Annotated in this window: 44 protein-coding genes (1 of these 44 only partly in view); 15 read left to right on the forward strand and 29 right to left on the reverse strand. The window is 43.3% G+C overall.

Going from position 1 to position 55,937, the window contains the following annotated elements; genetic code table 11:
- The 4 genes from BLU80_RS13375 to BLU80_RS13390 form a co-directional block, all read right to left on the reverse strand.
- Nucleotides 1–299, reverse strand: partial view of a DUF5123 domain-containing protein gene (locus BLU80_RS13375; protein WP_091399411.1) — the start only. 1,264 nt of this gene lie to the left of the window's left edge; 299 of the gene's 1,563 nt are visible here — the first part of the coding sequence; its start codon is at nt 297–299; the stop codon falls past the left edge of the window.
- Between the two features lie 48 nt (nt 300–347).
- Nucleotides 348–2,111 (reverse strand): RagB/SusD family nutrient uptake outer membrane protein, encoded by a 1,764-nt coding sequence (locus tag BLU80_RS13380; protein WP_091399415.1) that lies wholly within the window; start codon nt 2,109–2,111, stop codon nt 348–350.
- Between the two features lie 25 nt (nt 2,112–2,136).
- On the reverse strand, nt 2,137–5,364 hold the full coding sequence (locus tag BLU80_RS13385; protein WP_091399420.1) for a SusC/RagA family TonB-linked outer membrane protein: 3,228 nt from the start codon (nt 5,362–5,364) through the stop codon (nt 2,137–2,139).
- Between the two features lie 446 nt (nt 5,365–5,810).
- Nucleotides 5,811–7,319, reverse strand: coding sequence for an arylsulfatase (locus tag BLU80_RS13390; protein WP_091399423.1), 1,509 nt, complete (start codon nt 7,317–7,319; stop codon nt 5,811–5,813).
- Nucleotides 7,320–7,626: 307 nt separating this feature from the next.
- Here BLU80_RS13390 and BLU80_RS13395 point away from each other — a divergent pair, with 307 nt between their 5' ends.
- The 5 genes from BLU80_RS13395 (at nt 7,627) to ychF (ending at nt 11,695) form a co-directional block, all read left to right on the forward strand.
- Nucleotides 7,627–8,208 (forward strand): Crp/Fnr family transcriptional regulator, encoded by a 582-nt coding sequence (locus BLU80_RS13395; RefSeq protein WP_091399426.1) that lies wholly within the window; start codon nt 7,627–7,629, stop codon nt 8,206–8,208.
- Between the two features lie 133 nt (nt 8,209–8,341).
- Nucleotides 8,342–8,860 carry an NAD(P)-binding domain-containing protein gene (locus BLU80_RS13400; protein ID WP_091399429.1) on the forward strand — a complete coding sequence of 173 codons (519 nt, stop codon included), beginning with the start codon at nt 8,342–8,344 and terminating at the stop codon, nt 8,858–8,860.
- A gap of 37 nt (nt 8,861–8,897) precedes the next feature.
- Nucleotides 8,898–9,473, forward strand: coding sequence for a YceI family protein (locus BLU80_RS13405; RefSeq protein ID WP_091399431.1), 576 nt, complete (start codon nt 8,898–8,900; stop codon nt 9,471–9,473).
- A 177-nt stretch (nt 9,474–9,650) separates the two neighbouring features.
- Nucleotides 9,651–10,427: a 4,5-DOPA-extradiol-dioxygenase gene (gene ygiD / locus BLU80_RS13410; protein ID WP_244518919.1), complete on the forward strand. Its 777-nt coding sequence runs from the start codon at nt 9,651–9,653 to the stop codon at nt 10,425–10,427.
- 164 nt (nt 10,428–10,591) lie between these two features.
- Nucleotides 10,592–11,695, forward strand: a complete 1,104-nt coding sequence (gene ychF, locus BLU80_RS13415; RefSeq protein WP_091399434.1) for a redox-regulated ATPase YchF — start codon at nt 10,592–10,594, stop codon at nt 11,693–11,695.
- A 167-nt stretch (nt 11,696–11,862) separates the two neighbouring features.
- On the opposite strand, the gene BLU80_RS13420 is transcribed toward ychF, so the two are convergent.
- Nucleotides 11,863–12,495, reverse strand: a complete 633-nt coding sequence (locus tag BLU80_RS13420; protein WP_091399438.1) for a porin family protein — start codon at nt 12,493–12,495, stop codon at nt 11,863–11,865.
- A gap of 353 nt (nt 12,496–12,848) precedes the next feature.
- Here BLU80_RS13420 and gcvP point away from each other — a divergent pair, with 353 nt between their 5' ends.
- Complete coding sequence (gene gcvP, locus BLU80_RS13425; protein WP_091399441.1) at nt 12,849–15,713, forward strand: aminomethyl-transferring glycine dehydrogenase; 2,865 nt, start codon at nt 12,849–12,851, stop codon at nt 15,711–15,713.
- Between the two features lie 79 nt (nt 15,714–15,792).
- Nucleotides 15,793–16,491, forward strand: a complete 699-nt coding sequence (gene cmk, locus BLU80_RS13430; RefSeq protein ID WP_091399444.1) for a (d)CMP kinase — start codon at nt 15,793–15,795, stop codon at nt 16,489–16,491.
- 113 nt (nt 16,492–16,604) lie between these two features.
- Here the strand turns inward: cmk and BLU80_RS13435 are convergent, their stop codons facing one another.
- The 8 genes from BLU80_RS13435 to BLU80_RS13470 all read right to left on the reverse strand — a co-directional run bounded on the left by BLU80_RS13435 (nt 16,605) and on the right by BLU80_RS13470 (nt 24,375).
- Nucleotides 16,605–17,378: a 3-keto-disaccharide hydrolase gene (locus BLU80_RS13435; protein WP_091399447.1), complete on the reverse strand. Its 774-nt coding sequence runs from the start codon at nt 17,376–17,378 to the stop codon at nt 16,605–16,607.
- 240 nt (nt 17,379–17,618) lie between these two features.
- Complete coding sequence (locus BLU80_RS13440) at nt 17,619–19,274, reverse strand: UxaA family hydrolase (RefSeq protein WP_091399449.1); 1,656 nt, start codon at nt 19,272–19,274, stop codon at nt 17,619–17,621.
- A 44-nt stretch (nt 19,275–19,318) separates the two neighbouring features.
- Nucleotides 19,319–20,107, reverse strand: a complete 789-nt coding sequence (locus BLU80_RS13445) for an L-fucose dehydrogenase (protein WP_091399452.1) — start codon at nt 20,105–20,107, stop codon at nt 19,319–19,321.
- Nucleotides 20,108–20,122: 15 nt separating this feature from the next.
- Nucleotides 20,123–20,998, reverse strand: coding sequence for an amidohydrolase family protein (locus BLU80_RS13450; RefSeq protein ID WP_091399454.1), 876 nt, complete (start codon nt 20,996–20,998; stop codon nt 20,123–20,125).
- Nucleotides 20,985–21,845, reverse strand: a complete 861-nt coding sequence (locus BLU80_RS13455; protein ID WP_091399457.1) for a fumarylacetoacetate hydrolase family protein — start codon at nt 21,843–21,845, stop codon at nt 20,985–20,987. Before BLU80_RS13455 ends, BLU80_RS13450 begins: the two co-directional genes overlap by 14 nt.
- Before the next feature lie 47 nt (nt 21,846–21,892).
- Nucleotides 21,893–22,660: an SDR family NAD(P)-dependent oxidoreductase gene (locus tag BLU80_RS13460; RefSeq protein ID WP_091399540.1), complete on the reverse strand. Its 768-nt coding sequence runs from the start codon at nt 22,658–22,660 to the stop codon at nt 21,893–21,895.
- A gap of 68 nt (nt 22,661–22,728) precedes the next feature.
- Entirely contained in the window at nt 22,729–23,064 is a 336-nt protein-coding gene (locus tag BLU80_RS13465; RefSeq protein ID WP_091399542.1) for an L-rhamnose mutarotase, read from the reverse strand.
- A 69-nt stretch (nt 23,065–23,133) separates the two neighbouring features.
- Nucleotides 23,134–24,375 (reverse strand): sugar MFS transporter, encoded by a 1,242-nt coding sequence (locus tag BLU80_RS13470; protein ID WP_091399461.1) that lies wholly within the window; start codon nt 24,373–24,375, stop codon nt 23,134–23,136.
- A 253-nt stretch (nt 24,376–24,628) separates the two neighbouring features.
- On the opposite strand from BLU80_RS13470, the gene BLU80_RS13475 reads away from it, so the two are divergent.
- The gene (locus tag BLU80_RS13475) at nt 24,629–25,225 is read left to right on the forward strand and encodes a bifunctional nuclease family protein (RefSeq protein WP_091399464.1); all 597 of its coding nucleotides are present in this window, start codon (nt 24,629–24,631) and stop codon (nt 25,223–25,225) included.
- Nucleotides 25,226–25,277: 52 nt separating this feature from the next.
- The gene (locus BLU80_RS13480; RefSeq protein WP_091399467.1) at nt 25,278–26,222 is read left to right on the forward strand and encodes a 4-(cytidine 5'-diphospho)-2-C-methyl-D-erythritol kinase; all 945 of its coding nucleotides are present in this window, start codon (nt 25,278–25,280) and stop codon (nt 26,220–26,222) included.
- Between the two features lie 43 nt (nt 26,223–26,265).
- On the opposite strand, the gene BLU80_RS13485 is transcribed toward BLU80_RS13480, so the two are convergent.
- Nucleotides 26,266–26,751: a cytidine deaminase gene (locus BLU80_RS13485; RefSeq protein WP_091399470.1), complete on the reverse strand. Its 486-nt coding sequence runs from the start codon at nt 26,749–26,751 to the stop codon at nt 26,266–26,268.
- Nucleotides 26,752–27,495: 744 nt separating this feature from the next.
- Between BLU80_RS13485 and BLU80_RS13490 the strand changes: the two genes are divergently transcribed.
- Nucleotides 27,496–28,731 (forward strand): type II toxin-antitoxin system HipA family toxin, encoded by a 1,236-nt coding sequence (locus BLU80_RS13490; RefSeq protein ID WP_262482930.1) that lies wholly within the window; start codon nt 27,496–27,498, stop codon nt 28,729–28,731.
- On the opposite strand, the gene BLU80_RS13495 is transcribed toward BLU80_RS13490, so the two are convergent.
- From BLU80_RS13495 to BLU80_RS13540, 10 genes are all read right to left on the reverse strand, one after another.
- The gene (locus BLU80_RS13495) at nt 28,728–31,421 is read right to left on the reverse strand and encodes a GH116 family glycosyl hydrolase (protein WP_091399473.1); all 2,694 of its coding nucleotides are present in this window, start codon (nt 31,419–31,421) and stop codon (nt 28,728–28,730) included. The two genes, BLU80_RS13490 and BLU80_RS13495, sit on opposite strands and share 4 nt — an antisense overlap.
- Before the next feature lie 17 nt (nt 31,422–31,438).
- Entirely contained in the window at nt 31,439–32,074 is a 636-nt protein-coding gene (locus tag BLU80_RS13500; protein WP_091399477.1) for a peroxiredoxin family protein, read from the reverse strand.
- Between the two features lie 81 nt (nt 32,075–32,155).
- On the reverse strand, nt 32,156–33,898 hold the full coding sequence (locus BLU80_RS13505; RefSeq protein WP_211481848.1) for a RagB/SusD family nutrient uptake outer membrane protein: 1,743 nt from the start codon (nt 33,896–33,898) through the stop codon (nt 32,156–32,158).
- Nucleotides 33,899–33,931: 33 nt separating this feature from the next.
- Nucleotides 33,932–37,162, reverse strand: coding sequence for a SusC/RagA family TonB-linked outer membrane protein (locus BLU80_RS13510; RefSeq protein ID WP_091399480.1), 3,231 nt, complete (start codon nt 37,160–37,162; stop codon nt 33,932–33,934).
- A 175-nt stretch (nt 37,163–37,337) separates the two neighbouring features.
- Entirely contained in the window at nt 37,338–39,020 is a 1,683-nt protein-coding gene (locus BLU80_RS13515) for a ribulokinase (RefSeq protein WP_091399547.1), read from the reverse strand.
- A 40-nt stretch (nt 39,021–39,060) separates the two neighbouring features.
- The gene (gene fucP, locus BLU80_RS13520) at nt 39,061–40,422 is read right to left on the reverse strand and encodes an L-fucose:H+ symporter permease (protein WP_091399482.1); all 1,362 of its coding nucleotides are present in this window, start codon (nt 40,420–40,422) and stop codon (nt 39,061–39,063) included.
- Nucleotides 40,423–40,432: 10 nt separating this feature from the next.
- The gene (locus BLU80_RS13525) at nt 40,433–42,220 is read right to left on the reverse strand and encodes an L-fucose isomerase (protein ID WP_211481849.1); all 1,788 of its coding nucleotides are present in this window, start codon (nt 42,218–42,220) and stop codon (nt 40,433–40,435) included.
- Between the two features lie 232 nt (nt 42,221–42,452).
- On the reverse strand, nt 42,453–43,682 hold the full coding sequence (locus tag BLU80_RS13530) for a DUF6786 family protein (RefSeq protein WP_244518921.1): 1,230 nt from the start codon (nt 43,680–43,682) through the stop codon (nt 42,453–42,455).
- Between the two features lie 160 nt (nt 43,683–43,842).
- Nucleotides 43,843–44,862: a LacI family DNA-binding transcriptional regulator gene (locus BLU80_RS13535; protein ID WP_091399485.1), complete on the reverse strand. Its 1,020-nt coding sequence runs from the start codon at nt 44,860–44,862 to the stop codon at nt 43,843–43,845.
- Between the two features lie 88 nt (nt 44,863–44,950).
- The gene (locus tag BLU80_RS13540; RefSeq protein ID WP_091399488.1) at nt 44,951–46,120 is read right to left on the reverse strand and encodes a glycoside hydrolase family 172 protein; all 1,170 of its coding nucleotides are present in this window, start codon (nt 46,118–46,120) and stop codon (nt 44,951–44,953) included.
- A 337-nt stretch (nt 46,121–46,457) separates the two neighbouring features.
- Between BLU80_RS13540 and BLU80_RS13545 the strand changes: the two genes are divergently transcribed.
- The 3 genes from BLU80_RS13545 (at nt 46,458) to BLU80_RS13555 (ending at nt 49,483) form a co-directional block, all read left to right on the forward strand.
- Nucleotides 46,458–46,931: a MarR family winged helix-turn-helix transcriptional regulator gene (locus BLU80_RS13545; RefSeq protein ID WP_244518923.1), complete on the forward strand. Its 474-nt coding sequence runs from the start codon at nt 46,458–46,460 to the stop codon at nt 46,929–46,931.
- Nucleotides 46,932–46,975: 44 nt separating this feature from the next.
- Nucleotides 46,976–47,830, forward strand: coding sequence for a universal stress protein (locus BLU80_RS13550; RefSeq protein WP_091399492.1), 855 nt, complete (start codon nt 46,976–46,978; stop codon nt 47,828–47,830).
- A gap of 69 nt (nt 47,831–47,899) precedes the next feature.
- Nucleotides 47,900–49,483: a DHA2 family efflux MFS transporter permease subunit gene (locus tag BLU80_RS13555; protein ID WP_091399495.1), complete on the forward strand. Its 1,584-nt coding sequence runs from the start codon at nt 47,900–47,902 to the stop codon at nt 49,481–49,483.
- 95 nt (nt 49,484–49,578) lie between these two features.
- On the opposite strand, the gene lepB is transcribed toward BLU80_RS13555, so the two are convergent.
- The 5 genes from lepB to BLU80_RS13580 form a co-directional block, all read right to left on the reverse strand.
- A complete protein-coding gene (lepB, locus tag BLU80_RS13560) occupies nt 49,579–51,093 on the reverse strand; it encodes a signal peptidase I (RefSeq protein WP_091399497.1) in 1,515 nt (504 codons plus the stop codon).
- 149 nt (nt 51,094–51,242) lie between these two features.
- Entirely contained in the window at nt 51,243–52,208 is a 966-nt protein-coding gene (gene fmt / locus BLU80_RS13565) for a methionyl-tRNA formyltransferase (protein WP_091399500.1), read from the reverse strand.
- Between the two features lie 123 nt (nt 52,209–52,331).
- Complete coding sequence (locus tag BLU80_RS13570) at nt 52,332–52,766, reverse strand: hypothetical protein (protein ID WP_091399503.1); 435 nt, start codon at nt 52,764–52,766, stop codon at nt 52,332–52,334.
- Nucleotides 52,767–52,885: 119 nt separating this feature from the next.
- Nucleotides 52,886–53,572, reverse strand: a complete 687-nt coding sequence (locus BLU80_RS13575) for a heme exporter protein CcmB (RefSeq protein ID WP_091399507.1) — start codon at nt 53,570–53,572, stop codon at nt 52,886–52,888.
- The gene (locus BLU80_RS13580; RefSeq protein ID WP_091399510.1) at nt 53,550–54,152 is read right to left on the reverse strand and encodes a thymidine kinase; all 603 of its coding nucleotides are present in this window, start codon (nt 54,150–54,152) and stop codon (nt 53,550–53,552) included. Before BLU80_RS13580 ends, BLU80_RS13575 begins: the two co-directional genes overlap by 23 nt.
- A 159-nt stretch (nt 54,153–54,311) precedes the next feature.
- Between BLU80_RS13580 and BLU80_RS13585 the strand changes: the two genes are divergently transcribed.
- Both BLU80_RS13585 and BLU80_RS13590 read left to right on the forward strand, forming a co-directional pair.
- Nucleotides 54,312–55,457: a hypothetical protein gene (locus BLU80_RS13585; RefSeq protein ID WP_091399513.1), complete on the forward strand. Its 1,146-nt coding sequence runs from the start codon at nt 54,312–54,314 to the stop codon at nt 55,455–55,457.
- Nucleotides 55,458–55,736: 279 nt separating this feature from the next.
- The coding region (locus BLU80_RS13590) for a hypothetical protein (RefSeq protein WP_139188158.1) at nt 55,737–55,937 on the forward strand (201 nt) is incomplete at its 3' end.

Raw genomic sequence — 55,937 nt, forward strand, 5'->3', positions numbered from 1 at the left:
GTATTATCGGCGATTGAATCATCTGTCACCATCACCTTGATAGCATCGGTTATAAAAGATAATGCAGCAGTGCCATCAAAAGAAGAATCCTCAGAAATCTGCACCGTATAGGTTTGCCCTGAAGCAGAATTTACGGAAGCAGGCCAGGAAATTGTAACAACCGTATCTGAGGCAGAAATGGATAGGCTGGTTGGGGTAAACTCCCTGGCAGGCTGAAACACTTCGGCCGATGGCTTATTACAGGAAAATAAAATGCATACAATTTGCATCAAAGCCGTATATAAAATAATTTTTTTCATCAGTAATCATTTAAAATTCAAAACAAACTAATACCTGTCTGGTTATACCTAATAGCCAAAATCCTGGGTTAATTTAGGATTTGCATCAATGGCCGCCTGAGGAATGGGCAATAATTCACTATGCCCATCCTGGAACCCTTCCGCAAAATACTGCAGGTTTCCGTTCAATATACTGTTTCCTACCCAGCTAACACCAGTGGCTCCACTTGGGGTCGATCCCGGAGCTGGAGTATAAAAGGAAGTCACCCAGGTAATATCCGTTGTAGAGGTGGAGGGCAGATAATACATTTTCTGAGGATATTTATCATATGGGCTCTCATTAGCATTCATAGCAGCCAGCGCGGTTTTAGTTGCGGCCAGTTTTGAGGACAATAAATTCCAGCGGATTAAATCATATTTTCTGATGCCTTCTGTTCCAAATTCCAAGGCTCTTTCATTAACAAGGGCATCAAAAAAGCCATCTTTGGTGGTTGGAACTGTTTGCGGGTCTGCATTATTAAAGGCACGGTTACGTACTTTCTGATAAGCCTCTATTGCGTCTGCAGTCGGCCCTCCATTTAATTCATTTTGAGTTTCGGCATACATCAATAATACATCCGAATAGCGCAGTATCGGCCAGTTAATACCGAAATTCTGGGCCTGATTACTAATATCTACAGATGGATTTGTAAACCAGTTCCTTCTAAACTTTCCATCATAAAGCCCGTTTAAAGAAGCAGCCGTAAGAGTATTATCTGAGGCAATTTTGTAAGGAGCAATGGTAACATCTCTGCGCCTGTCCGTAGAATCGAACATATAAAAATAGGTGGGCAAAATAGTTAAACTCCCCCCAGGCCCATTGTATTTACCTAATTTACTATCCGTGGTAGAGGTTGCACCGCCCATCGCCACTTCAAACATCATTTCCCCATAAGGATCAATCTGATGAGCATCTACCTGGTTGCGCCATAAATCTTCAAAACTAGGATCCAGGGCATGTTCACCGGAGTGTATAATGGACGCACACTCCGTATCGGCAATCTTATAGAAGGTTAAATAATCAGCATCTCTCTGCATGGCATTCGTTGCTCTTCTAAGAGAATACCCTCCTCTGAATAACGCTATTCTGGCTCTGAGCCCCTTTACCGCACCTTTTGTTATTCTCTCATCCGTGGCGTCTCCTAGCGCACTGATTTCTGAACGCCAGGGCACCAACTGTTCAGCGGTAGCCAAATCATCCAAAATGTGATCATAAATACTGTCGCGATCCGTTTTGGCCAGAAAAAGATCCGGCACATCGCTGGAAGGTTCCCATTCAGCAGGTACATCTCCCCAGTTTCTCACCAGTTCAAAGAAAAACTGTGCCCTTAAAGTAAGCGCCTCCCCATATAATCTTTGCAACTCTCCTTTCTGGCTAGCTGTTCCATTAGCGTACAAGTCCATTTGAGGAATATATTTAATACACTGATTCGCATTTTCTATTCCTTGATATAATCTATTAAAAGGATTATAAAGTTGGGCATTGGAAGCGGTGACATTATAACGACTTATATCTCTGCGATCACCATCTCCGTGCCCGCCGGCACCCATCATACAGTCATTATCATAAGGAAAATACATGCTTATCCTGATTCCATATCCATTATCGCCTGCTAAATCCTGATAAGCCCCTAAAACCGCTTTCTGGGCATTTTCCACAGTCCCGAATACAACATCCGGTCCAAAGGAAGATACTGGATTTAAATCCAAATAATGCTTACAGGATCCCATTAAAAGTACAGCCGTACTAAAACAGGTCAACCAATTGGCAAATGATTTTATTTTTATATTCATTGCTATAATAATTTAAAGATGGTAATTAAAAGGAAACATTTACACCGAAAATAAAGGACCTGGCTCTCGGATAAGCCGAGAAATCAACGCCGGCAGTCATGGGCGTACTTCTTCTTGTATTGACTTCTGGATCATATCCGGAGTAACCGGTAATGACTGCGACATTATTGACCGTAGCATACATCCTGAATTTCTGAATATGCATTTTTTTAGTCAGGGTCTGTGGCAAAGAATAACCCAGCGTTATATTATTCACCCTCAAGAAAGACCCATCCTCAATAGCCCAGGACTGAGGTGTCCAGGAATAGGCCGTTTTGAGCGGCGTCCATAAAGTAGCATTCTTATTGAGTGCTGCCAGCGCAGTCGGATCTATGACGACTTCTCCCTGAGCATTTACATTACGCCAGCGATTTTTTTCAATAGCCAGCAAATTCGCATTATCAGTATATCCACTGGTAAACTCCAGTTTATTATCATTCACAATGTCATTGCCCACCTGGAAATTAAGGAAAACGCTCATATCAAAATTCTTGTAGACGAACTGTTGATTAATACCACCAAAATAGGAAGGATTCGCATTGCCAATAACAGTTCTGTCATCATCTATAGTAACTTTTCCGTCCCCGTTTAAATCCTTGAATTTAATCGTGCCTGGTTGTATCGTGCCGGCAATATCCGCATCACTGACAATACCGTCTTTCAGAGTATAGGCTCCGGTGGAGGCATCATAATTAAAATCATCTATTTTGTAATAACCATCGTTGACCAGTCCGTACATCGTTCCTACCTCTGAACCTACTTTGACTATATAATCAAATGCATTGGCACTTCCGGCCCAGTTGGAGGTAACCAAAAATGATTCCTGATTTCCCAGGCTCAGAATTTTATTTTTATTGGTGGAGATATTAAAACTTACATTCCAGCTAAAATTCTTGTTTTGAATCGGCGAACCGCTTAACTGCAGTTCAAAACCATTATTAGCCGTTGCACCGACGTTCTGCACCTGTGAGGTATATCCAGAAGAAGTCGGCACGGTAACATTGACCAACAGGTCTTTTGTTTTATTTCTATAGTAGTCGGCTGACAGTTGTACCTTATCATGGAACAAACCCAGATCCAGACCGATATTCCTGGAAATATTTGCTTCCCATTTAAGGTTTGCATTGGTAAGAGAGGCTGGTGCAAAAGCGGTCACCAGGTTGTCTAACAGACCGTAATATTTACTTGTGGTGACAAACTGAGTCATATACAAAAACGAAGAGATCCTGTTGTTACCTGCTGTACCGTAACTCAAACGCAGCTTACCGCTGGAAATAACAGGCTTCAGGGATTTCATGAAATTTTCTTCAGAAAACTTCCAGGCGAATGATCCGGCCGGGAAATAACCCCATCTGTTTTTTGCAGCAAATACCGTGGATCCGTCTGCTCTTACACTTACAGAAGCCAGGTATTTATTATCCAGTTCGTAATTTAACCGCGTAAAAAATGACCAAATTCTTTGTTCATCAAAATCGCTGGTCGGAGAAGGTTGGGTATAACCATCGGGCGCACTGGCCAGGTTTAAATTCGCCAGGGCCTGATCAGCCGTGGTGCCATAAGGAAAATACCTTTGAATCAGCGTTTTGGAGTCATTTTTTACCTGATAGGTTTCCTCTCCGAAAATCCAATCTATTTTATTGTGTTTACTAAAATCACCTTTCAGGCTTCTGTTACTGAGTGTCAGTACATTGGAAATATCCAATGTCGTCTTTTTTGTATCCGCTATGGTGGCTATAGGCATTCCGTTGCCATTAGAAATCGCATTGGAAGTCAGACTGTCATCATATGATTTGGTGGTAGTGGGATACAGATCATAACCGAAAGTCGTTCTGAAGGACAGAAACTTAGTCAGTTTGATATCCGCATAAGTACTTAACCCTATTCTGTACTGGTAGGCCCTTTTGTATTGTGATTGAACCAATAACAGAGGATTCACCAGATAGAGTCCGTTACCATTGGTTTCATCAATAGATTCCGGATCATAATAAGTCAGCGATTGTCCGGGAGACAAATAAGGGGTGTAACGAACGGTTTGTCTTAAGAAGTTAAGTCCGCTACTGCCGGGATTTGAGGTACCCTGCCCATTGACCACCTGGTTATTGAAACGCACATTCAGACCAGTGGTAACATAATCACTGATTTTGTGCTTTAATTGAAAATTGAGCAGCTGTCTGTTGTAGTCCGATCCGACCATAACGGCCTTAGTAGCGTTTTCCGTCAGGCTTAAATTAAACTGGGTTTTAGCATCTCCGCCTGATACGCTCACATTATGCGTTTGCATGGCGGCATTTCTGCCAAAGAGCTGCTCTTGCCAATTGACAAAAGGCGCATCCTTATACAGATCAATATCCTGAAAAGAACCGAAACGGCTCGCAAAGCTCTTTTCAGTAGTAGAATTCCCCTGAGCCCTTTCATATTGATAGAAGACATACTCATACGGATCTAAGACGTCCAAAGTTTTATACACTTTCTGGTTGCCGAAAAAACCATTATAAGTAACCACCGTTCTGCCAGCCGTTCCTTTCTTCGTTGAGATAATGACAACACCATTGGCTCCGCGGGCACCATATATTGCCGTAGCGGAGGCGTCTTTCAAAACATCTATAGACTGAATATCCTGCGGAGATAAAGTAGCTAAAGCATTATCCATTATAATTCCATCCACAACATATAATGGCGAATTATCCTGGGTAATAGAACCGCCCCCTCTTACTTTAATACTTACCTGGGCATCAGGAGAGCCTTCTGAACCTACTACTTGTACCCCTGCCAGACGACCAGCCAGCGCCTCTTCGGCAGAGTTGATGGGAATATCCTTTAAATCTTTGGCAGAAACAGAGGACACGGACCCCGTGAGATCCTTCCTGAGTACGGTTCCATACCCTACGACAATGACATCATTTAAATTACTTACAGATGGTTTTAAAGTTACTTCCACCACCTTTTTGTCAGGCTCAATCGTAACTGATTTTGTTTCATAGTTGACGTAGCTGAATACAAATATCTGGGCGGGGCTTTTTACATCAGGAATTTTAATTTTAAAATTGCCTGCATTATCAGTAAAGGTTCCCATGGGTGTCCCCTTTACCTGAATGGAGACTCCGGAGAGCCCATCGCCTTTTTCATCCTGAACATGGCCCGTTATGGTTCTGGTCTGGGAAAATACCGTCGTAACTGCCATAAGACAGAAAATGAGCAAAGGAATTTTTTTCATTCGCGTTTTTTTATGGTTATGAATAATGGATAAGTGCTTGTATACCAATCAACTTTAATACTGTAGCGTCTGGATAGTTCATTTTTTTGTTAATCAAATTCATTCATCAAAACCGAAGCAGCCAACAATACGCTATTATTAGTTAATTTAGTTAACAATACTAGTACAATACCACCAATAACTAACAATAGTTGTTAATAAAATCTATGCAAACGATACCGACATCGTTTGCAACTCCCTTTCTTTGTGAATTTCACGGCAATTCCTGGCCGAAATAATGGATTTCAGGGCTCTTTGGGAAAAAGATCGACTGCCTGTAAGCGCCTTTTTGCAGGTCAGCTGACGAGGTAGAATGGAGCCGTTGGCCAAACAAAAAGTCCTTGAATAAGTGAGATTTACAGCCAAACCTCTGCTTAAACAAGGACTATCTAAGAAAATACCCTCTGTTATTCTCCCTTAAACGGGAATAAGGCGGAAGGCGTATGGGCTTCTTTCATGATGCCCTCCATTTGTTTTACAATTTCAGGGTATTGACCTGAAAGGTCTTTGGTTTCACCGGGATCTTTTTTAAGGTCATAAAGTAGTAATGGGCCGTTGGGATTTTTATCGACATGTAGCCGGATGGCTTTCCAGTCTCCTTTGACGACTGCCTGCTTGCCTCCTTGCTCATGTAATTCAAAATAGAGATAATCATGACTTTTTTGTCCTGACTTTCCGACTAAATCGTCCACCATGGAGATACCATCAATATTTGCGGGAATTAATTGTTTTGATCCTGCCAGGCTGATAAAAGTTGGATAGAGATCCCAGAAAGTGCTTACATGATTAGAGACCGTTGCCGGTTTTATTTTTCCCGGCCAGCTGATCAAAAAAGGTTCTCTGATGCCTCCTTCGAATAAATCTCTTTTAACCCCGCGGAAAGGCCCGTTTGAATCAAAGAATTCAGGATCAGCCCCTCCCTCTATATGCGGTCCATTATCACTGGTGAAGACTATGATGGTATTTTTATCCAGCCCTTTCTCTTTTAATTTCTCTCTGATTTGTCCCAAATACAAATCCAGTCTGGTTACCATGGCGGCAAAGGCGGCATGTGGATACTGCTGCGATGCATACCCATGATCTATGGCATTTAACCCATAATCTTTCCCTTTATAGGGAGTTTCGGTAAATCTTCCTTTATAGGATTCAAAAATAGAGTCATCCGGCACATAGAGTTCAGCGTGAGGCAGGATATAGGGTAAAAATAAAAAGAAGGGGGTATCCTCCGACTGCTGATCAATATAATCCAGCGCCTTTTGCTGAATCAAATCCGGTGCATAAACCACCTGTTTGGTAAAATGTGCATTACCTGTAATTTCAACCCGTTTATCATCATCCCAAAGATGATCCGGATAATATCTGTGGGCCAATGATTGACTGTTATATCCATAAAAATGGTCTAATCCCTGCTGTAGCGGATCTCCTGTACTGCCTATATATCCCAGCCCCCATTTACCGAAAGCTGCCGTATGATAACCTGCCTGATGCAACAGATCAAAAAGCCCCTTACCGGTTTTAGGGAGGGGCTCCTGCCCTTCCGGTTCCACCGATTTATTACCCCGGATATAAGTATGGCCTGTATGCTGTCCTGTCAGCAAAGTGGAACGTGAGGGCGCACAAATACTGGTTCCGGCATAAAAATGCGTATACATTTTCCCGTCTTTTGCCAGCGCATCCAAATTCGGGGTTCTGATTTTGGACTGGCCATTAAAGCCCACATCCCCGAACCCAAGATCATCTGCCAGCAAAAAAACAATATTGGGCCGCTGCTTATCAGCCTTGTGCATGCGCTTGTCAGTAGGACCACTCTGCGCATTCGCATAAAGGGCCAACCCCAACAGGCCAAATAGGGTCAGAGATTGCCGGAGCAAACCATTCCTGTATGATTTTGCAACTGAATATCGAACTTCAAACATATTATTGTAATTTAAAAACTAATTCCCACCATCTTGCGGGCAAAGAAATATTTATACCTGTTAATCAGACAATTCAAATTATTTGCAGGACTAAAGATAACAAATTGCCAGACAAACAACGCCGCTTCCTATAATTTAAAAGGTAGCTGGCGACCTGACGGCAAACATTCTATCATATTTTGGACAATATACTAAAATGCCCCCAAAAAATAACATGAACGCCGCTTAAATAGGCTCCTATTGACAATAATTATTTTGCATCTATATTGTCTTATATTTGTAGTCTTATCATCAAAAGCGCCAACTCATGTATGACTTATTTTTCCGGCAATTCAACAAAAAAGTCCCTTTGACGATGGAGGAGCAGCTGGAAATCACTAAGTTTCTTACCCCGAAAAAGTTGAGAAAAAGGCAGTATCTGTTGCAGGAAGCAGATGTCTGTAAATTTGTTGCGTTTGTTGAAAAAGGACTGCTCAGACAATTTACACTGGACAATAACGGCAATGAAAGAATTTTACAATTTGCCCCGGAAGGCTGGACCATATCTGATTTATACAGCTTTCTTACCGCAGAGCCTTCCAGCTATCATATAGATGCTTTGGAAGATTGCGAACTCATTTTAATCAATAAATCTGCACACGAGGCACTGCTTTCAAAAATACCCAAATATGAAACCTATACGCGCCTACAGATCACAGGCGCCTATATTGCCATGCAAAGAAGACTCAGTTCCATTTTTAGCGCAACGCCGGATGAAAGGTATGCCAGCTTTATGCAATTATATCCGGATATCGCCAACCGTGTTCCTCAGCACATGATTGCCTCCTATATGGGACTGCAGCCGAAAACCTTAAGCAGAATCAGGCGCCGGATCAGTAATAATCATTAACCCTAGTAGCATAAAGTAATCAAATATTTTTTTTTAACATATAACTATTGATTTAGATCAATGGTTTTTCTTGTCTGAACGCAATGGCTCAACACCGCGCCTGGGTGTACCTTTGTCAAACAAAACAAAGGTCATGATCACAAAGCAGACAATAGCCGTTATAGGAGCTCCCAACCAGACAAGTGACCTATTGTGTAAAGCACTGGCTAAAGGCAACTACCGGTTATTAATGGCTCAAGGGAAGCAGCATAAAGTCCGGGAATTATTCAATGAGATTCGTGTAGAAACCCCGGGAGCAGATATGGAATCTATAGACTGCTGCCAGCAGGCCTGCTGGGAAGCTGATATCATCTTATTTGCGGTCCCATGTATGGAACAGACTGAAATAGTCTATAAAATCAAAGAGGTCGCCAATCAAAAAATAGTCCTCTGCATTCCATCTTCTATAGACCAGTATATGGATGGAAGTAAGATGAATGCGGCGCAGTTATTACAAGGACACTTACCCAATAGCAAAGTAGTCAATGCCTGTTATGCTCAGAGTGGCAGCAATATATTGCTGGACTCTGGTGCCCCGGATGCCCTGCAAACCGTCCAGGACCTGATACGGGCTATAGGTTTTTTCCCTCTTGACAAACAAACCGGATTCTAAACATTCAAATATTTATTCTTTAAAAATTATCAAACACATGAAAAAAGTTTTATTATTAGTTGGTGTAATTTTCGCATTCAGCGCCTTTACTATTTTACCAGACAGCTGGAGAAGAGATCCTAATCATGCGCAGTTAGCCTTTACGGTGACCCATATGGGCATTTCTGACGTCTCTGGCTTTTTCAATAATTTTGACGTAACCGTTAGCTCAGAAAAAAAGGATTTCAGCGACGCTGTATTTGAATTAACAGCAGATGTCAACTCCATTGATACCAGAGTAGAAGCCAGAAATAACCATCTTAAAAGTGCAGATTTCTTTGATGCAGAGAAGTATCCCACCCTGCATTTCAAAAGCACTTCAATAACACCTAGTGGCGAAAATAAATACAAATTGACCGGTAACCTTACCATACGTAATATTACAAAACCGGTCACCATGGATTTAATATACAGAGGCACGAATCATGACGATAAAGCAAACAGCTACACCGCCGGATTCCAATTAACGGGCATAATCAAACGATCTGATTTTGACTTTGGAAGTAAATTTCCCGCTCCTATCATCAGCGATGAAGTCCGGATAAAGGCGGATGGAGAATTTATCAAACAGTAATATAGCTGACGCTTGAATATAGATAAGACACTAAAGCGCCCAACATACATAAAGGTAATTTCATTGAAACGCAAGGAATTTATACAATTAACATCCATAATAACAGGAGGCATAACCTTGAACACGCTTTCCGCATTTAATAAATTTACGGCTGACTTAGCACAGCAAGATTAGCTGATGCCTGTTTTATTTATCGGGCACGGATCTCCTATGAACGGAATCCAGGACAATGAATTCAGCAGAAGGTGGACTGCCATGGCAAAAGAAATTCCCACCCCTAAGGCAGTGCTGGTCATTTCTGCCCATTGGTTCAGTAAAGGAACCCGCATTACCGCCATGAATTTCCCTGAAACCATCCATGATTTCGGGGGTTTTCCACAGGCCCTCTTTGACGTGCAGTATCCGGCTCCCGGGCAGCCTGAGCTAGCCCGGCAGACGGCATCTCTAATCCATAGCTCCCCTGTGGAGCTGGATCACGACTGGGGATTGGATCACGGCACCTGGACAGTGGTACGTCATATGTACCCTGAGGCTAATATCCCGGTCCTACAACTAAGCATTGATTATACTAAAGATGCCCGGTATCATTTTGATCTGGCGAAAGAGCTGTACGAGCTTCGAAGCAAAGGCGTTTTAATTATCGGCAGTGGTAATATGGTACATAACCTGAGAATGGTAGCCTGGGATAAAATGGAAGAACCGGGCTATGGATATGACTGGGCACTCCAGATGAATGATACATTTAAACAACTCATCCTGGATGGCGACGCGCAGTCCCTGATTCATTTTGAAAGACTGGGCATGGCAGCAAAACTTGCCATCCCTACACCTGAACATTATCTGCCACTCATCTATTCCATTGCTTTAAGGGGAAGTAAGGATCAGATCAGCTTGTTTAACGATAAGGCAGTAGCCGGCTCCCTGACGATGACTTCAGTTAAAATCAGCGCATAATAGGCTGGGGTCCGGTATTTTTAAGGGTTTATTTAAAGCATAAAGTACCGGATATGGCCAATTTCTGCCGCAAAAGCCCCTTTGGACTGGGATTATTTACCTTCCTAATTTAGTTTTTCCTCATCAGAATTTAGCGTACTTTTGCACCCACAAAATTATAGAAAATGGCTTTACAGGCAGGTATTGTAGGTCTACCCAATGTAGGAAAATCTACCCTTTTTAATGCACTCAGCAGTGCCAAGGCACAGGCAGCGAACTTCCCATTCTGTACGATTGAACCCAATGTCGGCGTGATTACCGTACCGGATACGCGTCTGACCACTTTGGAATCCCTGGTAAAACCGCAACGTGTTGTTCCTACTACGGTAGAAATCGTTGATATTGCCGGACTCGTGAAAGGTGCCAGTAAAGGTGAAGGCCTTGGGAACCAGTTTTTAGGCAATATCCGGGCTACAGATGCCATTATCCATGTAGTACGCTGTTTTGACAATGATAATGTCATCCATGTGGACGGCAGTGTCAATCCGGTCAGAGACAAAGAAATCATAGATATTGAACTGCAGTTTAAAGACCTGGAAACCATAGAGAAAAAGCTAAGCCGGTCCGAAAAACAAGCCAAGTCAGGTGGCGATAAAGAAGCCCAGCGTGGCGTTGAAATATTAAAAGCATTAAAAGCACATCTGGAATCCGGTCAGAATGCCCGTAGCTTTGAGGTGACCAAAGAGGAAAAAGAAAAATTCCTGGATGAGCTTTGCCTGCTGACGATTAAGCCTGTTTTATATGTTTGTAATGTAGATGAAGGTTCTGTCATCTCCGGCAATCAGCATACGGCCGCTTTGCTGGACGCTGTAAAAAATGAAAATGCCGAAGTCATTTTTATCAGCGCCGCCATCGAAAGCGATATCGCCGTTATGGAAAGCTATGAGGACCGACAAATGTTCCTGGAAGACATGGGACTTTCTGAAAGTGGTGTGGCCAGGTTGATTCAATCTACGTATAAGCTGCTGAATCTGGCAACCTATTTTACCGCCGGCGTACAGGAGGTAAGAGCCTGGACAATTACCAAAGGCTTTCTGGCCCCTCAGGCAGCCGGAGTCATCCATTCTGATTTTGAGAAAGGATTTATCCGTGCAGAAGTTATTAAATTTGAGGACTTTGTAAAATTCAAATCTGAAGCAGCCTGTAGAGAAAACGGTAAATTAGCGGTTCAAGGAAAAACCTACCTGGTGGAAGACGGAGATATTATGCATTTTCTGTTTAATGTTTAATAACGCATTTCCTCTTCTTTTTATAATAACAGCCCATCCAAACAAAAGGTCCGAAGTGTACACTTCGGACCTTTTGTTTGCCTAATCCTTCATTTTCTTATAATTCCGCGCAGTCTGATGATTGACTGTTTATCCCGCTTATTTGTTAAATACCCGCAGGCGCCCATTTAAAATTTAAAGCCTAAACCAATTTTGATGGCATTCATTTTCAGATGCGCATCATCCAGTCCGTCTGCAGTCTCGGTAACGGAGCCGAACAGCGGTGTATAACGGGCATCCACAAAAAATCCTTTATAAATATAATAGGTGCCACCCGCAGCAAGGCCCATCTGGAAGCTTTTAAAATCCGTCATATGTTTTTTCTCGGTAACCACCCCATTTGTTTCCAGGGTTCCTTTTCCGCTAAGGTTAAAATTGAGCGTCGGTCCCAGATTTAATGAAAACCTCGGGGTCACGAATAATTTAGCTAAAATGGGCACATTAAGCTGATTTAAAGACAAATTAGCTAAAGAAGTACTGTTCTTAGGGTCATTATATCGAAAATTTACCCGGCTATACAAAGCCTCTAATTGAATTTTAAACGGATTGCTTGGATCCGAAGGAGACATTTCTATCAGACCGCCACCATAAAAACCAAACCGGCTGTCTCCGGAGGTTGTCGTTCCATCATATTTAATTTTGGAATAATTTAAGCTACCTCCGGCTTTAATACCAAATCGAAAACTGGTCTGCGCCTTAACACTGGAAGTCATGAGAAACAGGCCGCAACATGCTAAAGCCCCTACTAGGATTTTTTTCATACAAATATATTTAATGGATGCAGGTTTGTAACTAAAGTTAGTTCCTCCACAGCTGTTTCGCACCGCTCTGTTACTCCCCTTGGTTCATGGGCAAAATAAATACATATTGAATGACTTAGCAGAAGCCTGTGGGACAATTTAAAGTTAAAGAACGCCCTCAGAATGGCTATTTTTACCGTTTTCATTTACACTCCTTTAACACTACATCCAGTGTTTTTGAAGGCTATTTTAAAAAGCAATAAAGATCTTCACAACTTATCAACCGTTTGCGAAACTCTTTATTCCCCCCTTTTATATCAAATAACTAATGTTATCTTTGCACATCTTTTAAAAGTCATAACAACTAAGAGTTCATGAACTTATTTGACAAGCAGTCCACAGAATTTATAGGGCGCCATATCGGGCCAAATGAAGAGGAAACGGGGCAAATGCTCCAAACCATCGGAGAATCCTCTACCCAGTCTTTAGTAGAAAAAACCATCCCAGCCAGTATTCATCTGCCCAATGACCTGGATTTACCAGCCAGCATTTCAGAGCAGCAGTATTTACAGGAAATCTGGATGACGGCTTCCAAAAACAAAGTCTTTCGTACCTACATAGGTCAGGGATATTTTAATACCATTACGCCTTCAGTGATTCTTAGAAATGTATTTGAAAATCCAGGATGGTATACCTCCTATACCCCCTACCAGGCAGAAATATCACAAGGCCGCCTGGAAAGCCTGCTTAATTTCCAGACCGTGGTCAGTGACCTGACAGGACTTGAACTGGCTGGCGCCTCCTTACTGGATGAAGCTACCGCAGCTGCTGAGGCAATGGCCATGTTATTCCACCATGTAAATGTCCGCAGTAACGATAAGCCTAAATTCTTTGTAGATAATTCTGTTTACAGGCAAACGAAAGATGTGCTTCAAACAAGAGCGCTCCCCATCGGCATAGAGCTCGTTTTTGGTGATTACCAAAACGCAGCCGTTGATGAGACTTATTTCGGTGCCCTTGTTCAGTACCCAAACAGCTACGGCACTGTTGAAGACTACCGCAATTTCATTGAAAAGATGCATGGATTAGGCGGTTATGTCGTTGTAGCCACTGATTTACTGGCGCTTACACTCTTAACGTCTCCAGGTGAACTGGGAGCAGACGTAGCCGTAGGTTCTGCCCAGCGTTTTGGTGTACCGCTGGGATTCGGTGGTCCGCATGCTGCCTTTTTTGCCACCAAAGATGCATTTAAAAGAGGTATTCCAGGTCGCATTATCGGTGTCAGTGTAGACGCACAAGGCAACCATGCCCTGAGAATGGCCTTACAAACCAGAGAACAGCATATTAAAAGAGAAAAAGCCACTTCTAATATCTGTACCGCACAGGCGCTGCTGGCCAATATGGCAGCCATGTATGCGGTATATCACGGACCTAAAGGACTTTCCGATATTGCCAAAAGGGCCCATATCATTGCACAGGCCATCGAGGAAGAACTATTGGAACTGGGCTTTGAACAGTTGAACGGATCCTATTTTGATACCTTACGCATTAAAGCGGACAGAGCAGTCATTGAACCGATTGCCATTGAAAATCAAATTAATTTTCAATACCATACGGATGGCACTATCGGTATTTCCATAGATGAAACCACCACCCAAAAGGATGCGTTGGATATTGTATTTGTCTTTGCAGCGTCTAAGGGTTCCGACGAGGCGACCATTGGATTTGATAGCGAAGATACCCTGGATCTGAAGATAGCCCAGGATCTGAAACGCACCTCTTCTTTCCTTACCCACCCGGTTTTTAACAGCCATCACAGTGAAACCCAAATGATGCGCTATATTAAAAAACTGGAAAAAAGAGATTTAGCCCTCAATACCAGCATGATCTCTTTAGGTAGCTGTACCATGAAGCTGAATGCGGCCACCGAAATGATTCCACTGAGCTGGCCGGAATTTGCCAGCATCCATCCTTTTGTCCCTAAAGACCAGGCCGCCGGCTACCAGCAGGTCATTGATGAATTAAGTACCTACCTTTCAACTATTACCCAGTTTGATGGCTGTAGCCTGCAACCCAATAGCGGTGCTCAGGGAGAATTTGCAGGGCTCAACACCATTATGGAATACCATAGAGCGCAGGGTCAGGGACACCGTAATATTGTATTGATTCCGATATCCGCCCATGGGACCAACCCGGCCTCTGCCGTTATGGCCGGCATGAAGGTCGTTGTTGTAAAAAGCGATGACCACGGCTTGGTGGACGTAGAAGACTTACGCAGCAAAGCTGAACAATATAAAGACACTTTGGGTGCCTTGATGATCACCTATCCGTCTACTTACGGAATATTTGAAGAAAGTATCCGGGAAATCTGTCAGATTATCCATGATAATGGCGGTCAGGTTTATATGGATGGAGCGAATATGAATGCTCAGGTAGGTTATACCGCACCAGGTCATATCGGAGCGGACGTCTGCCACCTGAATCTGCACAAAACCTTTGCCATCCCACATGGCGGCGGTGGTCCGGGCGTAGGTCCTATCTGTGCCAAAAAGCATTTATTACCCTATCTGCCAGGTCATTTCAGCCTGGACAGTCAACTTCCGGTCAGCGCGGCTGCCTATGGCAGTGCGTCTATTTTGCTGATCAGTTACGCCTATATCAAAATGCTGGGCGGCGAAGGGCTGAAAAAATCAACGGAATATGCCATTTTAAATGCCAATTACATGAAAGTCAGGCTGTCCGGCTATTTCCCTATTTTATATGCCGGTAAACACGGCACCTGTGCCCATGAATTTATCATAGATTTACGTCCGTTTAAAGCGGCCGCGGGCATTGAAGCAGAGGACGTTGCCAAACGCCTGATGGACTACGGCTTCCATGCGCCCACCATGAGCTTCCCGGTACCGGGTACCATTATGGTGGAACCCACCGAAAGCGAGGATAAGGGGGAACTGGACCGCTTTTGTGATGCGATGATCAGCATTTACCATGAAATCCAGGCAGTAGAAAAGGCAGAAGCCGACAAAACGGATAATGTACTGAAAAATGCGCCCCACACCCAGCATGTTATCTGTAACGATAACTGGGATCATGGTTATTCCAGACAGCAGGCCGCCTTCCCGCTGGAGTATATCAAAGAAAACAAGTTCTGGCCATCTGTAGGGCGCATTAACAACACCTACGGTGACCGCAATCTGATTTGTACCTGTGAACCGGTAGAAAGCTATATGGAGGCTTAAATACTGGTTGTGAATAAGTAACTACATGAAAAGGCTTCCCTCTATTTGCGGAAGCCTTTTTCTTTTATACATTTGTTCCATGAAAAAGATTATCATCACGATAGACGGTTATTCATCCTGTGGCAAAAGCACACTGGCCAGGCAACTGGCCTCCCGGCTGGATTATGTTTTTATAGACAGCGGGGCGATGTACCGGGCTATTACTTTATATTTTCTGGAACATAAAACAGACATCAAGGATGAAAAGGCTATAAGTGATGCCCTTGACCAGATCAGATTAGAATTTATAAACAACGGCACTCCCGGTCAGTCCGATATCCATCTGAATGGTGATAATGTAGAAAAAGCCATCCGCACCTTGAAGGTGTCCAATCATGTTAGTGATATTGCAGCACTGGAAGCCGTTCGGCATTTTGCCGTGAGCCAGCAACAGGCCATGGGAGAAAAAAAGGGTATTGTGATGGATGGTCGCGATATCGGCACTACGGTTTTCCCAAAAGCAGAATTAAAAATCTTTATGACGGCAAGCATTGAGGTGCGTACCCACCGCCGCTATGACGAACTCAAAGCTAAATATCCGGATATATCCTTAGAGGAAGTCAAAGATAATCTGCTTAAAAGGGACCTGATAGATTCTACCAGAAAAATCAGTCCGTTAAGGCAGGCTAAAGACGCGATTACCCTGGACAACTCCAAGCTTTCCATGCCGCAGCAGTTAGACATAGCTGCCGGTTGGGCAGAGGAAATCCTAAAAGGGCAACTGGCATCTAAAATATAAGCCACCAAACTGACATAGTCTTAAAGCCGAAGAGGATAAAGTATTGATGATACTTTATCCTCTTCGGCTTTAAATATTTAAATAGTTATGATATCACAGGGTTGAAGCAGCTGCTAGAGTTTACGAACCCAAATATTACGGAAACTGATAGGTTTGCTATTATCTCCATGAGCCTGTAACTTAATAGGACTTGGGCCGTGTGCCGCTCCCTGATACGAAGGCTGGCCAATATAAAGGGTGGGCCCTTTTAATTCGTAATTATTTTGTACCAGAACGCCATTAAAGAAAACCGTTACTCTTGCCGGTGATTTTAGCGTGCTGTCCTCATTAAATCTGGGAGCCGTCCAGATCACATCATAAGATTGCCATTCTCCTGGCATTCTGGCCGGGTTGGCTAAGGGCACGGACTGTTTATAAATGGACCCCGCCTGACCATTTGTGTAGGTCTTATTTTTATAAGAATCCAGAATCTGCAACTCATAACCAGCATCTCCGGAACCTATCGAGGCCAAAAACAGGCCACTGTTACCGCGAGCCTGGCCTTCTCCTTCAATATCTGCCGGAATCCGCCATTCAATATGCATCTGATAATCCTCAAATTTTTCTTTAGTCTGAATATTACCTGCCTTCTTATTGACAGTTAATATACCGTTGGCTACCTCCCAATTTGCCGGCTGGCCGGGGTTATTTACAGACTCCCAATGGCTCAGATTCTGACCATTGAATAAAATAATAGCATCAGAAGGGGCCTCCAGGGTGGTGGCTCCCGGTGTTACTACAGTAGGCACAGGTGAATATACTTCGGTATCTTCAGGCTTTTGCGCCATTACATTAACCGAGCCTGCTACTAGAATGGCTGCGGTCATTAAAAAGACTGTCTTATTCATAGTTTTTGTTTAATCAACATATTTATAGTTTCCAAATGTAATGAAAACAAACAAATAAGGGGCAGTATTGGGTTTTTGTTTAAAAACCTTCCGGTCATTTTCTTTTAAATTAAGTTTTTATTAAAAAATGACCTTACAGAGATTTGCGTTTTGCTATAAAAAATAAGCGGCGGTTATTTTAAATAAAAAAGCGGCCCCGATTGTCCGCTTTTTTATTTAAACTCTCTGAAAAATAGCTAGTTACAAAGAAACACCTCTTTTCCAGGGAATAAAATCGTATTGTCTGTTTCTCTCCGCTGCAATCAGCTGACGACCGCTGGCTACTTCAATGACATAATCCAGGATACGTGCACCGGCCTGTTCGATGGTTTCTGTACCATCAATGACGGTACCGGTATTAATATCAATGATATCCGACATCTTTTCTGCCAGTACGGTATTGGTTGCCAGTTTTACTACAGGCGCTATTGGATTGCCGGTCGGCGTTCCCAGACCCGTTGTAAATAAAACAATATTGGCTCCCGCCCCTACTTCCGCCGTACAGGATTCAACATCGCTTCCTGGTGTACAAAGCAGATTCAGACCAGGTTTGGACTGTCTCTCAGGATAATCCAAAACATCGGTTACCGGAGAAGTCCCTCCTTTTTTAGCGGCTCCTGCAGATTTAATGGCATCTGTAATCAATCCGTCTCTGATATTACCCGGAGAAGGGTTCATATCAAAGCCTGAACCCACAGCTACTGCCCTGTCGTTATAGGTATGCATCAGGCTCGAAAATCTTTCTGCCGTGGCAATATCAATACAGCGATCGCTAAGATTTTGTTCCACCCCGCAGAGTTCCGGGAATTCTGATAGGATCACCGATCCGCCAAGAGCCACCAATAAATCTGAAGTAAAACCAATGGCAGGATTTGCCGAGATTCCCGAGAAGCCGTCACTTGCGCCACACTCCAGTCCGATACATAGTTTACTGAGTGGGGCCGGCTCTCTTTGATGCTGATTTGCCTGCATCAGCCCTGCAAAAGTCTGCTTTAGCGCTTCGCTTAGAAATGTTTCCGTAACGCCTATTTTCTGCTGTTCCAGGATATATAAAGGCTTGTCAAATTCCGGATCCCTTTTCTTGATTTCAGCTTTTAAGATACTGGCCTGAGCATGCTGACATCCCAGACTGAGAACAGTAGCTCCTGCGACATTAGGATGGGTAATATATCCTGCCAGTAGCCCGCAAAGGGCATCAGAATCTTCTCTGGTGCTGCCGCAGCCCCCCGTATGGCTTAAAAAGCGAATACCATCAACATTTTCAAATAATCTTTCCTTTTTAGGCTGGGCAACTTCCGGATTTAGATCCGCCCCCAAAATATCTTCCAGGCTTTTACCGCTTTTATAAAGATCTATCAACTGCAGGGACTGGGTATCGATGGATTCTGTCTTGCCATAGCCCAATTCTTCTACCAACGCTTTTTCCAGTTTCCCCAGATTTTTATTCTCACAGAAAACCAGTGGCACGACCAGCCAGTAATTTGCAGTCCCGACCCGACCATCTTTTCTGTGATATCCCATAAAATGTTTGCCTTCAAAGGCGCCTGTATCAGGTTGGTGCCAATCCAGATGTCTTTCACCAATGGAAAAATCGCTGGCGGCATGCTTCAGGTTCCCCAGATTAATGGCCTCCCCGGTAGCGATAGGTTGCTTGGCTTTTCCTACCAGCACCCCGTACATAAACACCTGACCGCCAACATCAATATCTTCCGTTACAAATTTATGTTTTGCTTTTACTGTATCTTTTAAAAGATACGATTTTCCGCCAAAGTTCACTGTATCCCCCTTGTGGAGGTCTTGCAGTGCCACCAGTACATTATCCTTCGGATGTACTTGCAGGACTTTATTTACACTCACCTTCTATCTATTTTAAATAATAATATATGCTCTTTTTATGTTCATCAGGCATTGGCCAAAGCCCTGTCCAGGTGAACGTATCCTCCGTCTATATGCAGCAGTTGCCCCGTTGTATGGGAGGATTTTTCACTTAACAGGAACGCGGCTGTATTCGCAATTTCCTCTGCCGTAGTCATGCGGTGACCCAGTGGTATTTTACTGGTAATTTCAGCCAACTTAGCCTCAGAATCCGGCAAGGTTTTAATCCATTCGGAGTACTGTGGTGTCCAGCATTCTGCCACGACAATCGCATTGACCCGTATCTGATATTTAAGTAACTCAACAGCCCATTCCCTGGTCAGTGCATTTCTGGCACCATTGGCCGCCGCATATCCTGAGGTATTGCCCTGACCTACTTCTGCCGTCTTGGAAGAAATATTGACAATACTGCCTTTTGATTGAATCAAGGCAGGCAATGCATAATGCACGAGTAAATAATAATGGACTACGTTCTTATGCATGGACTCGATAAAGCCTTCGTAACTTCCTTTTTCCAGACCCACCCCATCATTATGGCCCGCATTGTTCACAATCCCGTCTATCCGGTTATATTTTTTGAGCACCTCATCAATAACTTTTTTACAGTTGGAAGGGTCGTTCAGCTCTGCTTCTATCGTAGAGCCCTGACCGCCAGCCGCTATAATTTCCGCTAACTTCTTTTGGTTATCCACAGCTTTTCTGCCAACGATCACCACCTTAGCACCTTCTGCAGCTACTACCTCGGCGATACCGGCACCAATACCCTTGGCGCCGCCCGTTACGATGATCACTTTATCCTTTAAGCCCAAATCCATATTTTTACTTTTAATCTAATTTAATTGATTGTCAATACCATAAAATCTGGCGGCGTTCCCTCCGAAAATAGCGGATATGGCCTCCTGACTTAAATCACTGAAATAATTTTCCAGCACCTCCACCCATTTACCATAACCAGTTGCCACCAGGCAGACCGGCCAGTCACTGCCAAACATGAGTCTGTCCACCCCGAATGCCTCCAGTACCGTATCCAGCGCACCCTTTAGATCTTCCGGCTTCCAGGATCTGAAATCAGCTTCCGTAACCAGCCCGGATACCTTACAATAAACATTTTTAAAGGCAGCCAGCTCCTGGATGTGCTTTTTCCATTGTTTAATTGCGCCTGTCTTTAAATCCGGCTTGCCTATATGGTCCAGTACCAGCTTGCAGGATTTAACCTGTCCATTATCCGGTCTGGCAGAAAGTCTTTCAACTAAAGGCATGATCCTGGCTAATTGATGATGATATACCAGCAGGTCATAACTATATCCCTTATCCAGAATTGTATGCAACCCCTTTTCAAATAAACCGTCTTCAAAAAAAGCCGGCAAATCAGTAACACCCTGTAAAATATGGCGAAACCCCTTTAAAACGGCATTTCCCTGATAACCTGAAAGTATCTGTTCCAGCTGCGGGCTTTTTAAATCCACCCAGCCTACAACGCCTTTGATAAAATCATTTTTTGCAGCCAGATTTAATAAAAAGTCTGTTTCTCCCAGCGACTGCTCCGCCTGTACGGCGATACAGCCTCCTATTTTATTTTCTTTTAATATGGGAGCCAGGTCTCCCGGTAAAAAATCTGCCCGAATCTTTGCCATATCATCCGTAATCCAGCTGTCTCTTACCGGATCAAAGACCCAGAAATGCTGATGTGCATCAATTCTTTGCATATGCGACTGCTGTTTGTTTGGAGGTACCGAGTCCTTCAATACCTAATTCTACAACATCACCCGGTTTTAAATACCATGGTTCCGGTTTCATGCCAAGACCGACCCCGGCCGGTGTTCCGGTTGATATAACATCCCCTGGCAACAAAGTCATAAACTGACTTAAATAACTGACCAGGTACTCAATATTAAAAATAAAATCAGAGGTTGAGGAGTCCTGCAATCTTTTGCCATTGACATCCAGCCATAGATGCAGGTTATTGGGATCCGCGATTTCATCTTTGGTCGCCATAAAAGGTCCTAAAGGTGCAAATGTATCACAGCCCTTTCCTTTAACCCATTGACCGCCTCTTTCTATCTGGAATTCTCTTTCACTATAATCATTGAGCAGTGCATAGCCTGCCACATAATCCAAGGCTTCCTTTTTTTCAACATAAGATGCTTTTTTCCCGATAACGACGGCCAGTTCCACTTCCCAGTCTGTCTTTACAGAATTTTTAGGGATAACCACCGGATCAAACGGTCCGCATAAAGCGGTGGTAGCCTTAAAAAACACGATAGGTTCCTCAGGAATCTTAGCTCCCGTTTCAGCGGCATGTTTGGCATAGTTCAGGCCGATACAAATGATTTTAGAAGGCCTTGCCACTGCACTGCCCCATCTCTGCGTAACTGACACTTCAGGTAGATTACATTCGTTTTTCATCACCTCTTCTGCCAGTTTCTCTAATCCTCCTTCGGCAAAAAACGCCTCATCATAATCCTTCACAAAGGCAGAAGTATCAAATCTCTTATCACCAATTAAAACGCCTGGTTTTTCCTGGCCCTGCTGTCCAAATCTTATCAGTTTCATAATCGTCTTTTTGTTATCTGTATTATTCTATATTCAATCTGTTGAACCTAGTTATTTAGTTTTATAAATCCACCGTCAATAGGGTAATCACAACCGGTAATAAACCCTGCTTCATCGCTGCACAGATATAAAATCAGATCTGCGATTTCAGATGGCTTTGCCATCCGGCCAATGGGTTGCGTGGCGGAGAGTTTTTCAAACATGTCCTGTTCACGGCCAGGGTAGTTTTTAGCCAAAAATCCGTCTACAAAAGGTGTATGAACTCTGGCCGGAGATATACAGTTACACCTAATGCCTTCCTTTACATAATCCTTAGCGACAGACAATGTCATAGCCAGGACAGCACCCTTACTCATAGAATAGGCAAAACGGTCCGGGATACCGACACTGGATGCGATGGAAGCCAGATTAAGGATGACCCCTTTTTTAGCAGCCTGCATCCGGCTGATAGCCGCCAGCATGGAATTATACACACCTTTTACATTCACCTGGTAAATCCGGTCAAAATCGGCTTCAGGAGTGCTGTCTAGCTTTCCGATATGGGAAACACCTGCACTGTTGACAAGAATATCTATGGAATCAGGTGTTCCATAGGCTTCTATGACCGCCGCCTGGTCCGTAACATTGACCAGTAAGACGGAGGCCTGTCCTCCTTTTTGTTTAATCTCCGCCTCTGTTTGCCGGGCACCCGCCTCATTTAAATCTACAATCCATACATGTGCACCCGCTTCAGCAAAGCTAAAGGCAGTGGCCTGACCTATCCCGCTTCCTGCACCGGTAATCAGTGCATTTTTCCCGTTTAAACTGAATTTCATTATATATCGCTTTTTATTTTTTATGATGAATACCCGGATGGCCTGATTTCTACCTCCAAAGGTATTCATTACGCTTCTAAAGAAAAGATTTCTTCCATCAGCCGCCATTTTTCCCCGGGCGCTGCTCCGGGCAGTGCCTGTTGGTATTTCCACATCAGGTTTTCCCACTCCTGCACTTTTGGATTGTTGTTATCCGCCTGGGCTTTTTTGTCAAAACTAAAATCCTCCCCAACTTGCATCAGCATAAAGAGTCTGTTTGCTGTTCGGTATATCTGCATATGTTCAATACCGCTTTCTTTTATACTGGCAGTGATCTCAGGCCAGATCCTTTTATGATAGGATTCATACTCCCGGATAAGTTCAGGATCATCTTTCAGGTCTAATGCTAACGCGTAAGTTTTCATAATTTTTCCAGGGGGTAACCCCATTTATATTTAATTTCTACACTATACTTCCTATTGAATGACAACAAATTAATGCTTGCTCAAATCTATCTGTAACTTTTCGCCTGCATTTTGATCATGGGGATCCAGGCCGATAGCATATCCCCTCCAACCATACCAGGCTACGATTACAAAACAAACCATCGGAATCACATAAGAGAAGGCCGTCGTATATTTATCTGCCAAAAAGCCCATGACTGCCGGCACGATTGCTCCCCCGACTATAGACATAATCATAAAGGAAGCCGCCTTTTTGGTATGTGATCCCAAACCTTTTATACCCAGGGCAAAAATGGTAGGGAACATAATAGACTCAAATAAGAAAATCCCCATTAAAGCACCGATAGAAATCCAGTTAAAGTGTAGTAAAACAATACCACAGAGCACCACATTTACAAGGGCATAAAAAGTCAAAAGTACCTGTGGGGCAAAAATCCGCATCAGTGCCGTTCCGATAAAGCGGCCGGCAGCAAATAAAAATAATGCGACACCCAATAATGTGGAGGCCAGTGCATTGTCTATCTTAAGGCCGCTCTCCGTACAATAATTGATAAATAAAGCAGCTACGCCAACCTGGGCAGCGATATAAAAAAACTGTGCAATGACCCCAAAAATAAAATGCGGATGTTGCCCTAGCGGTTTTTTATCCTCCTCAGCACTTAAATGTTCAGCCTCTGCTTCCTTGATTTCTGGTAATTTAGTGCGTATAAATAAAAAGGCAATAGCCAGAACCACCACGCCAATTACCAGATATACATTTTTAACAGAATCCAGGTTATCACTATTACCATCAGAGAAAAACAGCCAACTGGCGATAAACGGACCGCAAAAAGAACCAAGACCGTTAAAGCATTGACTGAGATTCAGCCTGTTAGCAGATTTTGCCGGATCCCCCAGCACCGTAACATATGGATTAGCGGTTGTTTCCAGGCATCCGCAACCGGCTGCCAATATAAAGAGGGCCAGTAAAAAATAATTAAAGTTATAAGACTCTGCCGCCGGATAAAATAAAAATGCACCAATGGCAAAGAGTAACAGTCCAAAGATGATTCCCTTTTTATAATCGAATTTATTGACAAAAACGCCAATGAGTCCGATCAGAAAATAGGCCCCGAAATAAGCTGCCTGCAATAAAGTACTCCTGGTTTTGGTCACATTTAACGTCACCTGAAAGTGCTTATTGAGTACATCCAAAAGGCCATAAGTGAAGCCCCAGATAAAAAACAGAGAAGTAACTAGTGCAAACGCAAACAGATACTTATTTTTTGACATATTACAATTTTAAAGTAAATTAGAATTTTAGTCTGATTTTGATATCCAAAGTAATTATAATAATTCAGGATTATAGTGTCATTTATTGGCCAATTCTTGTAATATATTAACATCCGTAAGTCTGAAAATACAGATTTGATGTAATAATAATTATACTGCGGAAGTGATTTGCTATTTTATCTGCCAAATTGAAAGGATTCCGCCTTGATTTTTTTATTTTTGTCCTTCAACTCGAAAAACCGAGAATAGCAGAATGAAAAAGATTGAATTAGAAATAATTGCTTTATCTCATAGTATGTCTGGTACCCAGTCCTATGCAGTAGTACTAGGAGAGGTAAACGGCCTGCGTAAATTACCTATCGTAATAGGTGGATTTGAGGCCCAGGCCATAGCTGTCGCACTTGAAAGAATGAAGCCCACACGCCCACTCACCCATGATTTGATTAAAAATATCACTTCTGCATTCAATATTGAATTACTGGAAGTGATTATTAACGACTTACAAGAGGGTGTCTTTTATTCAACCCTGGTTTGTATGAATGACCATCAGTCTGCTGAAATTGATAGCCGCACAAGTGATGCGATCGCCCTGGCAGTACGCTATGGGTGCCCGATTTATACCTATGAGCATATTTTGGACAGCGCCTCCTTAGAAATGAATACTTCTGCTGTCAGCAGCAGTTCTGAAGCCTATAATCCATCCATAACGGAAGAGACCAAAAAAGAAAGCGATCTTTCGCATCTTTCTGTAATTGAATTACAAAAAATGCTGGATCAGGTGCTGGAATCTGAGGATTATATTAAAGCAGCCGCCATCCGCGATGAGATCAATCGTCGTAAAAGCAAATAATCAGGCGTTTCGGCCCTTTTCAGTAACTAAATAGATTAAAACTCTACATGGCATGATTGTATCCCCTGGCGCAAAACTCAATTTGGGGCTATATATTACAGGCAAACGGCAGGATGGCTATCATGATTTATTGACCTTATTTTATCCTATCCCCTTTTCCGACAGCCTGGAAGTGATTGTGTCCAATACGGCTGATCAAAAGGCGGGAACAGTTAAAATTTCAGATAGATGGGCCGGCAAAATGGCTCCTGGCGATGTAGCAAATTCTCCTTTGCAACCATGTCCAGATCTGCCCCTCTGTTATAGCAGTTCCGGAATTCCAATAAAAGGAGACTCGCAAGATAATTTATGTATTAAAGCCTACCGGTTATTAAAGGCTGACTATCCTCAGCTTCCCGCCATTCAAATGCATTTACATAAAAATGTACCAATGGGTGCAGGACTCGGAGGTGGCAGCGCCGATGGCGCCGCCGCTTTAAAGGCATTCAATGAACTAGCCGGTCTGCAGCTTTCAGAAAAGGCCTTGCTGGATTATGCGGCAAGACTAGGCAGTGACTGTCCTTTTTTTATCAAAAATACGGCGCAGATAGCCGTGGGCAGAGGAGAAATCCTTTCCGAGGCCCCAGGTGGCCTGGAAAGCTTATTAAAAGGTTATACGCTGGTGCTTATTTGCCCGGGCATCCATGTTCCGACTGCAATGGCTTTTAATAATATCATTCCAAAACAAGGACCGGAGCTGGAAATGTTCACACGTATCTTCAGTAAACCTCCTGAATTTTGGCCTGATACCCTCACCAATGACTTTGAAACCCCTGTTTTTGCCCAGTTTGAAGCGATAAAAGCAATTAAAGAGGGATTATATACCCTGGGAGCCGCCTATGCCAGTATGACCGGCTCAGGAAGCTCCGTATTTGGATTATTTGCCAATGGGCAAATACCGACAGCTGCAGCGCTGGATAAATTTAAACCTTACAGCGTACATTCCTGGCCTTTATAACAAAGTGCCGGGTCCGGGCAAACTACGCAAATTGCTGAGCCGGCTATCTTTCCAGGTCTTCACCTGAAAAATGGAAAGGCAATAAAAAAGCAGCATCTTTTACCCGCACAACTGCACCGTTTTGCCCCGACATCAATATGAGTACCGGTTTACCAAACCTTACCTGTTGTTCCTGCAAGGCCTGCCTGCACATCCCGCAGGGTGCAATAGGCACCCTGTCTGTTCCTTTGGGGTTATAATAGCTGATCGCAATTTTTGTAACCGGCACCCCTGGATGAACAGAAGAAATGGTAGACAGCAATACTCTCTCTGCACAGATACCGACCGGATAACTGGCGTTTTCCTGATTGGTACTCTCTACGATCATTCCATTTTCTAAAAGCCCCACAGCCGATACCCCAAAATTGGAATAAGGCACATAGGCATGATGCGCTTTTTCCCTGGCTCTTTCCAGTAAAGCAGCCTCCTCAGGAACCAAATCCTCTATTGAATCAAAATAGTCATATGAAAACTGATATTGTTTCTCCATAAATCGAAATTTTAGTACTGTAATAACGCCCTTTATCCAATAATGCCGGGCAGTCAATTAACCTCTCCAAAAATAAAGGGGAATAAATATAAGCATTTATGGGAGAACTTTCTTTAAACAATTGATAATAATCAACTGAAATCCGGGCTAAATGGGGCGAAAAATTACAGGTGTTCAATTTTGTCGCAACCTATCAAAAATGGTAAAGGTTCTCACAGAGCCATGGGAATCCAGGAAACTTGTTTGAATGCTTGAACACGCATCTAAACTTCAGGTCATTTACGGCTAATAATCTGAGTGCAAAAAACCTTATAGATGGCAAGGGGAATTTGAAACGGACCTGGCATTATTTTCGGGTTATAAGAAATTGGCAAATTTTAGCCTACAATAACTATAGATATATCTATAAAACTTCATCATTTTGCCTGTTTTTATAGATATATCTATAGTTTATAAATCAGGACAAGAACTCATTAAAGAATTGGGACAACAGTATAAAAGTTACATAAGGCAAATAAGGCCGCCCCAAAAGATGATTTCAACTCAACACGGGTATTAGTACATTTACGATAAGCACATTTAAAAATGGAAGTTTTACAAGAATAACCTTATCTTACATTATAAAACCTTTGCGTGCCCTCGATTTGCAAGATGAAATAAACAAGCTTTTGCCTGAAATCCCTGCCAGCCCGAAAGAGATGTTCAAAAACATAAAATGAAATAAGCCATGGAAGATAATGTCATATTAATAAATTATGGAATCAGGATGTAGGGTATTTAGACGGGGACAAAAAAGCAAAAGTCGCAGTATTTGAATTTAAAAACAGTTTTCTTAAATCCGGCCTTGATATCTCTCCTATTGCAATGTCGATAAATGCGCCTCGAAGTCTAAAACATCTGCTTTGGCCTGGCAATAGGGACAAACTGTATCAGAATCTGCCTACCGCTATTGCTGACAGCTTGCCGGATAAGTGGGGCGATTCTATATATAGAGCCTGGTTAATAGACAACAAAATATCCACAAAAAAAATAACCCCGGTTGATCATCTTTTATTTATTGGATCAAGCGCTATGGGGGCATTGGAATTTGAACCAGCACAACTTATGGTTAATAATGAGCCGTCCATTCTAGACATACCAAGACTATATCAATTTTCAAGCCTGGTTTTTAAACAAAAAACACCAACGATAGTAGATAACAATCAGTCAATTCTTTGGCAGGATCTGATTAAAATAAGCTCCTCTCCTGGTGGAAAAAGACCAAAAGCAATCGTCGCCGTTAATAAAAACACCGGGGAAGTCATCTCAGGCCAAGGAAGGATTCCTAATGATTTTCAGCATTATATATTAAAATATGATGACAACTCCACTTATCCGTTGGCCAAACTGGAATTTGTTTATTATAAGATGGCCTTAAAGGCCGGCATACATATGATGCCCTCCGAATTAAGGCAATATGGCGATGTCCCACACTTTCTTACCCAAAGGTTTGACAGGAAGGGCAACCAAAAAATCCATACGCAAACTTTAGCCGCAATGGCTCCGCCAGTAAAGACTTATGAAGGAATTTTCGAGGTTATCAGGTATTTAAATTTACCGATTGAGGATTCCATTCAGCAATATCTGAGAACAGTTTTCAATATTATCACCCGCAATGTGGATGACCATAACAAAAACTTCAGTTTTTGCATGACTGAAAAAGCGATTTGGCGTTTATCTCCTGCATACGATCTGACTTTCAGTGTCGACTTAGGCGCTCCGGGATACGTCAATCGTCATCAGTTAACCGTAAACGAAAAGGATGAAGATATAAATAGGAAGGATCTGGAAAAGCTCGGTATTGAAAATGACATTCCGGAATACAAAGCCTTAATCAACCAGGTGATAGAGGCCGCCAATCTATTTCCTACCTATGCAAAGGAACTGGGCATCCAAAATGACCTGATTGCAAGTATCCAAAGTGAGTTTATAATGCTTTAGCCCATGGGACTTTCCTTGCCGTTCACCCGCAGGCTTTTTACCGGTATATTGCCATAAGCCACCTGAAGACTTACTTCTGCGCCTTTTAGCGTGACTGTCCCAAAACCCGTTTCCGTAGAGAGAAAACAGGCGAAATCACCGATTTGGGACCGGACAAATAGCGCCTGCTCTACAGCGTCGTACCGCAAACCGGTCAGGCCTTGTAAAAGGCCAAAACTGGAAAGCGCTCTACCGTAAAAATGGCCACATTCATATTCATCAAACGGATTACGGAGTCTGCCGTTATAACGCCCCCGGCAAGCCTGAACAATATCCAGTCCCTCTTTTACCTTGCCCATTAACATCAGATGACTGGCTACCTGATATTCAATACCCGTCCATACCTCATCACTATATACAAAGGGCAAGGATAATTTGCCCCCTTTGGGCCAGCTGCATAATAGTAACCCTCCATCATCCCCTAATGCAAATCCCGGCCTTTGAGGATTGGCATGTTTCATCAGACTGTTTTTTAAATTATACTTGTGAACAGCCAGCAAATGGCTGGTCACTTTTTTAGCATCAATGAACCCGTCCAGTCCACACATCTGACCAATCCAGGCGCCCAGAATACCGTCACTGAGACAACCTTTACCATATTGGTATTTGGGGCCTTCTTTTTTAAGGAGTGCTACGGCCTCAGCGGAATAAGCTCCGCCAAATGAATTTACTTTGGTAGGATCTTCCGCTTTTAATTGTTTATATTCAATTCGCTGAAAAAAATATTCTCCGTCAAACAGTTCATTTTCCAAAAAGGCCTTGCCCTTATCAAATAAACTTTCATACCTGGAAACATCCTGATGTAAAAAACGGCCCATCCGTATCATGGCCGTCAGGGCGCCCAGATAAAAACTATTACACATGCCGTCAGGTCCCCAAAACTCTATGTCATAAGTATTGTGATGCGGTTCCTCCACCCGGCCCTTCTCACCAGGATCCCAGGTTCTAATACAATAATCCAGACTGGCCTTTACCTTAGGGTAATGATCTTCCAACCATTTATTATCGCCGGATATGCGCCAATCGCGATAGATCTTCATGATGCCCCCAAGCTGGCCGTCAGCTGCTGCATGAAAATCATGCGTCGTCGGGCTTATGGGCATATTAGCCCTGAAATTCTGATGGCCCTCAGGGTTTTGATCTTCACAAAACTCCGTATCTCTTAAGCTCCTTTCCAGGGCCGGAAATAAATGGGCGGTTGCCTGCGCATAATTCCAGACATGCGTACAGGACCCGTGACAACTCCCGACCCAGTCTTCACAGCCTTCCCAGCACCAGAGGCGACCGTCATATTGCCTGAGTATGGTCGGAGATTTCAGTATGGATAAATTGGCCGTCACTGCTTCCATTACAATGCCTGGCAAAGTAGAGGCGTATAATGCCTGATTAAAAAGACGCGTCTTCTCCAATAGCGTCTTCAGGTTCGTTCTGTAATAATTGACGACGGCTGCTATATTCTTAAACCGGGCACTATACCAGGGCCTGTAAAATCTGTCACCCGACTGTTCTCCGGTCAGAATACCTTTTTCATCCTCAGCAAAGCAACGCTGCTGTTTTAAATGGGGATCTGGCGCACCCATACGCACCTCAGAAAAAGGGCAATACCACACCAGATGAATGGGAATGGTGAGCGTCTGCCCTGCTTTCAGCTCTACCGGAATATATATCGAAGCCCCGGGAGCGTCCTTTTCTACGGCAGGTTGCTGGCGGGCCGTCCCTTCACTGATCGTATTCCAGGCAGTTGTTAATGGATCCCACCAGTTGCCTCTGAACCAGCAGTGATCGATCAGGGATCCGGGATGATCAGTAAATACGGCAAAATCGCCTTGCAGATGCCTGGCATCTGCTTTCCCGTCCTGATGTAATACAAAGCCACCTTGCATGGCCTCTATGCGGTTTAAAACATCACTGTTATCCGCCAGAAAGTTCCGGCTATGAAAGGAAAACATCCCCCGGACCTCCTTTTTGCTTTTATTGGTCAGTTTATAATGTAAAGAGCCGGCAGGCAGTCCCGAGTTATCCTGATCGGCAGGTATAAAAGGACTCCAACCCTCAATTTCAACGTCGACAGGCAAATCCTCATCTTGTAAATGCACCCTGCCAAAAGGAAATGAACTTTCAAAACCAGCCTGAGCAAACCTTGGCAATCCATAGAGCTTCCCGACATCGCCCAGACCGGATTGCCGAGGACCGAAAATCTTCCAGGAAGCAACGGCGCCTTCCAGCATTTTGGCTATGCGCCTGGTTCCCTGAGCGTTGTCTTCTTTGATGCAAAAGGTCGCAAACATACCCGGCTCATTAAAAATATCCGGGTGATTGCGAACACTCATATGACTAATGGCCCCCATCCCTTCCAGACAAAACATACCAGCTCCCAGCCCTCCGATCGGGAAGGCCACGTGCTCCAGGGATTCATTTTGATAACGAAGCTGGTCAGAGGAACGTTTAACCCCCAAAGATGTAGAGACGTTTTTACGCACATTCTCCTTCATAAAACCCACGCCGGCTCCCTGCCAGGGCAGCAGTGTAGCACCGATGCCTCCAAGCGTTATTTGTTTAATAAAGGTGCGCCTTTTATTAGCAGCAGCCTTCGTATTTTCCGGAAGCAAATGCTTCTGCTCTGTATTTTTAGCTAAGTCTTTTTTTTTCATAAGAATATCTTCAGTAGTTAACGGGCAAGGAGTAAATCAACTAATTTTTCAGGCGCCAGCCTGGGATTCAAAATACGCTGCAGTGTACCTGTTGAATCAAAACAGGCCACGATAGGAAAATGTTCAATCTGATAATATTTCTGGACAATAAAGGTATACCCCTCAGAGCCGATTTTTAGATTCGGGTGGCCGGAAAGTTTATAGGTACCATCAAAAGCTTTCACGGCATGCATATCCTCAAAAGTGATCATGAGAATCTGCTGCCGCTGTAACTGATCCAATCTTTTTGAAAGGGCCGCGGTAAATGCCTGACACTCGGGGCAGTCAGGCTGAAAGTAAATCAAAATCAAAGGCTTGGTTTTATCCAGCTCCTTATAAGTATATCCTTTGCCATCCACCAGCCGGATCTTAAAAGGCGGGACTTCTTTCCGGTATTGACTGATGTCGATGGTGTCCAACTCATGCGCTTCATCCTCAGCGCTATCTGGTGTTGTCCGGCTACTTAGAGAATCTAGCTGAGCAGCATCTACGGAGTTATCCTTTATACCGGCTTCACCCACCTGACGGTTACCACCCTCAGCGCAGGCACTAAAAATACTTACAAGTAATACCCAGGCGATTATTTTCAACTTACAAGGGGTCAGAATTGCCATAATAAAAATATCTGTTTAACCGGTAACTTAGCCACATTACCCTAAGGAGCGCAACAACTAAGTTACCAGAATTAATTTACTTTAATAGCCTACATTTTGTTTATATAACCCATACGAATAGTTCATCTGCGGCTGAGGGATCGGCATATACTCATCCCTTCCTTTGGTAAACTTCCCATCTTTCATCCATGATCTGGCTCTGGGGACTTCTTTGGCAAAATAATCATTCATGACGGAGTCAGCTATACCCCAACGGACAATATCATACCACCGCTCTCCTTCCATGGCAAATTCCAGGCGGTCTTCCCACATTAATGCCTTCCAGGCAAAGGCCTTGGTCCAGTTACAGTTAACACCATCCTGATAGGTTGCAATATCATAAGGAAGTGTAGGTTTTCCATTTATGAATTTAAGGCGACCGGTACTATTAGCCGCTCTTGTCCGGATCTCATTGATGATCGGCAGGGCTTCCTTATACCGGTCCAGCTGTATCAGCGCTTCCGCTTTCAGTAAAAGCACCCGGTCATACCGAATAGCCGTTTCATTTTTAGAATTCCACATCCAGAACAGATTTACAAGAACGGGGCTTCCTGCTTCCACATTTTCTTTTAAAGAGCTAAAATAGCCATAGATAATCGGATCTCTGGAGGCGCTGCTGTCAAAGAGTAAATCCTGCTGATATTTCCAGGGAATACCAGGAATGGCCACCGTATGACCGATTCTCGGATCCCACTCATTGGACTGAAAATAGGTATCCTTGTTTTTAATATCAGCGTTATTATAATTATCAAATAGCGGGATTCCGTCCTTATCCACTCTAAATGCATTGACCATGGCATAGGAAGGCTTATGAAAATCGCAGCAGCTGAAATAAGGCGGCCACCAGGGTGCGTTCAGCGGTGTTCCGCCATTTAAATTACCATTGGGCGTTCCGTCATCATGGGTATACTGCCATTCCCAAATGGACTCCGGAGACTTGTTGTCCATGGTATATTCAAAATTATCCGCAAAATCTGCATTCAGATGATACTTTCCGGAATTAATAATATTATCCAGCAAATCAAGGGCCTGCTGCAGTCTTTGCTTATTAATGGTTTTTACCTGATTATTTTCATCCTCTTCATAAGCCATCCACATCAGTACATTAGCCATCTCCGCCTGGGCGGCATATTTAGTAGGTCGTCCGGGTTCCTCCTGCGTTTCAGGCAAATTGGCGGCAGCGCTGGAAAAATCATTATAAATGTCATTCCAGATATACAAATCACTTTGAGCAGTATCCGGATGATTGGGAATTTTAGGGATTGAATCCACAGGTACGGTTTCGTCATAATAGGGAATCCAGCGAAACCATTTTTTTAACTGCAAAAACATCATTCCCCGTAAAAAGCGCATTTCGGCGATACGGGTATCTTTTTGAGGATAACTGCCTGCGTCCAGTTTATTTAATGCCGTTAAAGCTGCATTACACCTGGAGACACCCTCATACTGGCCGAACCAGATGCCGTCATTATTACCCACACTGGGCGTCACCAGCGAGAAGACCTCCATCTGATACCAGGGGGTCTGATCAGAGAGGCCTCCGCCTCCTTTATACGCATCATCAGATTTAATGTCCGCCAGCCAGGGGCTCATCTTCTGATTAATAATACCTTCGTGTGCCACCCAGGCATAGGCCGCTATAACCAGACCGTCCACATTCTCAGGGGTTTCTACATCTTCCGGTGTAACGGCGCCCTGCTGCTTAACATCTAAGAACTTATGACAAGACGTAGTCAGCACCGCCATAAGCAGCACAAAACAGCCATATATTAGTATCTTTTTCATAATATTTATTTTATTAGCTAACATTTACATTCTTTAAAAGGACACGTCCAGCCCAAATTTGAAAGTCCTGGGGATGACGTAAGGATTGCTATAATCATTACCGGTAAAATTTTCCGGATCCGGTCCCGTAAAAGCATTATCTCCCCAGCTTTTTTTGATACTCACCAGATTTAAGGCAACAACAAAAAAGTGAACCTTCTCAATACCAATAGACGAGGTGATGGCCTTAGGTAAAGTATACCCCAGTTGTATATTGCGCAGCTTCAGATAACTCCCGGATTCCATAAAGTAAGTGGAGGTCCGGAGTTCATCATTGGCATTGGTCAGCGAAAGGGCCGGAATGGTAGAACTTGTATTAGTCGGCGTCCAGGCATCCAGTACTCTGGTGGGATGGTTAAAGCCGCTTTGCACCCACACATTCCAAAAATCACTGTAGGTTTTCCAGCCGTCAGATACTGTATTTCCGGCTACACCTTGCCAGAACATGGAGAAGTCGAAGTTTTTATAACTGGCATTAAAGCCCAGACCAAATTCCACTTTGGGATCCCAGCTGCCGATCCAGGTGCGGTCATAATCATAATCAATCTTTCCATCAGGCACCCCGTCGGGGCCTGATATATCTTTATAGCGAATACGACCGATTCCCTTGCCGGGTTGATCAGCGGCCTTATCCACCTCATCCTGAGTCTGGAACAATCCATCCGTAATAAATCCATAATAAGAATGATAAGGGTGGCCGATAATATCATCATCTTTCAGGGCACTGCCGCCATATGTATACAAGACTGTATTAGGAACACTCACAATTTCATTATGGTTATGGCTAATATTAGCCGTTATAGAATAATGAAATTTCTTAATGGGATCACTGTTATAAGTCAGCTGAATCTCAAAACCTCTATCCACCATACTGGCACCGTTATACCATTCATTGGCACCTTCTCCCAGTACCCCAGGGTAAGGAGGATTATACAGCATTCCGTCTGTAAAGCGGTGGTATACATCAAATGATCCTGATAGCCTTTGATCAAAAAGGCCAAAATCAAGACCAATATTTGTCTGACGATCGCTCTCCCATTTTAAGTCCGGATTCCCTGTTTGCACCTTTCTAAAGCCAGAAGGCAGACTACCTGTTTCCGCACCGCCAATTCCATAAGAAGTCCCATTGTAATCTGCCACAAAATAAGTTTTGCTTGCATTGGAAGAAATAGAGGAGGTATTTCCATTCATCCCCCAGCTCCCTCTGAGCTTCAAATCAGAAATCGCAGTAAATTTTTTCATAAATGCTTCCTGACTAATACGCCAGCCAGCGGAAAATGCGGGAAAGATGCCGTATTTATGGTTCTCGCCAAATTTTGAAGAACCGTCATCTCTTATCGTTCCCGACAGTAAATACCGGTTATCATAGGAATAGTTGAACTTTCCAAAATAAGACAGAAAATTATACCGGTCTCCACTGCCTGACACGGACATGTTTCCCGTGGCAGTACTTAAATAAGCATAATCATAATTTTCAAAGGATAATCCCTGACGGTTGCCGCTCATGGTCTCTGTCTGATATTTAGTTGCTTCGGTACCTGCTAAAACATCCAGTTTGTGCTTTCCTGTTTCCAGCTGATAATCCAGCGTATTGGTATAGCTCAAAGTTGCCGCCTGCCAGTACCACTGATCCACATTATTGGTCGGCTGAAACTTCCCCCCGCCTTCGGTAAAAGTGAACTGAATGGTCCTGTGATAGCCCTCCGTATAAATTAAGCCCACCTGCGAGTGGTAATGAAAATGCTTTAAGAAATTCACATCTGCATAAATATTCCCGTAGAGTTTATTGTATTTATTGGCGTTATCTTTATTTAGCGTCAGCTCTCTGACCGGGTTCCAGTAATCATCCATGCCTAAATTAACCGCAGAACCGCCCCATCCGCCATCTGTGGTATGGACCGGCACAATAGGAGGTTCTACCAGCGCATTATGCATCTGATTCTGATCCACCATTCTCATATGAGATGCTTCCATATTCTCGCCTATGGTTAAATGATGGTCCAGTAAGTCAAAACTGGTATTGAGTCTGGCAGTAAACCTTTTATATCCTGTATATTTTTGCGTTCCCTCGTTTTCATTATAGTTCACGGAAAATAAGGTCCTGGAATTTTCCGTCCCGCTGGAGACCGTCACCTGGTGATCCTGTTGAAGTCCCAATTGAGAGATGGCGTCCAGCCAATTCGTATTCGCCGCTAACATGGTGGAATCGTCGTTCAGGTATTTTCTGGGTGTGATCTTATCCAGTACAGGTATCCCCTGATCATTTTTATGCCAGTCATAATCATAGATCTGGGTCGCATTATTCGGATCCTGGCCGTCATTGACCGCCGCCTGCCACAGGGCCTGTCCATATTGCATGGTATTCATCATCGGCACTTTATTTGCAAACTGAGAAAATCCGACAGCCCCATTATAAGTTACCTTTGCTTTGCCTAAATGACCTTTTTTCGTCTCAATTAAAATGACGCCGGCACCACCCTGTGCACCATAGATACTGGCCGATGCCGCATCCTTTAAAATCTGCATAGAGGCAATGTTATTCGGGTTAATATCCCTTAGATTCATATTGCCGCTTGGCACCCCATCAATGACAATTAAAGGAGAAGCCCCGTTAATGGACGTAAGCCCCCTGATTTGTATGTCTGTGTTACCTACCGGACTGCCATCTGTAGTTATATGTAAACCGGGCACCACGCCCTGTAAGGCTTGCATAATATTTGTCACTCCGTGATTTTTGGCTAAGTCCTTTTCAGAAACCACACTGATTGCTCCAGTCAGATCTGCTTTTTTCTGCTTCATATACCCGGTCACTACAATCATATCCAGATCTCCATTAACGGGTTTCAATGCACGGTCGATTTCATGGTTATTTTCAATGGAGACCGTATCTTTTAAATAACCAATAGCTGTAATGACAAGCTGACTGCTGCCATTGGGTGCGTTTATCTGATATCGCCCCTGATCATCGGTAATCGCCCCTTTGGTCGTATTCAGCACCTGAACAGAGGCTCCTTCGATAGGCTGCTGTTTATCATCGGTAATTTGCCCCCGAACCAAAAAACCATCCTGATTGTCTTGAATCTGAAAAAAAGGTATTTTGGCAGCCTTGCCATAACCAGGCAAACATAAGAGCATAAGCACCAGTAGCCCCAGAAAGAATCCACGCGGCCATCTTTCAGCCGGCCTCCCGTGATGTGTTCCATTAGTCGATAGTTTGTGATTCATTTTAAATGAATTAAAATGTGAAAAAATAAATATTGCCAAGGTCACTCTACCACTATCCTTTTTGCTATTGAGCAACCTAAGAAAACCGAGTCTTTGTGATTCCTTTTTAAACCGTCCTAACCCTATCTTTTATTAGATAACTTAATCGTTTAAGCAAACAAATAAATAAGTGCCATCAGCAATCCTCCCTTAAAAAATAGGACAGGCTGAAATCTCCAATTTGCTGATACCGTCGATATCGCTCTTTTATCAAAGATTTCCATCTCTGATCGGAGGTAGGTAAATAAGTGGTCAAAAATCCCTGGCCCATCGACTGCATGGCATCTTCTACCCGCCGGTACCAGCCTGCTTGTGTGGCGGCAAACATCGCCGCTCCTAAGGCACAGCATTCATCCGACTGATTGATTTTAATCGGTCTGTCTAATATATCTGCCATGAGCTGCATAACAAAAGGGGATTTATGCGCAATACCTCCAAGGCCGATAATACCTTTAACCGGAACCCCATTACTTACAAACCGTTCAACAATCATCTGACTGCCAAAACAGGTGGCCTCCACCAGCGAAGCGAATACGTCTATAGGTCCCCTACTCAAATCCAGGCCTGTGATAGCAGCCTTCAAATCCGGGTTCACATCGGGGCTTCTTCTGCCGTTAAACCAATCCGTGCTTACAGGTAACCGCTTCCACTGCTCCAAACTAAGCGTTTCAGCCTGCTGTGAAAGTCTCTGAAGCAGTTTCTCCTTATCCTGCTCCCCTGTCTGATGCCCCAATAACCCCATAGACTTTAACAAAAATGAGCTGAACCACCCGTACACGTCCCCGAATGCGGACTGCCCGGCCTCCAGGCCCATCATTTGAGGAATAATGGAACCGGGAACCTGACCACAAATACCGCCTACTGTCTGATCCTTCATTTCTTTAAGAGGAACGACCATCATATCACAGGTGGAAGTACCCATTACTTTACTGAGATAATAAGGTTCTATCTGCCCTCCAACAGCTCCCATATGCGCATCAAGCGCACCAATACCGATCTTTACCCCTTCAGGTAATCCTAATTTCTCTGCCCATGGCTGACTGATATTTCCAGCAGATACGTCGCTGGTAAAATGCGCCGGACTCAGTCTTTCCCGCATCCCTGAAAGCAAAGGGTCAACTCCTGCTAAAAATTCTTCCGTCGGATACCCCTGCCATTTTTCTGACCAAAGGCCTTTATGGCCTGCCGAACAGACATTTCTTTTTAGCTGCCGGACGTCCCTGCCTCCTGTCAATAAGAAGGGCATCCAATCGGCGTGTTCAACAAAACAGTAACAGGCTTTTGCTGCACGGCTATGCTGCCTTAAAAGATGGAGCCATTTACTCCAGAACCATTCGGGCGAATAATAGCCACCTACAAAGTCAAGGTAACCTCCCGTTGCAGGGCTTAACCCCGCGTTATAATGATTAATATCGCTGGCTTCATCAATACCACTATGGTCCTTCCACAAATAGAACATCGCCTCCGGATCTTCCTTAAATTCCTCCAATAAAGCAAGCGGTGTTCCGTTGATGTCCACAGGTGCCGGCGTAGAGCCTGTGGTATCTATACTGAGTGCCCCAATCTGACCCGCGATATTGCCCTCTACCTTACTTAAAACAATCTTCACTACCTGCTCCAGACTTTCAATATAATCCAAAGGATGCTGCCTGAATATTTTTTGGGCAGCGTCACAGTATAACCCCTCCTTCCAACGGGGATAAGCGCAGGCACCCTCAGCCATTGTTTGCCCATTAGCGGCATCTACCAATAAACATCGAACTGAATCCGTTCCAAAATCAATTCCCAGACAATACCTGTTTTGTGCATGTGTTTGCATTTGAATGCTCATTTTTAATATTAAAATCCGAACCTTTAAATTAATGGGCTTGCGTAAGCGTAAAATCCGCTCTCTCCCCTTTAAACTGATCACTAAACTTTGTCTGGGTCAACCAGGCAAATACACCAATAAATAGAAAACACAACAGCGGTATTATAAATGCCACGTGCATCCCGAAATGATCCCCTATCGCGCCCATCACCGGCGGACAGAAAGCGCCGCCAGCCACTGCCATCACCAGAAATGAAGCGGCCTTTTTGGTTAAAGGGCCAAGTCCTCTAAGTCCGATAGCAAAAATGGTCGGAAACATAATGGACATAAAAAAATAAGTGGAAAATAAGGCAATCACGCTCAACCAGCCCAGGTGCATGACAACGAGGGCTACGAGCAGTGTATTGACGATACCATAGATTGTTAAAAGCATTCTGGGGGAAAAGAACTTCATCAGATACGCCCCTATCAGCCTTCCAATCCAAAAAGACCCCATTCCGCCCAAGGCCAGAATCAGAGAAGCTGCCTGTTCCGCATTTTTGGGCATAAAAACCTCCCCAAACAACCCCAAATGCGCCATCATACCACCTACACTCTGTTGCAGGCCTGTAATGGACTCCGTCGTATAATTAATAAAAAAGGAATTGACGCCTGTCTGTGCGGCAACATACAGAAACTGAGCAATCACTGCCAGTACAAACATGGGGTGTTTTAATAAAACCCTGGTAGGTGTATTTTCCTCAATAGCAACTTGCCCCGGATCGTTCTTTTCAATAATGACCGGCAGTTTGGTAAAAATAAACACGAGGATTAAAAGTACAACGATCGTCCCTACCATCATATAGGGTGGTATCAGCGAGTCAAAAGTGCCTGCATTTCCTTTTTGTTCTGCACCAAATATCCAAAGTCCTCCCATTAATGGTCCAAGAATCCATCCAAGCCCGTTAAATGACTGTGCGATATTGATCCTCCTGGCTGCTCCTGAGGAGTGGCCCATAACGGTAGTAAACGGATTGGCGGCAGTCTCCAGGCAGGCCAGGCCGCAGGCCAAAACAAACAGTGCTACTAAAAACGGAATAAAGGCCGCCAGCTTAGCTGCCGGATAAAATAAAAAAGCGCCGATGGCAAATAAACTAAGCCCCAGTATAATTCCTTTTTTATACCCATGCCGCTTCATAAAAACACCTGCAGGATAGGCCATCACTAAGTACCCGATATATAATGAAAACTGAACAAAGCCGGACTCGGCTTTGGAAACATGCAGGGTGTCCTGAAAATGCTTATCCAGTACATCCAGCAGGCCGTGGGCAAAACCCCAGAGTAAAAAAAGTACGGTGATCAGAATAAAGGGCCTCAGATAATTTTTACCTCCATCATCTATAAAAAGAGGTTGTTTTTTAGCGCGACTCATTTGCTTACTTTTAAGAGGTTTTATAAAGTGGCCCAAACGCCTGACAGGCCCTAAAATCAGCGCCTTCTAAGTTTGAACCAAAACTTGACCATACGGACGGGCGCATAATCCTATCCGCCGGCACATTGTGCATATTGACCGGGATTCTGAGAAGGGCTGCCAGCGCTATTAATTCATGGCCAATATGCCCATAGCTAATGGCTCCATGGTTGGCTCCCCAGGCGGCCATCACACTATAAACATCTTTAAAAGGTCCTTTGGAACCCACACGGGGGGCAAACCAGGTAGTAGGCCAGGTTTTATCTGTCCTGTCATCAAGAATTTTATGTACTTCGTCTGGTAATGACACGGTTTCTCCTTCAGCGATTTGCAATACGGGACCTAATCCTGCTACCAGATTTAAACGGCACATCGTTACAGCCATCCCTCCCCTGGTCACAAACTTGGAAGAATAGCCGCCGCCTCTAAAATAGTCCGTGTTGGCAGGATACCAGGTTGTGGCCTTCAGGCAGTCGTTTTTTTCTGCTTCACTTATTTCCCAGAAAGGTTTCATGACAGGGTTCCCTTCAATGGATTGACGACCGGTCCCGTCCAGTGTGGCTGAACCAGAATTGATTAAATGAATAAATCCACCTCCTGCATTCCCTTCAGGCTTCCAGCCGGTAACCCGCTCCACACTCTCGGGACTCCAATATGTTCTGACATCTGCAAAAATCTGGGCGGTATGTGTGAGTAAGTTACCCAGCAGCATACTCAACCCGTTCAGGCTATCATTTTCGGTAGCCACTACAAAGGGTGCGCGTATACCGTTCCAGTCAAAGGAAGAGTTCAGCATAGCTTCCGCAAAATCGCCGTTCGGCAAAAAATCGGTCCATTGTCTTTGACCCTGGAATCCGGAAACAATGGCGTTATGGCCTCCGGACTCCTCTCCAAATCCAATAGATTTAAGATGCGGATTACCCTGCATCAGATCGCGGATAATCATGGTCATTTTAATAACGAAGTCCCAGTCCTTATCCTTTTGTTCCCGACTGAATTTTTTCTCTTCCCGGTTATAATCTTCCCCTTCCTGGCAATGTTGTTTCACCCAGTTTCTGGCCCTTTCAAATTCTGCTTCATCATAAATTCTTTTTTCAATTCTTCTGAGCACCTCTGAAGAATCCACATATTCTGTTCGCAGTCCAAAATATTGCTGCATCAGCCTTGGATCTACCATAGAGCCCGCTATCCCCATGCAAACTGAACCGATGGCCAGATAGGACTGTCCGCGCATGATCGCTACTGCCAGTCCGGCTTTGGCAAAAGTCAGGAGTTTTCCCTTTACATCTTCCGGGATATGCTCATCTCCCAGATCCTGGACGTCATGTCCGTAGATACCGAAAGCTGGCAATCCGAATTGATTGTGTGCCGCAAGTGTTGCCGCCAGATACACGGCTCCCGGTCTTTCCGTTCCGTTAAACCCCCAGATGGCTTTGGGCCAGGTGGGATGCATATCCATTGTCTCACTTCCATAACACCAGCAGGGGGTAACAGATAAAGAAAGTCCGACGTTTTCCAGTTCAAATTTCCTTCTGCAAGCATCTGATTCTTTCACCCCGCCAATAGTTGAATCCGCAATCACTACACGTACTTTAGAACCATCCGGATAGCGAAGATTGTCCATGTATAATTTCGCAACACTCTTTGCCATTTGCATCGTTGTATCCTCCAGGGACTCCCTGATTCCTCCTAGTCTCCCATCTATTATTGGACGGATCCCGATGGCTGGATATATAGCCATTTGCTTTGTCTGTTCCATACATCTTCTTTTTGAATATTATTAGAATTGAATTTATACATACGTATGTTTTAAAAGTCAGGGCAATAAAAGCCCTTCAGGCCAAATGCATGATTTTTTTGCCTGTATAAACCTTTAAATGCTCAGAAATCTGATTAGCCGCAGCCCTTTAAAAATAAAATCTTAATACTGCGACCTAATACATGTATTATTTAAAATACTTAGTCAAACAGTTCACTTATTTATTAAAAATTCACGGAAAAGCCGTAGTAATATCGGATAAAGAAACCCCTAATAATTGTAACGTAATTTTATTTAAATCCTCCACCGAACCGGTAATATGATAAACCGATTGCTGGTGTGTCAAGGAGGCTCCGGGGGCTAAAAAGGCGGCAGGAGAAACACTTTCCAGCTCATAAAACGGCCCCATCTGACTACCATCAGCGAGCGGACCGTCGTTATACGCATTGACTGCATCACCGTCAAATACAGGCGGTTTGGTATTCCACTGTTGATTCAGATATTTTGCATGTGCATCTATATTATAATGTAACAAGGTCAGCACCTTTGAGTCGGCACTATAACTGCCAATCCAATCTCTGGCCTTAGCTGGTCTGACGCCAAGCTTTCCTCTCATTTTGCCATCCGCTTTTAAATACAAAACATCCTCTGTATGCTTTAACCGGTCTTCAGGAATAGCTCCGAAATAATCGGTGGTGGCTACCTGATTAAATTCAGTCGCAGGTGTTTTTTTAAAGGGAACCACAATAACGGTTTTATCAGAAGGAGTAAACATATCCAGTATCCATATACAAGGCATACCTGTATTTTCATCCCAACTAGCCGTACCTGTATTCGTTAGTTTATTATCGGTCAAATAGGCCACCAGTTTAATATCTGGAAAGGATTTACTGATCTCCATTCCTGTCTGCCTGTCAATTTCCATGGGCGACAATAATTGTATCACCCTTTCAATGGATAATGAAAGATGCGTTCCTTTATAATTCAGCAGATTCATTTGTTTGGTCAAGGTTGCCGAACGCGCGTCTGATTTCTCAATTGTCCAGCTTTCACTATCAAACGCATCAGGCGTTTTCCAGTTATCAAATTCCATTGTGCTGTCAGGCGCAAAAAACAGAGAATACTTCCCGCCTTCCGGCCCCAGCCAAAATCTGTTTTCTCCGCCGTAAGCATTCATATGCGGATCCAGCGATCCGTTGAACGCTTTGTAATTCACCCAGCCAAAGCTCTGCCCCCCGGTGCCCTGTGCCGTAGAGGTAAAGACCTTGGCCTGATATTTAGCCGAAACAATAATCTGGGCCTGCGGATTTTCGGGAAGACTCAGCACCAACAGATTGCTGTCCTTTTCTTTTAAAAAATTCAGATCATGTCCAAAAGTGATTATGGAACTATCGTTTTTTACTACCGAACTATCCTTTACGGACTGATCGGACTTTTCTTTTTTGTTGTTATTACAGGACATAAGAATTACCATTAAAATGAATAGCGGATAAAAAAGTTTTTGACTTTTTCCAATGAATCTTGTTTGCACTTCCTTTTTTTTAATTAGAAAATAATATTTTACGTAATTAACATTAAAAATCACTAGCTTAAACCTTTAAGCTATTAAAGCCTGAAACGATTCAGCTTTCCCTTGTAACTAATTTTGCTTCAACAATAACGGATTCGTAACTATTGCGTGATTTACCGGGCTGCTGAATTCTTTTAATTAATAAATTTATGGCTTCTTTGACCAATTGTTGCAGACACTGCGACACATAACTTAGCGGTGCATAGAAAAAATCAAAAGCATCACTTTGGTCAAAAGAGACAATAGCCAGATCTTCTGGCACCTTAATCCCCAGTCCGATAATAACTTTCAAACCTAAAACCGCCAGGCTATTGGTCGCAAAGAAAATACCATCCACCTGCTGTTCTCCATTAAAGAGGTTCAACATCTGATTTCTGACATCCTTTTCAATATCCTGGTAGGACGCTTCGCAAATCAATTTTTTATTTACTTTGATCTTATGCTTTTTAAGCGACATTTTATATCCTTCGGTGCGGTCCGTTATATGAGCCATTTTTGTCTTATAGGTCAAAATGGCAATATTGTTTCTACCTTTTCCAATCAAATGATCCACCGCTTGTTCAGATACTTCTTTGTTATTAATCCGTACGCTGTCAGTGGGAAAATCAGGAAAATAACGATCGATGAGCACCACAGGAATCCCCGTTTTCTGAACGGCACGAATCTGTTCTTCGGTGTGTTCGGTAGGCGAAATAATAAATCCATCTACCTGCCTGTTCAGGTATACGTTAATCAAAGACTGAGATTTCTCCGCATTCTCATCACTACTGCCAAAAATCACCACATAGCCAAGTTTCATAGCTTCATCCTCAATCAACCGGGCAATCATGGAGAAAAACGGGTTCGATATATCCGCTACGACCAGACCAATGGTTTTAGATTGCCCGCTCTTTAAACTTTTAGCCACTAAATTGGGCTGATAGTTCATATCAATAACTGCCTGACGAATTTTCTTTACCATGTCCGCTCCCACCCTGGCTTCCTTTTCCTTATTATTAATAACATAAGAAACCAGGGCAGTAGAGACGCCTAAATGCTGGGCAATATCTTTAAGTGATGTCTTTTTATTCATGAATCAAAAAACGGGCTTTATGCTTCAAATTTAGGATAAACACGGTAAAAATTGATAATCTGACAGATTACCAATGGGTAAACCGATTTTAATTTACTTCCAGCGCATCCTTATCCGGAAAGGGCGGAAACTGGTTATGCGGTTCCGTCTGATACCAGAATACGGTTGTCGCAATATCATCCTGCAAGGGCAGATACCGCCCTTCACTACGCCATCCAAGATCCTGAATGGTCACTTTTAAATCCTTATCAAAGCGAATAGGGTCTGTTATATGCCATCTGTACATACCAAAACGTTGGGATACTTCATAATGACCATCTCCTCTTAATACCTGGCATAAGCCAGCATATGGCGTACAATACTCTGTATATTCTACTTTTTCTACGCCGGCTTCATTTTTCTTATGGGTATCAAAATCATAGGATCCACAAAAATAATCTTCCGTTCCGGTGCCACAGATGGTGGGATGCTGCGTATCACCATCCATATAGAATTTAATCTCACCTTCACCCCACCAACCGTTATTATGTACACCAATAGCCATATATGTTCCTACGTACTGCCCTTTTCCTTTGACATTATCCAGTAATACGTATTCTTTTTTATAAGGTTGAGGATTCACCCTTCTGAACTGCGCATGAAAATAAGCAGCATCATCCGGCACCTTCGTTTCAATATAATCCACCTGGAAATAGAGCGTCATTGGGTGCTCATCAATATTTTCCATGGTAATTCTGCAATGTTTCATGAAAGGCATGGGCCAGTAACAGTTAAAAGCACTTCCCGGATTTACACAAACCGCCTGTGATACCAGGGGAGAATATTTACCCCAGCCCATACAGAAAAAATCACCCACCGGCGCTTCTACGGAAGGTTTATCTTCCCCATCCCAATAAAAACGAATAATGGAATTACGCCAGTTACCCGTGGGTGTCATCCAGATATGCTGGATGGATCCGGATCCGTCAATATCGGCTATCGTAAATGTAGTATGAGGCTTGATCACTACGCTTGGGCTGATTTTCCAGCCGGGGCCCAGGTCTCTGGCTGCATTTTTCCCGGTTCCTTCTGTAGCCATAGCCCCCTTTGCTTTCTCTCCGGTAAAATTCTCCGGACTTATGGATCTGGATTTGGCATCGGACAGTTGATAAAGGTTACTAATTGTTCCGTTAATCCCGTTATAGGTATTTTGTGCCCTAAGGCTGAGTCCCGTTAAAACAAACATGGAAAAAACAATAGCTAGTCTCTTTTTAATCATAATAAGCACTTTTAGGAAAATCAGGTTATAAATTGAAATCAAGTCATCAGATGTAACCACATTTAAGTAATGTGTCAGGATTTCTTAAAATTACTTAAACGTTTAAGCTGCAATTTAAATTTTCAGTTCCTAATAGCCAAATATTTTTTAAAAAAATCAAAAAATGCAGTTAACTTCCCTTGTAACACAAAGACTATTTAATAACAAAATCATAATAAAAGGTTCTGTCACAATTAATTGAAATAGGAACCCCGCCTCCATTACTTTAAAATATTAAGTTTTTAAAAATTTAAAAATAGTTTGAATTCAAACTATTTTCCTAACTTTATGCCAGAGAATGATTAAAAACACTACTTCTACCATGCAACAAAACCATAGTCATTCAAAAGCCACCTTAGCCCTGGAATTAGGCCGGGCCCAAAATGAACTGCGCAGCCGATTACGCCAGTCCATTCAGATCAGAATTAGCGAAACCGGTCATGATATCTCCTTTGAACTGCTGGAAATTATCGGCCTGCTTTGGCGCGAGGACGGCATTCACCAACAAGAAATAGGCGATCATCTAAGTAAGGATAAATCCAGCGTAACTTATCTGATTAACGCCTTAGTGAAAAGAGGGCTCGTTACCAGAGTGGAACACGATAAGGACAGAAGGCACAAAAAAATCTTTTTGACCAGTCAGGGTAAAGCGCTTCGTAAAGTTATTTATCCATTAGTACTGGATTGTTATGCACAGGCAGCTGGCGATATTGCGCCAGCGCTGCTTTTGCAAAGTACAACCATGATCAGGCAAATGGCCGGTAATCTTTAAACACTTCACAAAGCTCACCTCATTAAAAATAAAAAAATTTAAATATGAAAACTATATTAGTTCCCGTTGATTTCTCAGAGGCCTCCAGTGGCGCTGTCGATTATGCAGTCCATTGGGCCAAACATTACGGATATTCCCAGATTATCCTTTTTAAAGTCCATTACGAATCATTTATGGACTACATATCCACCTTGGGAATAGGTTATAGCTTTATGGGAAAAGATGCCAGTACACAGTACAGAAAGGCCTCTAGTAAACTTTTAAAAAACCTGCAAAAAAAAGCGGTCAGTCAACTAACCGGTCAGGACAATATCCAAATTAGGACCGCTACCAGTGACCTGCCCTTAATGCGGGCTATTATGGAAATACTTTTGCAGCATCCCGATATTCAGTTAATAACGGTAGGCAGTGACCATACCAGATCCAGCGAACCCGGCTTTATTACGACCAGTATTGTCAAAATAGCCAGAATATCTCCGGTTAAAGTCCTGATTGTACCAGAAGGCTATCGCTATACACCGATTAAAAAGATCCTGGTACCCTGTGATTTACAGCACATGAAACACCTGGGCAAGCTGGAACAATACAGCAGTATGATTAGTGAACACAGTGCGCTGACGGTTTTAAATATTTACAAAGACCCGGCTCAGCAAAACGATCAGATGATCCAGGAATGGAAAGATAAATTACATAGCTATTTTAAAGGCAATGCGCTGCATCTCTTTCATAGTTATGATCATGATACGCTGCACGGCGTGCTGGATTTTGTGGCTAATAATCCGACAGATTTAATTGTTGCCCTCCCCGGAACACATAGCTTCTTATATTATATGGCCAATAAAAGTCTGTCAGAAGGTATTTACAAAAATACGAGCCAGGCCCTGTTACTATTAAAATAAGGACAAGCCGGCGTGCGGAACATCCAGGGATACGGTTAATTTTTAAAAATTAAAAATTAAGCATGGAAAATGGACAGTGATAACTCATTAGTGGTTTATGGAGCAAAGCGGGTTATTATCACCATTACTGCAGTTGTTTGCGCGCTTCTGCAGATTGTGGACATGACCATTGTCAACATCGCTCTACCTGATATGCAGGGCAGTATGGGGGCTTCTTTGTCAGAAATCACCTGGGTGATCACCGCCTACGCCATTTCAAATGTAATTGTTATGCCAATGACCAGTTGGCTGAGTCAACAATTTGGTCGCCGGAATTATTTTTCAGCATCCATCATTTTATTTACCATTTGCTCCTGGTTGTGTGGTAACGCTTCAGGTATCACCGAGTTAATTGTATTTAGGTTCTTGCAAGGAATTGGAGGAGGCGCTCTTTTGGTTACGGCACAGACAATCATTACAGAAAGCTACCCCATTGAAAAAAGAGCCACTGCACAGACCATTTATGTTTTAGGGGTCATCGTGGGTCCTACCCTGGGTCCGCCCCTCGGCGGGTATATTGTCGACAATTTTTCCTGGCCCTTTATTTTTTATATTAATATTCCGATTGGAATCATTGCCACTATTCTGACTTTACAGTTTGTCAAAAGTCCTCATTACGCGGAAAAAAGAAAGACGCGTGATGTGGACTGGCTGGGTATCGCGCTGCTGATTATTTCTGTTGGCTTTTTACAATTTATTCTGGAAAAGGGGCAGGAAGAAGATTGGTTTAACAGTGCACTGATTACAAGTTCAGCCGTAATTTCATTTTTTGCCTTTTACTTTTTCATCTGGCGGGAAATCGTCTACCCCTATCCTATTGTGAACCTTCGGGTGTTACGTAATAAGGAGCTCTCCATCGGCAGCATACTCTCTTTTGTGTTGGGATTTGGCTTATACGGATCCACTTTTATCATTCCGCTTTACACACAAACCATCATGGGATGGACCGCCTTCCAGGCGGGCATGCTCATGATTCCAAGTACCGTTTTTACCGCGATTATGATGCCTTTTGTAGGCAAATTAATGGAACGAGGTTTCCCTTTTGGCATTATGATCTCCACTGGAATGGTTATTTTTTTTATTTATAGTGTCATGGCCTATAAAGTGCTGACACCGGACACTGGCAGCGACGCCTTTTTCTGGATTCTGGTGATCAGAGGCATCGGGCTGGGTTTACTCTCTATCCCGGTAACAACACTTGCACTTTCGACACTTAAAGGGGTCCAGATCGGAGAAGGGGCCGCCATTTCCGGGATGCTGCGCCAACTTGGAGGATCTTTTGGGGTAGCCATTATCTCCACTTATATCACGCGTGATATCGCCAAATACAGAAATGACCTGGCCAGCCACCTCGCGGCCGGCAGCACTTATACGCAAAACAGAATCCATATGCTCACGCACGGATTTCAGGCAAAGGGAATGACACCTGAAGTAGCACGAAATTCGGCATTGAAATTACTGGATCAGCTCCTTACCGGGCAGGCCACCATCCGCTCTTACATGGATGTCTTTTTCTGGATTGGCATGATGTTCCTGATTTGTGTCCCTTTTGTATTGGTCCTCGTCAGAAATTCTAAAACAAAAGTGGACATTTCTCAGATGCTCACCGAATAAGACGCTCCTACAAAAAATCAGCCTGCAAAATCTATTCTTAGACCTTACAGGCTGATTTAATGCATGAAGCGGGGCTTCTTTTGTATTAAAAAAGTCTAATGAATGGATTTAAAAATCCTTTTCCATCTTGGACCATTTTGCCAGCTAAACCAGATCAAAGAAGCTTTTCCTACAACAGCGGTTTCAGGAACAAAACCCCAGTAACGGCTGTCCTGGCTGCGGTGGCGATTATCCCCCATCATCCAGTAATAATTATACTCGAATGTATATTGATTGGTCTTCTTACCATCGATGATAAAACTATCACCCTGCTCTTCCAGCGTGTGATGCTCATAAGTATGGATAATTCTTCTGTAGATATCTATATTCTGAGGAGTTAAAGTCACCGTTACACCTTTTTTAGGCACCCATAAAGGACCGTAATTATCCGGTGTCCAGCTTGAATCTTTTTTATCAAAATAAGGAAATAAACCTTTATAATCCTGCAGGTCATATTCGACCTTAACGACATTGGGCAGCTTTTTAATTTTCTCAATTACGTCTGCTGTCACATCAAATTGATAAACATTCGGCGCTATTTGTTTCTTTTCCGGCTCATCTGATTCATTGACCGGATTTAGTTTGACATGTAATTCATCTTGTAAGTACTGATCGGAAAAAGAATTGCCATTTGTAGTGACCAGATACTCCATTTGGGAAGTTGGCGGAACGTAGGCCTTTTTACCGTTAATATACAGTTCCGTATTGATAATCTGCAGGGTGTCTCCTGCAACAGCTGTACATCTTTTAATATAGTTATCGGTTTTATCCATTGGATGTACAATAATCTGATGCTCTGCCAGCAGTTTTGCCCTGTCACCATGATAGTAATCTCTCAGAACCTGATAATAAGGCAATGCAGACCCGTAATTAGGTTCATTGATGATCGTATCACCAGCAGGGAAGTTAAAGACAACCACATCGTTTCTTTTTACATCGGAGAATGCCGGCAGTCTTTTATAGGGCCAGTGGACAGCCTTGGAATAGGAAGGTGTAGTCGTAGAAAAAGGCATAAAATTATGCACAAACGGAAAACTGAGCGGGGTTTCCGGTATACGGGCACCATAAGTCATTTTATTGACGAACAGAAAGTCATTAATCAATAAAGTCTTCTCCATGCTTCCGGTTGGAATCACATACGCTTCAAAAATAAAGGTACGAATCAGGGTGGCCGCCACCGTCGCAAAGACCAGCGCATCAATCCATTCCCTGGCCGTTGACTTCCTATAGAGCTTTACTGCATCGGGACCTATGTAGCGAACTTTATCAGAAAAGCCTACAAATGGTAAAAAGATAAAGGGCACAATTGCTGTCAGTGCATGATCAATGAGGCTAAATCTGCCAAATTGCATGACAAAAATAATGGTAATCCAGATGGTGATAAACTGGCCGGCAAATGGAATTAATTGCAACCAAAACCATACTTTGCTGATACCACAAAGTTCACAGATAATCCAGGTATTATAAAATGGAATAAAGGCTTTCCAGGGAGCAACCCCTGCCTTCTTAAACATTCCATACACGCCAATTGGCCATCCGACCAAATATAAAATCACGTATAGCCAACCCATACTTTCTTGAATTTTTAACGTTAGTTACCCACAAATGTAAGGGTTTTCCAGATGGAACCCCCGTACAGATGATAAAAGGTTTTTAAAATTTACACCAGCGGTTTTAACCTGATTTTGGCAAAACAAGTCTCTAATTGACTCAATTCAACCTAATTATTAAAATGATATCCCCTTAAAAATTCCGGCGTCGTCATTTTTTTCTTACCCGCTAACTGAAGTTCATCCATCACAATAAAGCCATCTGAACACCTGTACTTTATAAAGGTCTTACCATCTGTGATGAGCGCTCCCGTTTCAGGGAACGGATCCTTATCGGTTGCAGCCGGTATTTGCGGATGTGCTTTATAAATCTTCAGCATCTTCCCATCCAGCAACGTAAATGCTGTCGGGAACGGAGAAAGCCCCCGGATCAAATTAAATACTTCAGCCGTTGTTTTATTAAAATCAATCTGACAGGTCTCTTTAAAAATTTTGGGTGCCGTTTTCAATTCAGTCGTTTCAGACTGCGGTTTACCCTGAAGGGTCCCAGCGACCAATCCTTCTATAGTCTTCAACACCAAGTCTCCGCCGGCCAGCATCATTCTATCATGCAAAGAACCGGCGTCTTCATCAGCTGCCACAGGCATTTCTATTTGTAGTAGAATATTGCCGGTATCTATGGCATGTTGTAGTTTAAAGGTGGTCAGTCCGGAAAGTTTTTCTCCATTAATAACAGCCCAGTTAATAGGTGCCGCACCTCTGTATTGAGGAAGTAAGGAGGAATGCAGGTTAATCGTTCCCAAGGGAGGTTTACTCCATACTACTTCCGGCAGCATCCTAAAGGCCACCACAACCTGCAAATCAGCATTCAATACATCCAGGGCTTCTAAAAACCGGGGATCCCGAAGTTTTTCCGGCTGTAAAACCGGCAGCCCGGCTGACTCTGCATATTGCTTGACCGCACTTTTCTGCAATTGCATTCCACGGCCGGCAGGCTTATCCGGTCCTGTAACCACCCCTACCACATTTAACCCTTCCTCCACCAGTTTTTGTAAGGTGGGGACGGAAAACTCGGGCGTACCCATAAAAACAATGCGTATATCTTTTAAAGATCTTTCTTGCTTTAAACCGGACATGATAATACTTATAGAATTAAAATAAATTTGGGCTTTAAATGGAAACTACTTTTTCAGCAGCCATTCAAAGCCCAAATTTACAAATGTTATTTAAAGTGGAATCCTAACAAACCAAATAACTGCTTACATCCCTGGTACCAGTGAGGAAGTACTCCAGGGCACCATTGCCAGAATGATAATTAAGGCAATCAGATAGAGTAAAGCGGACTTGCGGTGTTTTTTCATATCTGACAAATCTTTTTTAGCCACACCCTTCCCAATTGTAATCAGCACAATAGCTATAAGCATCGCCACGGGATGTTCTACAAATTTAAATCTTAGAGCGGAATTAGCCATGATCGTTGAGCGATCGGCCAGAGAACTAAGATCTATTCCCAGTACCACCAAACCTACGACCAGCGTTAAATGCGCACATATCATCAGCCAAAGTCCCAGTTTTTTATGAATTTTTACAAAGGGCTTTTTAGCATCCGCAAAATTCTTAATGATATTGACCACCAGTAATATTAAAATCAGCCAACGCAGCAGGTTGTGCAGATCCAGTAATCCTTTCAGCATCTTTTCACTAATTTGTTTGCAGCGAAATTACTCAATAATTTCCATTTCAGTCTTTTTTGAATGGAAAGTTATTCTTGAGTCAGCAAGTGCGCATTTCCCTACCAGTTCGTAACTCTTGCTTAATCCTTCCAAAGAAATGGGAATAATATAAGTGCGAGTGCAATAATCAGCACATCAAAAGCCAGCAAAAGGCCGACCATGGACAGCATTCCTTGAAATAACACGGGAGAAAAGGCAATTTTGGAAATTTTGCCTAACAATAGCAGCTGAGGTACTATGATAGGAAACCCCATGACGGCCATAAGCGCTGCCTGTTGCTGCGCTTTGGCAGCAATGGCTGCCAGAAAAGTAAAGATAAAACTCAGCCCCAGTCCGCCCAGCATGGCAAGCCCCATGAACTGCCACATATTATAGACCGGATTGCCCAGCAACAAGGCAAATAAACCGATGCTTAATATGGTCATCACCATCATCAGCAGGCCATTAAAAATAATTTTAGACAGGACAAAATCCCGGGCTCCGGCTATTGAATAAAAATATAGCATTCTGCCCCTGGATTCCTGTAGAAAACTTTTAGCGACCGCATTCACCGCCACAAATAATTGCACGACCCAGAACATGGAGTTCCAGACCTGCTCCTCAGGTTGTCCCATGGTTATATAGATGACAAATATCGTAGAAGCCACATACAGGAAGATTCCATACAGGGTATATTGCTGGCGAAGCTCCAGCAATAAATCCTTTTTAATCAATGAGATAACGTATTTATTCAACACTAATACTTTAAATGACTGGATGATTTGCATTATTTTGTTCCCGTGTCCCTTCTTCATAGCATTTACGACATCTGGGCTCATATTCCTGCTTTTCTCCCAGTAGTACCTGTCGCTGACTGGCCGCTTTTCTAAAAGATAGGCTGGCAATATTGCCACATTTGACACAGATGGCATGAAGCTTTGTAATATAATCTGCAATCGCCAGAAGCTCTGGCATAGGTCCGAACGGCTGGCCTTTAAAATCCATATCCAGGCCTGCTACAATAACCCGAACGCCTCTAGCCGCCAGGGACTCACAGACATGCACAATCTCTGCATCAAAAAACTGAGCCTCATCAATACCTATGACATCTGCATCTTGGGCGAGCAGCAGGATATGCTGCGAACTCTCTACAGGGGTGCTTTTTATCGCATTTTCATCATGACTCACCACCTCCTTTTCACTATACCGGGTATCAATACTGGGTTTAAAGACTTCCGCCTTCAAATTTGCAATCTGGACACGCTTGAGTCTGCGAATCAGTTCTTCGGTCTTCCCGCTAAACATTGATCCACAGATTACTTCGATCCATCCTCTGCGCTCTCCTGTTAAACTTGGCTCAATAAACATGATAAAAATAATCAATAAGGGCCATTTACCTATATATTAACACTTTACTATATAATTAAATGTAAATGAATCCGTCATTGAGTAAAAACTTCGTAATTTTAAGACTCGGATTAAAAAGTCAAAATTATTATATATTCAGCAAACCCTCTGCATTTGATTATGGAAAACCAGGAAATAAATCTGGAAAAAGTACATAGACTCATTGATTCATTACAAGCTCAGGCAAAGGATGGACATCTTTCAGGCATGCTATCCTCAGCGCAGCTTCTTGTAGCAGAACTCCAACAATTAGAATTCAAAAATAATAGCAGCACGCTTAAAAGCACCAGTGTAAGTGTTGTTATGCCTTTTGCCGCTAAAACAGTAGTCCGTCATATTCCACTGGAAGCTCCCGAAGCACCGGTTGTGGCCCATTTATCAGACCAGGAACCCACGCTTCAACCTCCTACGGTGATAACGGAAGCCGCCGCTTCAGAAGCAACTGACAATCATAGCTTTGGAAACTTTCCAGCACCTGGGCACTCCGTTCAGCCTGTGCAAAAGGAACTCTTTACGTTGGAGGAAGAACCTGATGAGCATCCGCCTATTTTATCTACCTTAACTCCGGACCAGTACCCGACCAGTATACCTTCAGACGAACCTACCTTGCAACAGCCGCAGGAGCCGGCCGCAGAAGCGGTATCAGAGGAAGGCCCGGTAGGACAACCGTCCCTCGAAAACCCTGTAGTGGTACCTCCAGTCCAACAGGCACCCGATTTTGAAGCTGTTCACAAGTACGCAGAGCAGGCAGAAAACACCCCTGCATCTGTCGCTGCTGCTACGCCGGGAATTGATCGGACGGAAGAGGACAAAAGGAAACATCTTTCTTTTATCCATGATAATTTCAGTGCGTGGGCCGATTATGGTGCGGCCGATGCTCCTACCCTTGTTCAGAACAGACCCCTTACACAGGGTCAGGATAATAGTTATAACAACAGCTACGAACAACAGCCATTTAAGGAACTCAATGAACAGTTAGGTCAGCCGCAGGAAGAATGGGCCCATAAGATGCAGAGCACTCCCATTGATAATCTGGCCAGTGCCATAGGCATTAACGACAGGTACCTCTTCATCAGTGAACTCTTCAGAGGAGATGAATCTATGTATGAACGCAGTATTATCACCCTGAATAAATTCAACTCATTTCCAGAAGCCCATGCCTGGTCGGAAAGGGAATTAAGACTTAAATTGGGCTGGGATACACAAAATCCAATTACCCAGCAATTTGAACAACTCATCAAAAGAAGATTCATGAGTCAGGGATAGCCAGTGTATTTGCGGCGGTCTTTTTCAGTGTAAGTTTTTACCGCCGGATTTGTGCAAGCGTTCAAATCAAGGTGTGATTCACTACAGAACTTACATAAAAAAGCAGCTTACAAAAATCTGTTATAAGCACAGATAAATTGTAAGCTGCTTTTTTTATAGGGTGTTCCTGAAAAGCTGTAATAGTTATCCCCATTGAGTTTCAGGGTGTGGATTATAATAAAATTGCCCTGCTTTGGCACAAAAAGTGTTCAAAGTAGGGCATAACTTTTTTTATAATCCATGACAAATCTACTTTTTTTTCACGAGAATCTACTGGATGAGCATTTTAGCCAAACAGATTTAGGAATTCTTTATAAAGCCATCCCTTTTGAGCAGTTATCCGCTACTATTCCGAGTCCCCGGGGTCTGGTTACCGGCCAGGGACGCAAGAGCTGGTTTGATGTCAGGGGAGGTATTGGACTGATGATCCTTAAGCACGTT

The organism is Arachidicoccus rhizosphaerae, from assembly GCF_900107765.1.
GTDB lineage: Bacteria > Bacteroidota > Bacteroidia > Chitinophagales > Chitinophagaceae > Arachidicoccus > Arachidicoccus rhizosphaerae.

Bases quoted from the DNA above. Each gene is read 5' to 3' on its own strand.
- BLU80_RS13380 (WP_091399415.1), bottom strand. From the start codon at position 2,111: ATGAATATAAAAATAAAATCATTTGCCAATTGGTTGACCTGTTTTAGT.
- BLU80_RS13385 (WP_091399420.1), bottom strand. From the start codon at position 5,364: ATGAAAAAAATTCCTTTGCTCATTTTCTGTCTTATGGCAGTTACGACG.
- BLU80_RS13390 (WP_091399423.1), bottom strand. From the start codon at position 7,319: ATGTTTGAAGTTCGATATTCAGTTGCAAAATCATACAGGAATGGTTTG.
- BLU80_RS13395 (WP_091399426.1), top strand. From the start codon at position 7,627: ATGTATGACTTATTTTTCCGGCAATTCAACAAAAAAGTCCCTTTGACG.
- BLU80_RS13400 (WP_091399429.1), top strand. From the start codon at position 8,342: ATGATCACAAAGCAGACAATAGCCGTTATAGGAGCTCCCAACCAGACA.
- BLU80_RS13405 (WP_091399431.1), top strand. From the start codon at position 8,898: ATGAAAAAAGTTTTATTATTAGTTGGTGTAATTTTCGCATTCAGCGCC.
- ygiD (WP_244518919.1), top strand. From the start codon at position 9,651: ATGCCTGTTTTATTTATCGGGCACGGATCTCCTATGAACGGAATCCAG.
- ychF (WP_091399434.1), top strand. From the start codon at position 10,592: ATGGCTTTACAGGCAGGTATTGTAGGTCTACCCAATGTAGGAAAATCT.
- BLU80_RS13420 (WP_091399438.1), bottom strand. From the start codon at position 12,495: ATGAAAAAAATCCTAGTAGGGGCTTTAGCATGTTGCGGCCTGTTTCTC.
- gcvP (WP_091399441.1), top strand. From the start codon at position 12,849: ATGAACTTATTTGACAAGCAGTCCACAGAATTTATAGGGCGCCATATC.
- cmk (WP_091399444.1), top strand. From the start codon at position 15,793: ATGAAAAAGATTATCATCACGATAGACGGTTATTCATCCTGTGGCAAA.
- BLU80_RS13435 (WP_091399447.1), bottom strand. From the start codon at position 17,378: ATGAATAAGACAGTCTTTTTAATGACCGCAGCCATTCTAGTAGCAGGC.
- BLU80_RS13445 (WP_091399452.1), bottom strand. From the start codon at position 20,107: ATGGATTTGGGCTTAAAGGATAAAGTGATCATCGTAACGGGCGGCGCC.
- BLU80_RS13450 (WP_091399454.1), bottom strand. From the start codon at position 20,998: ATGCAAAGAATTGATGCACATCAGCATTTCTGGGTCTTTGATCCGGTA.
- BLU80_RS13455 (WP_091399457.1), bottom strand. From the start codon at position 21,845: ATGAAACTGATAAGATTTGGACAGCAGGGCCAGGAAAAACCAGGCGTT.
- BLU80_RS13460 (WP_091399540.1), bottom strand. From the start codon at position 22,660: ATGAAATTCAGTTTAAACGGGAAAAATGCACTGATTACCGGTGCAGGA.
- BLU80_RS13465 (WP_091399542.1), bottom strand. From the start codon at position 23,064: ATGAAAACTTACGCGTTAGCATTAGACCTGAAAGATGATCCTGAACTT.
- BLU80_RS13470 (WP_091399461.1), bottom strand. From the start codon at position 24,375: ATGTCAAAAAATAAGTATCTGTTTGCGTTTGCACTAGTTACTTCTCTG.
- BLU80_RS13475 (WP_091399464.1), top strand. From the start codon at position 24,629: ATGAAAAAGATTGAATTAGAAATAATTGCTTTATCTCATAGTATGTCT.
- BLU80_RS13480 (WP_091399467.1), top strand. From the start codon at position 25,278: ATGATTGTATCCCCTGGCGCAAAACTCAATTTGGGGCTATATATTACA.
- BLU80_RS13485 (WP_091399470.1), bottom strand. From the start codon at position 26,751: ATGGAGAAACAATATCAGTTTTCATATGACTATTTTGATTCAATAGAG.
- BLU80_RS13495 (WP_091399473.1), bottom strand. From the start codon at position 31,421: ATGAAAAAAAAAGACTTAGCTAAAAATACAGAGCAGAAGCATTTGCTT.
- BLU80_RS13500 (WP_091399477.1), bottom strand. From the start codon at position 32,074: ATGGCAATTCTGACCCCTTGTAAGTTGAAAATAATCGCCTGGGTATTA.
- BLU80_RS13505 (WP_211481848.1), bottom strand. From the start codon at position 33,898: ATGAAAAAGATACTAATATATGGCTGTTTTGTGCTGCTTATGGCGGTG.
- BLU80_RS13510 (WP_091399480.1), bottom strand. From the start codon at position 37,162: ATGAATCACAAACTATCGACTAATGGAACACATCACGGGAGGCCGGCT.
- BLU80_RS13515 (WP_091399547.1), bottom strand. From the start codon at position 39,020: ATGCAAACACATGCACAAAACAGGTATTGTCTGGGAATTGATTTTGGA.
- fucP (WP_091399482.1), bottom strand. From the start codon at position 40,422: ATGAGTCGCGCTAAAAAACAACCTCTTTTTATAGATGATGGAGGTAAA.
- BLU80_RS13525 (WP_211481849.1), bottom strand. From the start codon at position 42,220: ATGGAACAGACAAAGCAAATGGCTATATATCCAGCCATCGGGATCCGT.
- BLU80_RS13530 (WP_244518921.1), bottom strand. From the start codon at position 43,682: ATGTCCTGTAATAACAACAAAAAAGAAAAGTCCGATCAGTCCGTAAAG.
- BLU80_RS13535 (WP_091399485.1), bottom strand. From the start codon at position 44,862: ATGAATAAAAAGACATCACTTAAAGATATTGCCCAGCATTTAGGCGTC.
- BLU80_RS13540 (WP_091399488.1), bottom strand. From the start codon at position 46,120: ATGATTAAAAAGAGACTAGCTATTGTTTTTTCCATGTTTGTTTTAACG.
- BLU80_RS13545 (WP_244518923.1), top strand. From the start codon at position 46,458: ATGATTAAAAACACTACTTCTACCATGCAACAAAACCATAGTCATTCA.
- BLU80_RS13550 (WP_091399492.1), top strand. From the start codon at position 46,976: ATGAAAACTATATTAGTTCCCGTTGATTTCTCAGAGGCCTCCAGTGGC.
- BLU80_RS13555 (WP_091399495.1), top strand. From the start codon at position 47,900: ATGGACAGTGATAACTCATTAGTGGTTTATGGAGCAAAGCGGGTTATT.
- lepB (WP_091399497.1), bottom strand. From the start codon at position 51,093: ATGGGTTGGCTATACGTGATTTTATATTTGGTCGGATGGCCAATTGGC.
- fmt (WP_091399500.1), bottom strand. From the start codon at position 52,208: ATGTCCGGTTTAAAGCAAGAAAGATCTTTAAAAGATATACGCATTGTT.
- BLU80_RS13570 (WP_091399503.1), bottom strand. From the start codon at position 52,766: ATGCTGAAAGGATTACTGGATCTGCACAACCTGCTGCGTTGGCTGATT.
- BLU80_RS13575 (WP_091399507.1), bottom strand. From the start codon at position 53,572: ATGCAAATCATCCAGTCATTTAAAGTATTAGTGTTGAATAAATACGTT.
- BLU80_RS13580 (WP_091399510.1), bottom strand. From the start codon at position 54,152: ATGTTTATTGAGCCAAGTTTAACAGGAGAGCGCAGAGGATGGATCGAA.
- BLU80_RS13585 (WP_091399513.1), top strand. From the start codon at position 54,312: ATGGAAAACCAGGAAATAAATCTGGAAAAAGTACATAGACTCATTGAT.